A 45,824-nucleotide genomic window follows, 5' to 3' on the forward strand; every position below is an offset into this window, starting at 1 on the left:
GCCCTCCGGAGGGCCCGTCCGACGGCCCGAGATCACGGTCCTGGTGGTCGAGGACGACCCGGTGGCCGCCGCCGCCCACGCCCTGTACGTCGGACGCGAACCCGGGTTCCGGGCGGTCGGCACCGTCCACGGCTGCGCCGACGCGCTGCGCTTCCTGGAGCGCGCCCGCGCCGCGGGGAGGCCCGTGGACCTGACCCTGCTCGACCTCTACCTGCCGGACGGGCACGGGCTCCAGCTCTGCGGCACCCTGCGCGCGGCCGGGCACACCACCGACGTCATCGCCGTCACCTCGGCCCGCGACCTCGCGATGGTCCGCCAGGCGGTCTCCGCAGGGGTCGTCCAGTACCTGCTGAAGCCGTTCGGCGCCGCCGCGCTGCACGACCGCCTGGAACGCTACGCCCGCTACCGCGACACCCTCGCCCGGGCCGGCGAGGCCACCGGTCAGGACGAGGTCGACCAGGCCCTCGCGCTGCTCCGCACCCCCGAACGCACCGCGCTGCCCAAGGGGTTGAGCGCCCCGACGCTGGACACCGTCGCCGCCGTCCTGCGCGAGGCCCGCACCGGTCTGTCCGCCGCCGCCGCCGGTGTCGCGGCCGGGGTCTCCCGCATCACCGCCCGCCGTTACCTGGAGCACCTCGTCGACTCCGGGCTCGCCGCCCGCGAACCCCGGTACGGCACCGTCGGCCGCCCGGAGCTCTGCTACCGCTGGACCGGCGGGGGCGGGGGCGGGGAGGGGATCGGGCCGGGATCGGCATGACCCGCTCGTCGCGGGGCGGCCGGGACCGTGCCGTCGCGGTGGCGGCGACTGCCGCGTCGATCGCGCACTCGTGACCGTGCGGCCCGGGGCCGCCGGCGGGCCGGGGGGCCTCGCCCGTCGGGCCCGCACTTCGTCGGGGGGTCCCCGTAACCTCGTGGCGGCCTTGGTCGTTGAGGTCTCGGGCGGTCACCGGCCGAGGGGGATCCGTCACCGGTTCGGGTGGTTCTGACGGCCCCAGGGTGAGGTCGGATCGGCCTCCGTTCTAAAGTTAGGCTTACCTAACTTCCTGGGAGTTCGCCTTGACGCTCGCCGCCGAGCCCGCCACCGGTCCGACCGTCCCCACCGTCCCCGTCCCCACCGCTCCTGCCGCACCGTCCGCCGTCGCCGCGGCGGACGCCGCACCGGCCGCCGCGGCCGTCCTGCGCCGTCAGCGCGTCCGCGAGTCCGCCGCCCGCACCTACGCCCGGTCGTTCCCGATCGTCCCGGTGCGCGCCAACGGCATGACCGTCGAAGGTGCGGACGGCCGCCGCTACCTGGACTGCCTCTCCGGCGCCGGCACCCTCGCGCTCGGCCACAACCACCCCGTGGTGCTGGAGGCGATCCGCCGCACCCTGGACAGCGGCGCGCCCCTGCACCTGCTCGACCTCGCGACCGCGGAGAAGGACGACTTCACCACCGCCCTCTTCGACAGCCTCCCGCCCGGGTTCGCCGACGGCGCCCGGGTGCACTTCTGCGGGCCGGCCGGAACCGACGCCGTCGAGGCCGCGCTCAAACTGATGCAGACGGCCACCGGCCGCTCCGGCGCCCTCGCCTTCACCGGCGCCTACCACGGCATGACCGCCGGCGCGCTCGCGCTCACCGGCAACGTCGCCGTCAAGGAGCCGCTGCCCAGCGGTGGCGAGGTCGCGCGCCTGCCCTACCCGTACGGCTACCGCTGCCCGTTCGGGGTCGGCGGCGAGGCCGGCGCCGAGCTGTCGGCCACCTACGTCGAGCGACTGCTCGACGACCCCTCCGGCGGGGTCGTCCGGCCCGCCGCCATGGTCCTGGAGGCCGTGCAGGGCGAGGGCGGCGTCGTCCCCGCCCCCGACGGCTGGTTGCGGGCGATGCGCCGGATCACCGCCGAACGCGGCATCCCGCTGATCGTCGACGAGGTCCAGACCGGCGTCGGCCGCACCGGGGCGATGTGGGCGGTCGAGCACAGCGGGATCGTCCCCGACGCGATGGTGCTCTCCAAGGCGATCGGCGGCAGCCTGCCGCTGGCCGTCGTCGTCTACCGCGAGGAGTACGACGGCTGGCGCCCCGGTGCGCACACCGGGACCTTCCGCGGCAACACCCTGGCCATGGCCGCCGGCGCGGCCACCCTGCGGTTCGTCTCCGCCCACGGCCTGGCGGAGCGGGCCGCAGTGGTCGGCGCGCGGATGGTCGAACGGCTGCGCGCGCTCGCCGGGGAGCTGCCGGTGATCGGCGACGTCCGCGGACGCGGGCTGATGATCGGCGTCGAGCTGGTCGACCCCACCGCCGAACCGGACGCCTGCGGGGCCCGCCCGGCCGCGCCCGAGCTGGCGGTCCGGGTCCGCGAGGCGTGCCTGGCGCGCGGACTGATCGTCGAACTCGGCGGGCGGCACGACGCCGTGCTGCGCCTGTTGCCGCCGCTCACCATCACCGACGAGCAGGTGGCGGCCGTGCTGGACCGGCTCGCGGACGCCGTCGCGGCGGCTTCCGCCGCTTCGGCGGCAGGCACCGGTGCGGGACCGCGCGTGGCGGGGTCCGCGTGAACGCGGCCGGAGCGGAGGGCGGGCCCGGGGCCGGCGGCGGACCCGTCGCCCCGGGCCCGGCGGCCGACGCCCTGTCCGGCGGCGTCGGCGGCCCGGCCGCGCTCGGCCCGCTGCTGGCCGCCGTCCTGGACGCGCTGGAGACCGGAGCCACCCGGCGGGGCGGGCCGCTGCCCGCCGGCCGCCCCGCCGACACCACCGCCAGGGTCACCGCCGCGCTGGCCGCGGCGCCCGGCCCCGACGCGCTCGCCCGGCTCACCGACCTGCTCGCCCACGGCGCCGCCGACCCCGCGGACCCGTACTGCGCCGCGCACCTGCACTGCCCGCCGCTCGCCGTGGCCGTCGCCGCCGACCTCGCCGTCAGCGCGCTCAACCCCTCCCAGGACTCGTGGGACCAGGCCCCCGCCGCGACCGCGCTGGAGACCGCGCTGCTCGCCGAACTCGCCGCCCTCGTCGGCTACGACCCGGCGCACGCCTCCGGCGTCCTCACCTCCGGCGGCACCGAGTCCAACCTGATGGGCCTGATGCTCGCCCGCGACCAGGGACTCGACGGCATCGTCGAACTGGACGGCCTGCCGCCCGGCGCCACTCCCCGGATCTTCGCCTCCCGGGCCGCGCACTTCTCCGTCCAGCGTGCCGCCGCCCTGCTCGGGCTCGGCGAACGGGCCGTGGTCCCCGTCGCGGTCGACCGCGACCTGCGGATGGACCCGGCCGCGCTGGCGGACGCCCTGGCCGGGGCGAGCTGGGCCGGGCACACCCCGATCGCCGTCGTCGCCACCGCGGGCACCACCGACACCGGCGCCGTCGACCCGCTGCCCGCGCTCGCCGACCTGGCAACCCGCTACGGGGCCTGGCTGCACGTCGACGCCGCGTACGGCGGCGGCGCCCTGCTCTCCGACCGGCTCGCCCCGCTCCTCGACGGCATCGCCCGCGCGGACTCCGTCTCGCTGGACTGGCACAAGCTCGGCTGGCAGCCCGCCGCCGCCGGTGTCTTCCTGGTCCGCCGCGCCGAGTCGTACGTCTCGCTCGCCCGCCGGGCCGAGTACCTCAACCCGGCCGACGACGAACGGGCCGGCTACCCGAGCCTGCTGGGTCAGTCGCTGCGCACCACCCGGCGCGCCGACGCCTTCAAGATCGCCGTCACCCTGCACACCCTCGGCCGGGCCGGCCTCGGTCGCCTGGTCGACGCCTGTCACGACCTCGCGCGGGCCGCCGCGGACACCGTCCGGGCCGAACCCGAGCTGGAGCTGCACGCCGAACCGGTCCTCACGGCCCTGCTGTTCCGCTACCGCCCGCCGGGCGCCGACGGCGAGCCGGCGGCGGTCGACGAGGCCAACGCCGAGCTGCGCCGGGTGCTGCTGCGGGAGGGCCGGGCCGTCGTCGGGCGGACCGAGCTGCCCGGCGAGGGGCCCGGCCGGGTCCGGCTGAAGTTGACGCTGCTCAACCCGCACACCACCCCGGAGGAGGTGGCCGGTCTGCTGCGTGAGGTCGTCTCGGCCGGCCGGGAGGTGTGGCGCGGCTGACCGCGCAGGCCCGGCGCGGGCTCCGCGGTGCCCGCCCCCCGGTCCTACCGGGTGAGGAGGATGTCCCGGGTCCGCTCCCAGGTGGCGGGGTCGGCCGCGACGAGGAGGCCGTCCTCGCAGCCCGGGGCCTCGGGACGGTAGGGGGAGCCGTCGAGGCGGGCGGAGACCCCGCCGGCCTCGCTGACCAGCAGGGACCCGGGCGCGTGGTCCCAGGGCAGGGTCCGCCAGTAGAGGATGAAGTCCAGCGCGCCGTCGGCGATGTCGGGGTACTCGATGCCGGCGGCGTGGCGCCCGGCGGTGATCTCGCCGAAGGCGATGGTGTTGGCCTCGACCGTGCGGCGGCGGTCCGGGTCCAGGAAGCGGCTCTTCACCGAACCGCGCCACTTGACGGGGTCGGCGGCGGCCGGGGCGCGGGTGAGGCGGTGGCCGTCGCGCCAGGCGCCCGCGCCGAGTTCGGCGGTGTAGGAGGTGGCGGTGGCGGGCTGCCAGATCCAGGCGGCGACGGTCCGGCCGTCGCGGACCAGGGAGACCATCACGGCGTACTCGGGGCGGCCGGCGATGAAGTTCGAGGTGCCGTCGACCGGGTCGACGAGCCAGGCCGCGGGCTCGGAGTGCAGGGCGAGGGCGAGGGCGGGGTCGGCGGCGACGGCCTCCTCGCCGACCACGGGGAGGGGCAGCAGTTCGCGCAACCGCCTGGCGATGATCACCTCCGCCTCGCGGTCGGCGACGGTCACCACCTCGCCGGGGGCCTTCTCCATCACTTCTCCGGCGGCCAGCGCCCGGAACCGGGGCTCCACCACCTCGGCCGACGCCTCGACGAGGATCTTCGCCACCTTGTCCATCAGCACGTATCCGCTCCCTTCACCGGCTACCACTTTCGCACGTCAGTACGGTGACGGCCTGCGCCGTCCCCCCGTGGGAAGGCGCGGACGACTTTCGGGTGACGGATTCCGCAGTCTGTCACCTGGAAGTCGCCGGCCCGATCGGTCGCCCGTCACCCGGCGGCTGTCACCCGTCGCCCGGCTGCCGGTGCGCGTCACCCCAGATGGTGGAACCCGGGGCGCGGGTGCATCAGGAACTCGTGGTGGGAGATGTTCCAGGCGTACGCCCCGGCCATGTCGAACAGCACCCGGTCGCCCGTCCGGAGCCGGGCCGCGGCCGGGGCGGCGTGCGCGAGGACGTCCTTCGGGGTGCAGAGCTGACCGGCCAGCGTGGCGCGCCCGCCCGTGACGGCGGGGCGTGGCCAGGCGTGCGGCCAGACGTCGACCGGCAGGACGGTGAACGGCTGGTCGTGACCCCGGGTGGCGGGGGTGCGCAGGTGATGGGTGCCGCCCCGGACGAGTGCGAAGTCCTCGCCGTGGCTCCGCTTCACGTCCAGCACCTCGGTCGCGTACCAGCCGCAGTACGCGGTGAGCGCCCGGCCGGGCTCGATCCGCAGCGTCAACCCGGGGTGCCGGTCGAGCAGCTTGCCGAGGCCCTCGCCGAACGCCGTCCAGTCGAAGCGGGCGGCCGGGTCGGCGTAGTCGACGGTCATGCCGCCGCCCACGTTGACCTCGTCCAGGGGGAACGCGTGCCGCTCCGCGAGCCGTGCCGACCAGCCGACGATCCGCCCGGCCAGGGCCAGCTGTTCGGCGGCCGCGAGCCCGCTCGCCAGATGGGCGTGCACGCCGCGCAGCCGCAGGCGGCGGCGGACCGGACCGAGCGGGCCGAGCGGGTCGGTGAGGAGGCGGACACAGGCTTCGGCGCGGTCCGGGTCCAGCCCGAACGGTGTCGGGCGGCCACCCATCGCCAGCGCCGCCGAGCCCAGCGAGCCCGCGCCGACCGGCAGGTTCACCCGCAGCAGCACGTCCACCGAGGCGTCCGGCCGGTCGCCGAGCACGACGGCGAGCCGCCGCAGCTCCTGTTCGCTCTCGACGTGCCAGCGGTGCACGCCCGCGTCGACGGCGGCGGCGATCTCGTCGGGCGTCTTGCCAGGCCCGCCGAACGCCAGCGGGGCGTCCGGCACCGAGGCCCGGACATGCGCCAACTCGCCCGCGCTGGAGACCTCGTAGCCGTCCACCGTGGGCCGCAGCGCGGCCAGCACCGGAGCGTCCGGATTGGCCTTGGCCGCGTAGTACAGCTCGACCCGTTCGGGCAGTGCGGCCCGGACTCCGGCGGCGTGCGTCCGCAGCTCCGCGAGGTCGTAGACGTAGCAGGGAAGTCGGTCGGCGGCCAGGTCGGCGACGTGGCGGCGGACGCGCTCGGTGGCGGTCATCGGGTCCTTCCGGCGGTGACGGGCGAGGCCTGGGCGGGGTTCGGGACGCGGGCCGCCTCCGCGAGGACGGAGCGGGCCAGCGGCGAGGGCAGCCGGACGTACCCGGCCTCGCGGTCGCGCCTGCGTTCCCAGCGGGTCAGCAGGTTGGCCTTGGCGGGCAGCGGCACGCCGGCCAGCAGTGCGCGCAGCCGGGGCGGCCGCCCGTGGACGGCGGCGTACTCCTCCAGGACGCGGCGGACGGCGTCCCAGAGCGCTCCCTCCGCCTCCGGGTGCAGATCGGCGAGCGCGGCGAGCAGCTCGGCGACGTGGTTGACCAGCAGGCAGTAGACCACCCGGTCCCAGCCCCGCGAGGCGTCGTACGCCATCGGGCCGGCCACCTCGGGCGGCAGGGCGGCGAGCGGCGCCGCGTGGTGGTCGGGCACGAGCTTGGTGCCCTCCAGGTCGCGGAAGAGCACCTGGACGGGCCGCCCGGCCGGGTCCACGCCGATCAGGACGTTCTGCAGGTGGGGTTCCAGGACCACGCCGTGGTCGAAGTAGGCGGCGAGCACCGGGGGGACGAGCAGCCGCAGGTAGGCCGTCCACCAGTCCAGCGCCCGGCCGGCGTCCGCGGAGCCCCCGAGCAGCCGGGAGACGTGCGCCGAACTGGTCGGGTACTCGTCGGCCACGGCGGCGGCCAGCAGCGGGGTGACGCCGGGGCGCAGCAGTCCGCCGAACCCGTCGCGGACGATCAGGCCGAACCCCTCGTACAGCGACGGGTCGGGCCGGCCGTCGGCGCCGGGCAGGGCGAGCGTGCGGAACGCGGGTTCGCGGAGCATCACCGCGTCCGGGAAGCGGGCGGCGAGGTCGGCCAGGGCCGGGGCCAGCAGCCGGGTCAGGGCGACGGCTCCGGCCAGCTCGTAGGCGGCGTTCTTGCGCAGGCAGTTGGTGATCCGGACGTTGAGGCTGAACTTGAGGAACGCGTCCGCGCCGTAGAGGGTGCGGACCGAGGCGGTGGCGGCGAACGGCGCGCCGCCGGGGCCGAGGTCGAGGACGTCGCCGCGCCGCAGTGCGCCCGACAGCAGCGGGTGGTCGCCGACGAGTCGGTGCTGCCAGGGGTGGGCGGGGAGCAGCCGGTAGCCGTCCGGGGCGTCGCCGAGCCCGTCCAGCAGGGCGGTGGCGGCCGGGTCGGTGGACGACCCGGCGAGCAGTTCCTCCCGGACGGCGAGGTGGCGCAGCCGGAACACCGCCCGGGCCTCCGGCGCGTAGGCCCGCCAGTCACCGCTCTCCGCGGAGCGGGACTTGGGGGCCGGGTGGAAGCGGTGCCCGAAGAGCAGGGCCTGCTCGGACTCCAGGTAGCGGTCCGGTCCGGGGGCGGGTCGCTCGGACAGCCCGGCGGTGACCGCCCGGTGGCTGGAGGCCAGCTGGTCGAGGAACTCGTCGTTGACCGTGCCGGTCCGCAGCTCCAGCTCGCCCTGGACGCACCCGGCGAGGTCGAGCCAGTCCAACGCGCGCCAGCCGTCGGCGTGTTCCTCCTCGACCGGACCGGTGAACCGGTGTGCTCCGAGCAGGGAGGTGCGGCGCAGTGCCACGCGCAGTAACGTGCCGCGCCGGGGCAGGCGGACCAGCAGACGGCCGCCGGCGACGGCGGTCTGGTGTTCCGGCGCGGAGACCTCGCGCAGCAGGCAGTTGAGCAGGGTGTGGGCCACCGCGTGGTCGGCGGTGGGCATTTCGTCGGTCATGGGCGACTCCAACGCTGGCGGAAGGGGAGGGCTGGTGCGGCGGCGGCCACGGCGTCACCCCGGGCAGCGGGATCGAGGGCGCCGGCCGTCCGCCCGGGTGTCCGGCCCCTCCGACCGACCGGCCGGCGCCGCGGCCGGGGCGCCGGGGCGGCGGGCCGTCATCTGCCGCTGTCCCGTGGGGGCGGGAAGCTCTGCGGAAGAAGGTAGTTGGGGCCGGTGGTGTAGTGCTTGTTGATGTCGGCGGCGCCCGACCGCTGCTTGCTGAGCAGGGTGCCCGCGGTGACCATCGCCTTGACCGGAAGCCGCTCGGCGTCCAGCAGGGCGGCGCGCAGCGGTCGGCCCGCGGGGCCGATCCGGTCGATGGCGTCGGTCAGCCGTCGGCGCAGCAGGGCCAGCAGTGAGCCGAGTTCGGCGCGACCGTGGGCGGCGAGCCCGAAGGCGAGGGAGCCCGTGCAGAGGTGGGCGGTGATGGTGGTGAACAGGTCGGTGAGCGGCCCGTCGTCGGCGGCCCGGATCCTCGCGTCGTCGAACTCCGCGGCTGCGGATCCGGGTTCGCCGGCGGCGGCGAACCGGGCGGTGAGCCGGCCGGTGTGGACCCGCGGGCCGTCGTCGTCCTTGAAGAGCAGGCGCAGACCGCCGTCCTCGTCGAGGACGAGGGAGATGTTCTGCTGGTGGGATTCGAGGGCGATGCCGTACCCGAAGAGGGTGGTCTGCCAGTCGAGCAGCAGGTCCAGCAGCGCGTCGTAGAGGGCGACGGGGTCGCCGCCGAAGAAGCGGTCCGCGAGGTGGTCGACGACGAGGCGTCCGCCGCGCGGACCGGACGGGGCGCCGGAGGGGTTGCCGGACGGTCTGCCGGCCGGGGCGCCCGGAGCGGGCGCGAGCAGGGCGGCGAGCGGGACGGTCACCGACCGGTCCAGCCCGGCCGGGTAGCGGCGGAGCAGCACGGCGAGCAGTTCGTGGCCGGCGTGCGCCCAGGTCTGTTCGTCCGTGTGCAGGATCCGGTCGGCGAACCGGGGTTCGGCCGCCAGCACGGCCTCGAACAGCCGCTGGCCGGCGGCGCCGTCGAGCAGCGTGCCGGGCTTGATGGTGCGGCGGTTGAGCCGGCCGAGCGTGGCGGTGGCGAGCGGGAGCTTGAGGTGGTGGGCGGGGTCGTCGGCGACGGCGACGGTCCGCATCGAGAGCGTGGGCACGACGGTCAGGTACGGCCGGTCCGCGAGGACGGCACGGTCCGCCAGACCGGTGGCGCGCAGGGCCTCGTCCAGGGAGGCACCGACGGTGAGCGGGTGGACCGGGAGGGTCTCCCAGGCCCGGTCGCCGCCGGGCAGGACGAGCCCGAGCCAGCTCGGGGTGGGCCACCAGCTGGGCAGCGGTCGGTCGCCGTGCCGGACGAGCGTGCCGGCCGGCAGGGCGAGCCAGCGCAGCTCGAAGGCCGCGTGGAACTCCGGTGCGTGGGCGCGCAGCTGGGCGTCGCCGAGGCCGGCGCGACCGCGTGCGGTCGGGTAGACGGGGTGGTCGAGGTAGGCGGCGAGGGTGTCGTGGCCGAGCGCGGCGGCGGGCCCGGTCCAGTGGGCCGGGTCGGCGCCGTACAGGTCGGTGAGGGCGGTGTGGACGTCGTCCCGGACCCGTTCGTGCAGCTCCATCGTGGCGAGGGTCTGCCGGCACTCCTCGGCGAAGGCGGCCCAGCCGGGCCGGTCCTCGGCGCCGGCGAGGTCGGAGAGCGCGGCCAGGATGTCCGCCAGCCCGTCGATCGGGCGGCCGTCGAGGGAGAGCAGGGGCAGCCTGGCCGCGTACTCGCTCTGGAAGCCCTCGGCGGTGACCGGCACGGCCAGGACGGCCGGAGGCGCCTGTGGGGCTCGTGGGTCTTGTGGGGCCTGTTGGGCTTGAGGCTCGGCGGGCCGGGAGGCCACCAGCCACGGGCCGTCCGCGCGGTGCTCCACCGCGCCGTGGGTGCGGAGCCCGAGCACGTCCTCGCGCAGCAGCGCGGAGAGCACCCGGAGGGCGAGCCGGTCGGCGACCGGCAGGTCGGCGTCCGCGGGACGGGCAGGCCCGGGGCGGTCGGCCGCACGGTGCCCGGTGGAACGGTGCCCGGGCGCGCCGTGGGCGTGCGGGTGGCGTCCGGCTGCGGCGGCCTCGTGCGGGGGGAGCTCGCTCACGGGGTGATCTCCCAGCGGTTGGCGGCCACGAAGCGGGCCACGGCGGTGTCGACGGCGGCCCGGTCGGGGCCGATCGCCCAGATCACGCCCAGGTAGTCCCGGTTGGTGCGGTAGTGCTCGTGCCGCTCGCCGACCGCGCGCAGCGGTCGGTAGGCGAGCCGGACGCCGTCCCGCCGCTCGTCGGACGGCCCGGGCGCGGCGGTGAGGGTGCCGGCGCGGTCGGCGCAGACCGGTTCGTTGCGGCCGCGCAGGGCGGTGGCGGCGCACTGCTCACCGAGGTCGGCGGGGAGTTCACGGCCGAGGTGGACGGCGAGGATGTGTTCGAACAGGGGGATGCCGAGGAGCTCGGCCAGCATGAGATCGCAGTGGTCCCCGATGGCACGGTAGTTGACCTCGATGATACGGGCGCGGCCGTCCGGCTGGACGACGAACTCGGTGTGGCAGGCGCCGAGGCCGACACCGAGGGCGTCGAGCTGGGCGAGTACCTGGGCGACCACGGCCGGCGGGTGCGCGGGCACGAACTCCAGCATCTCCTCGACGAAGTGCGGGGGAGGGGAGATCCTCGTCCGGAACCCGCCGAGGACGTGCCGTCGCCGTCCGTCGCCGAGCGTCTCCAGCGTGCACAGCTGCCCGTCCAGGAACTCTTCGACGACCAGGGCCGCGTCCGTCCGGCGGCGCCGGACCTCCTCGCAGCGCCGCACCAGCTCGTCGCCGTCGGCGACCAGCGAGACGTCCTCGCTGGCGACCCCCTCGCGCGGCTTGACGACCAGGGGGAAGGGCAGATCCAACTCACCCAGGCCGGACGGGTCCTGGCCGGGGGCGAGTTCGACCGAACGAACGGTGTCCAGGCCGGCGGCGGCGAGGTGGCGCCGCAGCTCGCCCTTGTTCTTGGCCCGGAGCGTGGCCTTCCAGTCCTTGGCCGGCAGCCCGAAGTACTCGGCGACCAGGGCGGTCTGGGTCTGCAGGTGGTCGCTGTTGCTGAAGACCGCGAACGCCGCGTCCGGGCCGCCGGAGGCGTCGGCCGGGTCGGCCGGGTCGGCCGGGTCGGACGACCGGTGCCGGGAGATCAGCCCCACCACCTCGCGGAAGTCCCGGACCTCGCACTCCAGCACCTCGGTGGCGCACTCCAGGTCTTCGTAGGCGAGCCGGTGGGGTTCGGCCCGGTCCGTGAGCACGGTGACGGGGAGCCCGAGCCGGTCGGCGGCCGGGAGGAATCCCAGGGTCACCGAGTCGGTGGGGTTGAGGGCGAGCAGGTAGAGCCGCATGGCGACGCAGGGTCCTCTCCGGTTGGTGGGGAGCGGGCGGCGGGGTGGGCGCGATGTCGTCCGGCCCCGGCCGGAGGTGCGGTACTCGGTCGAGCCGATGCCGATGCCGATGCCGATGTCCGTGGCCTCGGGGAGGTCGCCGCGCACCGCCCCGGCGACCCGGACGCCGCCGCCGGACGTCCTGGCCTCGTCCCGGCATGGTGGACACTTCGCCGTCAGGAGTCCAGGTCCTCCGGAGCGGGGTGCCCCGGTTCGGCAGGATCCCGCCGGTCCCGGCCGGGCCGACGGTGACGAGGGCGGCTGCGGCGTCGGGCGGGTCCGCCCTGGCCTCCTGCCTCCTGCCGTATCGAGGTGTCGACGTCCGGGGTGGACCGGTCGGCCGGGTCGGCGTCGTTCAGCACGGCACTGCGGGGCGACACCCCCCGGCGCCGGCCGGCCGGGCCGGCCGCGAGGCGGGCCACCGACGCGGTCGGCATGCTGCCGCCGTTCTTCGCCCCGGTCGTGGAGCCGGGCTCGGCGGCGCGGGTCTCGGGCCCGGCCGGCGCCTTCGCCGCCCCGGGCTCCCCGCCGAGTGTGCGTGCGGCGGGGCGGGCGCGGTACCGGTCGCCGGGTCGAGGGGCGCCCGAGGAGCGCGAAGCACCGTCATGATGCGTGTCCGGCTGCCGTGCTGAGGTCTCGTCACGACGGCGAGCGCCGTGGGGGGAGGAGCGGTCCGTGAGCCGCGTGCGACGCCTGGTGTGACGCCCGGTGCGACGCCCGACAGGAGCGTGCCGAGCCCGGCGGCCGGCGGCAGCGGAAGCCGGGCCGGCAGGGGGCGCGGCGCCGCCGGAGCCTCGCGAGCGGGCGCCTGCGGATCGGTGGTGGGCACGGGGCGAGATATTAGGTTAGGTAAGCCTAATCGCGTCAAATCCTGACCAGGTCGGTCCATACCGCGCACCTCGGCCCGGGGTGGCGCGAATGTGCTGCTGAGTGCCTATAAGGTTAGCCTCACCTAAAGCGATCTCGGGAGTGCCGATGATCTTCTCGGGGACATCCGCGCCTGCCGCCATCGCCTGCGCCCGGAACCCGCTGGACGCCGACTACCAAAGGCTGTTGAACCTCTGCCCTGCGCTCCGGGTCCGGCTGCTCGCAGCCGGCGAACCCACCCCGGCCCGCGCCCAGGGCTGGTACTCGGCCGCCGAGCTGGCGACCGATCCGGCCGCCCTCGCCGACGCGCTCGACGGTGAGGCCGCCCGGATCGCCCCGCTCGCCGCCGAGCGCGGCGCCACGGTCCCGCGTCCGCACGTGGCCGCCTCCCGGCTGCTGCACCACTACCTCTGGTCGGTCTGCGTGCTGATCGCCGGGCCCTGGCAGCTGGCCCGCCGGGTGCCGTCGATCGGCGGCACGGACCTCTGGCTGCACGCTCCCACCGGAGACCTGGTCCTCCGGCCGCGCGCCCACGTGACCCTTGAGGGAGAGGACGAGCTCCGCGCGGAACTGCGGGCCGCCGTCGTCGGCCACGTCGAACCGCTGCTCGCCGCCTTCGCCGCTCCCACCCGGCGCGGCACCAGGGCCCTGTGGGGCATGGTCACCGACGACCTCGCCTCGGCGATCTGGTACCTCGGGCGCATGCTCGACGCGGAGCCCCCGACCGGGGTCGTGGCTGCGGATCCCGCCGCTTCCGGGCACTCGCTGTCCGGGCACCCCGCCTCCGAGGCGGGCCCTGCGGCCGCCCCCGCGGACGTCGCCCCTGCGGTCGTCGCCCCCGTGGGCATCGGCCCGGGCGAGGCCACCGCGGTGGCGGCGGCCGGGGCCGTCCTGCCCGGCCGGACCGAACCGCTCCCCGGCGCCGCCGACTTCCGTCTCCTGCGGGGCGCCGACGGTCGGGCCCATCACACCCGCACCCGTCTCGGCTGCTGCCTCTACTACGCGATCGAGCCCGGCAACGCCTGCCTCACCTGCCCCCGCACCTCCGACGAGGAACGGCTGCGCAGACTCTGACGAGCCCTGCCGTGCGGCGGGTACGCTCCCGCACATGATCGACTCCACCACCCACGTCCGCGTCGCCCGCCCGTCCGGGGACCTCGCCGCCGCCGAGCGCTTCTACGTCGAGGGCCTCGGCCTCGCCGTCCTGTGGCGCAGCACCGAGCGGGTTGCCGGTGAGCACGACCTCCTGATGGTCGGGCCGTCCGGTGGCGGCTGGCACTTCGAGCTCACCCGTGACCCCGACCACCCGGTGGAGCCGACCCCCACCGTCGACGACCTGTTCGTCGTCTACCTCGGTGCGCCGGTGGAGCCCGCCCTCCTCGACCGCCTCCGGTCCCACGGCGGCACCGTCGTCCCCGCCCACAACCCCTACTGGGACGAGTTCGGGGTCACCGTCACCGATCCCGACGGATACCGCCTCGTCCTCTGCACCCGCGGCTGGGCGTCCTGACCCGCCTGCTCGTGACCGCGGGGCGGGAGTCCCGCTGCGTGCGCGGGCGGGCACCTGCGGCCCGACGCCGGTGCCCGACGCCGGTGTCCGGTGACGGGTCGGCGACAGGTCGGCAATTGCGTGGACGAATCGTCCCGGGTCCCCGATACTCTGCGGGCCGGACCGCCGAGAGCCGAGGAGAACCGAACGTGACGACGATCGCCGTGCGCAGCAGCTCCGTTGACGTCCCGACCGCCGACGGCGTCGCCGACGCCTACCTCTCCCACCCCGACGACGGGCAGGCCCATCCGGGCGTCCTGCTGTACATGAACGCGTTCGGGCTGCGGCCCGTCCTGGAGGCGATGGCGGACCGGCTCGCCGCCGAGGGGTACACCGTGCTGGTGCCCAACGTGTTCTACCGGCTCGGGCGCGCGCCGCTCGTCCGACTGCCCGAGCCGCCCGAGCTGATCAGCACCCGGACCGACCCGACGCTCTTCGAGCGCCTCGGCCCGATGATGGACTCGCTGACCGCGGAACTATTCGCCCGAGACGCCGACGCCTACCTGCGGTGGCTCGCCGAATCGCCGGCGGCGACGGACGGGCCGGTCGGCATCACGGGCTACTGCCTGGGCGCGAAGCTCGCGCTGCAGACCGCCGCCGCCCGCCCCGAGCGGGTGGCGGCGGCGGCCGGCTTCCACGGGGGCCTGCTCGCCACGGCGGAGCCGGACAGCCCGCACCTGCTCGCCGGACTGGTCCGCGCCGAGCTGTACTTCGGCCACGCCGACCAGGACGAGTCACTGCCGGTGGAGCAGATCGACCTGCTGGCGAAGGCGCTCACCGAAGCCGGTGTCCGCCACACCTGCGAGGTCTACGAGGGCGCGCCGCACGGCTTCACCCAGTCCGACACCGCCTCCTACCGGCCCGAGGCCGACGCCCGGCACTGGGCGGCACTGCTCGCCCTGCTGAAGCGCTCGCTCTGACCGGTTCGCGGAACCTCAGGGAGCGAGCTGTTCGAGGCGCCTGAAGTCGTCGTCGAGCAACTCCTTCTCTTCGTCGGTGAGTTCGGCGGCAGCGGCCCGGGCCCGGGCGGTGAGGCCGGCGGCGGCCGCGGTGTCCGCCGTGCGGTGGGCCAGGTCGGTGCGCAGCACGAGGAGGCGGAACAGCGTGGCGGGCGGGGGCTGTTCGTCCTCCTTCTCCAGGGCCCGGTCCAGGATCCGTGCGGCCGCGGTCAGGTCCTCCTTGGAGTCGGCGAGCAGGGCCGCGTGGTACAGCGCCTTGGCGAACGGCTCTTCGGGGGAGGGGCGGTGGCTCTGGTCGTCATCGATCGGCTGCACGATCCGCAGGCAGTTGCCGCCCGGGTCGGTCATCAGGAACTGCCGGACCCCGTGCGACGTGTCGCCGACCGGGCCGATCCGCGGCAGGCCCCGGATCGGTACCCGGCCGTAGGCGGACTTGAGGCCCGCCCGGAAGGCGCCGTGCAGCTCGTCCACGTCGTCGGTGCAGACCAGGCAGGTGCTGTGGGAGGCGGCCGGGTCGTACCGCTTCATGCCGAAGAAGTGCAGCTGGACGCCGCCGCGTACGACGACGGCATAGGGGTTGGGGCTCTTCTGTTGGAAGGTCACCTCGAAGCCGAGGGCGGTGTAGAACTCCAGCACGGGCGGGAGGGTCTGGCAGGGCAGGATCGGAATTGTCGTCTCAGCCATGGTCGCGGACTCTACGCGGCTCCCGCCTCCGGCGCACATGGCGATCCGCAGGCGCGGCACGGGGGTTGTGCTACGCGGTCCGGAGCCGTTTGGCCATCACGAGCTCCCGGGTGACGCCGTCGGGGAGCAGCCCGCCGGGCGCGCCGGTGGGGGCGAACCCGTGGCGCCGGTACAGCGCGACGGCGGCGTCGTTGCCCGGAATCACGGCGAGGCGCAGGGACGTGGACCCCGCGCGCCGGGCCCACTCCTCGACCGCCGCGATCAGGCGGTCTCCGACCCCCTGTCCCCGCGCCGCGGGTCCGACCCAGACCGACCGCAGCTCGCCGACGCGCTCGTCCGCTCCGTCTCCGCCCGTGCCCGCTCCGTGGTCTCCGCCGTCCGGCCCGGGCAGTCCGCAGGCCAGCCCGACGGGCCGGCCGTCGTCCCGCACGGCCACGACGTGCACGGCGTCCGGCCGGTCGAACCGGGCGCGCCACCGTGCCTCTCCACCGTGGTGCCAGTCGGCGGACCGCACCCGGAAGGCGTGCGGGGCGTCGGCCAGCGCTGCGAGCCGGGCGTCCCGCCAGACCGGCCAGTCGGCAGGGTCGGCGGGGGTGAGGATGCGGAGATCGGCCATGGTGGCAGTCTGACCGCCGGAGGCCGGGCGGTCCACGGTGCGGGGGTGTGTCGAGGGCCGTGGTCGGAGCCGGTCGTGGGGCCCCCGCCGGAGCGCGACGGCCTCGGCCCCGACCGGCCGGTGGTGGGGTCGTGGACGCCGGCCCGACCCGTACGAGGCGGTGACCGAAGGAAGAACTCCTGGTGCGGTGACGGTGCGGGAGCCTCCGGCCGGTCCTGCGCGGAGCGGCCGGTCACTGCTGCTGAGGGCCCCCGATCCGCGGCGGTCGACGGCGAACCGGACCCGTCGTGCCGGGCGGCACCGGTCGGGGCCGTCGTTGTCGGCGCGCCGGTCGGCCGCCAGGCTCCCGGGGAAGCCGTCGGCCGCGTCGGCGCGGACGGGTGCGGAGGGGCGCGGAGGGCTGCCGGACGGGACCGTTCCCGGCGTCCAAGGGATCTGTCGGTGCTGCGTGCAAGGATCGCGGCCATGACCGAGCAGACCTTCGACTGGCGGCTCTTCCTCACCCGTTGGAGCGAGGAGTGGGCCGACGTGCACACCGACCCGACGGGCCGTCAGCCCGGCGGGGAGGACGCCGGGCGCCCGCACCGGCTGGGCTTCGACCCGGCGCCGGAGGAGCGCATCGCGGCGATGGAGGAGGAGCTGGGCTGCGCGCTGCCGCCGTCGTACCGGGAGTTCCTCGCCGTCAGCGACGGGTGGCGGCACGCGGGGGGCTTCGTCTACCGCCTCGCCGGCACCGACGAGGCGCGCTGGCACCTGGACGGCCACGCGATCAGCGAGTACTGGGGGGAGGACGGGCTGGCGGGGATGTGGGAGCGTGCCCTCCAACTGGACGTCGAGTCCGACCTGGTGCTCGTCCTGCTCGATCCGGAGGACCGGGACGCCGACGGGGAGTGGGCGGCGTACTCCTTCGCCTCGTGGCGGGCGGCCCCGCCGGAGCGGTTCGGCTCGTTCCGCGCGTTCATGGAGGCGATGTACCGGGAGTTCCACCGGTCCGCGACGAGTGACCACGGCGAGGCGTTCCGCAACGCCACCACCCGTGAGCAGGACGCCCGGGTCGAGGCGGCCCGGCTGGACGCGCTGGCCGGGGCGTCCGAACGGGCGGAGGCGGCGCTGGCCGAGGCCGCCGAGTTCGGTCGGCCGCGCGCCGTCGGGCTGTACGGCCAGCTGCGCCGGCTCCGGGGACCGTCGGGCCACGGGGCGTTCGGCGCGCTGCCGCACGATTCCCGGCTCCTCGGTGAGGTGGTGGCGGTCCTCGCGGCCGACCATGTGCGGTCGGGCCGCGACGAGGCGTCCTGGGGGCGCCTGACCGGGATCCTCGCCGAGGGCCTGCGGGGCGAAGCCGACGCGGTGCTCCGGCAGGTCCGGGAGCGCACCTTCCGCTACACCGCGCCCGGTCCGTTCGGCGAGGCCGTCGAGCGAGCGCGGGAACAGGCCCGCTGGGGCGGGACGGAGGCCGCCTGGCGGACGCTGCGCGCGGCACTGCCGCAGTGGACGCCGGTCGCGCCGGACCACCTCGCGCCCGTCGGGCTGCTCGCCGACCCGCTGCTCGGACCGCTGCTCACCCCGGAGCGCGGTCACGAGCTCCTGGGCGTACCGAGGGGCGGCGCAGCCGTACCCCGGCCGACGCCGGTCGCGGCAGCGGACGGGCCGGACGGGGCGGACCTGCCGGAGGAGGCCGACGGGCTCGCCTGGCTGGCGGCGGAGCCGACGTCGGGCGGGCGTCCCGAGCCCTACCGCTTCGTGCTGGTCGAGGGCGTCGCGCCGGACGCGCTGCCCGTCGTCGTCGCCGCGGACGAGGCCGCTCGGCTCGATCCGCCGACGAGCCGCCGGGAGCCCGCCGTCCGTCGACCGGCGGGCGGCGGGTTCGTGGCGTTGGACGGGTCGGAGCCCGCCGTGGTCGGCCGCGCGGGTGACGCCGCCACTCCCTGGAGCTTCGCCTTCGACCTGCGACCGTCCCGGTTCGACGTGGATCGCTTCACCTCCCCGGCCGCAGCCGTCTCGGGCCGGACCGGGGGGCGCGTGGTCGCGGTCTTCGTCGCGCCGCAGGAGCGGTTCTTCCACCTGTCGGTGGCCGGGGGCGGGGAGGAGCGTTACGCGTTCACCGCCCGGGGGACGGCCGTCGACCGCACCGGGCGGGAGGCGGTCCCGGCGGCGCTCGACCCGGACGGGCACTTCGGTCCGGACCGGCACGGGCGGCAGGGCGAGTGCGAGGTCCTCGCCGCCCTCGCCGTCGAGTTCGGTGTGAGCCTGCCCCGGTTCGCCCTCACCGAGGGGCGGCTGCACACCTTCGCCAACCCGTCCTGGGCGCCCCCGCCGCCGGGGCCGGGCGAGCCCTACCTCACGGTGGCGCTCCTCGAACCCCGGTCGTCGGAGGCGCCCTGACGGCGCCGTTCCTCCCACTCGGCCCGGAGCATGCCGAACAGCAGCCGGTCGTACCGCTCGCCGCCCAGCAGCACCGCACCGCGGCGGCGTCCCTCCTCGCGGAAGCCGAGGCGGGTGAACGACCGGGCGGCGCGCTCGTTGCCGCTCCAGGTGTCCAGCTCCATCCGGTGCAGCGGGTAGGCACCGAACAGGTGGTCCACCAGCAGCCCCAGCGCCTCCGAGCCGTACCCGCGTCCCCAGAACTCCTGTTCACCGATGGCGATCCCGACCTCGGCGACCCCCTCGTACGGGTCGAGGCCCCGGTAGTCGACCAGGCCGATGGCACGGCCACCGGCCGTCTCCTCGACGGTGAACATGGCGGCCTCGCGCGGGTTCAGCCGCAGGATCCGGCCGAAGCGGTCCGCCAGCGCCTCGGCGGTGGTCGGCCCGAACAGCGGGTCCCCGGCCGCCGCCCAGCGCACCACCTCCGGGTCGTTGCGCCACCGGAGCTGGTGCTCCGCGTCCTCCGCGCGCAGGGCGCGCAGCCTTACGGCCTTACCTTCGATCATGATCGGATGGTAGGCCCGTAAGGCTGCGCGGACACCCTGGTTTTCGCAGCCGTTCGTCGACCGTCGCAGCCCTGGTCCCACGCCCGGTGCGGGGCCCCGGGGCCGCAGCCGCACGGACCGCCTCGTCAGGCCGTCAGGCTCCGGCGGATCTGGTCGAGGACCAGGCCCGCGCCGGTGTAGCCGATGCCGAGCATCCACAGGTTGTCGTCGACCTGGTAGACCTTCCCGTTGCGCACCGCGGCGAGGCCGCTCCAGAGCGAACCCGAGACGATCTTCCCGTGGTCGGACTTGGCCTGGTCCCCGTAGACGGAGTAGAAGATGACGTCGGCCGCCGCCTTGTCGACCTGTTCGGGGCTGATCTCGATCGAGAAGCCGGGCTTGTCCTGGTCGGCGGGGCGGCCGACGCCGATGTCCTTGAACAGCGAGCCGACGAAGGTGTCGTTGAGGTAGAGCCGGGTGGGGGCGCCGGCCAGGAAGCGCGCCATCGCGACCTTGAGCGCGGCTGCCTTCGTCGGGCCGCCGAGCGCGGTGACCAGCTCGCGCACCTTCGTCCGGTAGCTCTCCTCCACGGCGGAGGCCTCCGCCTGCCGGCCGAGTGCTTCGGCGTGCAGCCGGGCGTTCTCCTTCCACGCGGGGCCGGTGGTCGCGCTCAGCACGGTCGGTGCGATCTTGGACAGCTCGTCGTAGCGCTTGTCGTCGCGGACCTGGTTGCTGAGGATGAGGTCGGGCCGCAGGGCGACGATCGCCTCCAGGTTGGGCGCGCCGATGGTGCCGACGGTCCTGACGCCGGTCAGCCGGTCGGCGGGCAGGTAGGCGGAGAGCGGCGCGCCGGCGGCCACGGTGGTGGCGCCGACCGGGGTGAGGCCGAGGGTGACGACCGAGTCGAGGGCGTCGGTGTCCAGCACGACAACGCGGGCGGCACGGGCCGGGACGGTGCTCTCGCCGCGCGCGTGCCGGACGACCCGGGGAGCGCCGCCCGACGGGCCGGAGGCGCTCGGCCCGGCCGGTCCGGGCGACGGGCCGGTTCCGCCCCCGCCGGATCCGCCGCCCCCGCCGGATCCACAGGCCGCGAGGGCGAGTCCGGAGGCGAGGGCGAACAGGGAGCGGCGGGGGAGGGAGCGAGCGGCGGCGGCATCGGGCATCGGGCGACTCCGTTCCGGCAGGCGGCGAGGCGCCCCATCCCTGCCCGGGGAAGCGGTTCGCTACGCCTCCGGAGGGTCACGTCCGGTGACGGAGGGCGCACGGCGGGCGCGCTGCGGGAGGATCGAGGGCGGACGGCGCTCGGACGGCGGTCGGACGCCGGCGCGCGGAACCCGCAGGCCGTCAGTCGTCCTCCTGCTTCTCCAGCCGCTGCCGCAGCAGCCCCTCGTACTCGGCGTGCACCCGCCGGTCCATCGCGAGCGCGAACTGGGCGTCGGTGACCGTCCGGGCCAGCGGGCGGATCCGGAGGATCTGTTCGGTCAGCCGGGCGGCCTCGCCCGGAGGCAGTGGCGCTTCGTCGGTGAGTGCGCCCAGGAAGTGCTCGCGGACCAGCGAGGTGAAGATCTCGGCTATCGCGGTCACGTGCTCCTGGGTCCGCCGGCTGGACTCCAGGACGACGGAGAGCGGTACGCCCTCCGCGACCAGGGCCGTCGTGGCGTCCATCAGCCGCCGGCTGACGTGGGTGATCCCGTCCTCCCGGACGGTGACGAATCCCTGGGCGACGGCCTCGGCGGTGTTCTCCTCGGTGAGCTGGTCACCGAAGGCCGCGCCCAGTTCGTCCCAGCCGAGGTGCACCGGCGCCTCGTCCGACCAGGGGGCGACGATGGCCGCCTCCAGGCCGATCAGCTCGGCCACGTCGCGGCCGCTCTCCCCGGCGCCGATCAGTTCGGCGATGCCACCCAGGGTGTGGCCGCGCTCCAGCAGCTCGGCGATCATGCGCAGGCGGGCCAGGTGGGTCTCCCCGTACCAGGCGATCCGGCCCTCCCGGCGCGGCGGCTGGAGGAGCTTGCGCTCCCGGTAGAAGCGCAGGGTGCGGGTGGTGATGCCGGCGGCCTTGGCGAGTTCCTCCACCCGGAACTCGCGTTGTCTGTCCTCGGCGGCTGCGCTGACCTTGTCCACGGCGATCAGCATAGGACGGGCGGTCGCCGAACCGGGACGGTCGCGCTTCTTCCATCAACTGTCAGCAAGGGCTACCCTGCCAATCGTGCCAGTGATTGCTGGCATGGTTGGCTCGATCGGCGCCCGAGGTCCGCGTGGAACGACCGACGCGACCCGGCGCCCCGCCGAGCAGTGGCAGCACGTACCCTCACGGCCCCACTCCCAGGAGGACGCCGCATGGCATCCAGCAGCAAGCGCCCCCGCCCCGGTGCGACCGGCGCGACCGGCGCGACCGACGAGGCAGGTGTGACCGCCGAGACCGGCGTGACCGACGGGGCCGGCCCGGTCGAGGAGTCCCCCGTCCCCCACGTCCGCGTCGCCGTCATCGGGTCGGGCTTCGGGGGCCTCGGCGCCGGCGTCCGGCTGCGCCGTGCCGGCATCACCGACTTCGTCATCCTGGAGCGCGCCGACTCGGTCGGCGGGACGTGGCGCGACAACAGCTACCCCGGCTGCGCCTGCGACGTCCCGTCCCACCTCTACTCCTTCTCCTTCGCCCCCAACGCCGAATGGCCGCGCAGCTTCTCCGGCCAGCCGGACATCCGCGCGTACCTGGAGAAGGTCACCGACGTCTTCGGTCTCCGCCCGCACCTGCGGTTCGGCACCGAGGTCACCGAAGCCCGCTGGGACGACGAGCGGGCCCACTGGCGGATCGTCACCACGGCCGGCCGGTGGACCGCCGACGCCGTCGTCGCCGCCGCCGGACCGCTCGCCGACCCGCAGATCCCGGACCTGCCCGGCCTGGACACCTTCCCCGGCAAGGTCTTCCACTCCTCCCGCTGGGACCACGACTACCGGCTCGCCGGGCAGCGCGTCGCGATGGTCGGCACCGGGGCCTCCGCCGCACAGATCATCCCCGCGATCCAGCCGCAGGTCGGCAGCCTGACGGTCTTCCAGCGCACCCCGGCCTGGGTCCTGCCGCGCCGCGACCGCGAGATCACCCGGCTGGAGAAGTGGCTGCACGGCCGGCTGCCGGCCACCGCGAAGCTCCGCCGCGGCGTCCTCTTCGCCCTCCGCGAGGTCCAGGTCGACGCCTTCGTCCGGCGGCCCGGCCTGCTCAAGGTGGTCCAGCGGCTCGCCGAGCGGCACCTCGCCGACGGCGTCGCCGACCCCGCCCTGCGCGCCAGGCTCACCCCCGACTACCGGATCGGCTGCAAGCGCATCCTGCTCAGCAACACCTACTACCCGGCGCTCGCCGCGGCCAACACCGAGGTGGTCTCCTCCGGACTCGGCGAGGTGCGCGGATCGACCCTGGTCGCGGCGGACGGCAGCGAGCACGAGGTGGACGCCATCGTCTTCGGCACCGGCTTCCACGTCACCGACATCCCCGTGGCGGCCCGGGTGTTCGGCGCCGCCGGCACCAGCCTGGCCGACGAGTGGAAGGACGGGGCGGAGGCGCTGCGCGGCTCCACCGTCCACGGCTTCCCGAACCTCTTCTTCGTCATCGGCCCCAACACCGGCCTCGGCAACAGCTCGATGATCCTGATGATCGAGTCCCAGCTCAACTACCTGATCGACGCGTTGACCACGCTCCACTCGACCGGTGCCGCCGCCATGCAGCCGACCGCCCGGGCCCAGCGCCGCTGGAACCTCGAACTGCAGCACCGGATGGACCGCACCGTGTGGACCACCGGCGGCTGCCGCAGCTGGTACCTGGACAAGAGCGGCAGGAACACGGTGCTCTGGCCCGCCTCCACCAGCTCCTTCCGCCGCGCGACCCGCCGGGTCGACCTCACCGAGTACGAGCTGATCCACCGCCGCGACGCCGCCGGTGGCACGACCACCACCGAGGCCGAGGAGGTCCTGGTATGAGCCGCCCGACGATTCCCGCCGACTGCGTGCCGCCCGCCCCGACGGAGGAGGTGGACGTCCGCTCGGCCGACGGCACCCGGCTGCACGTCGAGGTGTACGGACAGCCCGGTGCGCCCACCGTCGTGCTCGCCCACGGCTGGACCTGCTCGACCCGCTTCTGGGCCCCGGTGATCCACCGGCTCGCGGACCGGTACCGGGTCGTCGCCTACGACCAGCGCGGCCACGGCCGCAGCGAGGTCCCGCCCAGCAGGGCCCGCTACTCCACCCGCGCGCTCGCCGAGGACCTCTCCGCCGTGCTCGACCGGACCGTCCCGGCGGGGGAGCGTGCCGTCCTGGCCGGCCACAGCATGGGCGGCATGACCGTGATGGCCGCCGCCGGCCGGCCCGAGGTCGCCGAGCGGACGGCCGCCGCCGTACTGATCTCGACCGGCTCGTCCGACCTGGTCGCCGATCTGCGCGTCGTCCCGGACGCGGTGCGCTCCCCGGGGCTGCGGCGCTTCCTGCACCGCCGGATCCTGCGCTCCCGGCTGCCGCTCGGGCCGCTCGGTCCGGTCACCCGGGCCGGCCTCAAGTACGGCACCATGGGCGCCGGTTCGCCCGCCGACCGGGTCGAGGTGACGGCCCGGATCGTGCACGCCTGCCCGACCGCGGTCCGGGCCAACTGGGCCCTGGTGCTGGACCGGCTGGACGTCCGTGCCGGACTGGCCCGGCTCACCGTGCCGACGGCGGTCGTGGTCGGCACCGACGACCGCCTCACCCCGCCGGTGCACGCGCACCGGATCGTCGCCGCGCTCGCCGACCCGCAGGGGCTGCTCCTGCTGCCCGGCGTCGGTCACATGGCGCCGATCGAGCGGCCGGCCGAGGTGGCCGACGAGATCGACCGGCTCGCCGTCGCCCATCTGCCCGGCGCGGCCGCCGGGCGGGCAACCGGCCTGCCCGCCGGGGCCGCTGCGCCCTCCGGGCCCGCCGGCTCCCCGTCCGTCACCGGTACCGCCACCCCCGAGAGGACCGCCGCCGCATGACCGCCACCCCGCCGCTCTCCGCCCAGGTCGCCGTCGTCACCGGAGCCGCCCGGGGTGTGGGCGCCGCCCTCGCCCGCACGCTCGCCCGGCGCGGGGCGAGGGTCGCGCTGGTCGGCCTGGAGCCGGCCGAACTCAAGGCGGTCGCCGCGCAGTGCGGCCCGTCCGCCACCGCCTGGGAGGCCGACGTCACCGACGTTGACGCGCTCACCGAGGTCGCCGGCCGGATCAAGGAGCACTACGGCCGGATCGACACGGTCGTGGCCAACGCCGGCATCGCCATCGGGGGCCCGCTGCTGGACAGCGACCACCGGGCGTTCAGCCGGGTCATCGAGGTGAACCTGCTCGGCAGCGTGGCCACCGCCCGGGCCTTCCTCCCCGCCCTCACCGAGAGCCGCGGCTACCTGCTGCAGATCGCCTCGCTGGCCGCGCTCACTCCGGCGCCGCTGATGAGCGCGTACTGCGCCAGCAAGTCCGGGGTCGAGGCGTTCGCCCACGCGATCCGTGCCGAGGTCGCCCACCAGGGCGTCAAGGTCGGTGTCGGCTACCTGAGCTGGACCGACACGGACATGGTGCGCGGCGCCGACGAGGACGCCGTCCTGCGGCAGATGCGGGACCGCCTGCCGTGGCCGGCCAACAAGACCTACCCGCTCGACCCGGCCGTGGACCGCCTGGTCACCGGCATCGCCCGGCGTTCCGCGCACGTCTACGCCCAGGCGTGGCTCCGCGGCATGCAGCCGGTCCGCTGGATGCTGCCGGCCCTGATCGCCGCGGTCGGTTCCCGTGACGTCGCGCGCCTCGCCCCGCAGCTCGCGGCCACCGCCGCCTCCCGTCTGCGCCCCGTCGGGGCCGGTGGCGAGGCCGACACGGCGGCCCGGTCCGAGCAGCAGTGACCCCCGTGCCCGCCGTCCGGCCCGGACGGCGGGCGCGCAGCGTCCGCGGCCTCGGTCAACCCGTCGGCTCCGCGAGCTGCTTCAGGCTGTCGTAGGCCGCCTGCACGAAGCGCCCGTCGAGCGACGGACCGGTGTTGGTGAGGGCGGCGACGGCCGTCGCGGTCTGGGGGCAGAAGCCGACCAGTGCGGTGAACCCGCGGGTGGCGCCGGAGTGGAAGAGGAGGTCGCGCCCGTCCGCGGTCGTCCGGCAGTTCCAGACCAGCCCGAGCCGGTCGGCCGAGCGCGGCAGGCGCAGCCGCGGGCGCCGGACCTCGCGCAGGGCGCGCCCCAACGCGTCGGTGTCCGGGGCGAGGTGGGCGCGGAGGTAGTGCAGCATGTCGGTGCCGCTGGCGCGGACGGCTCCGGCGCCCGGCAGGCCGGGGATGCGCCAGGGCGGCAGCGGGTGGCCGCGCCGGTGGCCGGTGGCGCGGTGCGGGGCGTCGGGGGAGCAGGTGGTGGCGCGCAGGCCGAGGGGGAGGGAGACGCGGTCGGCGAGCAACTCGGCGTAGCCGGTGCGGCCGGTCTCGGCGAGCAGCCGGCCGAGCAGCCCGACGCCGAAGTTGGAGTAGCCGTACCGCTCACCGGGTCGGTGGCGCACGGTGGTTCGGGCCAGACCGGCGCGCAGCAGCCGTTCGTCGTAGCCGGCGTACGGGTTGGCGGTCCAGGCGGGGAGGGCGGTCGCGAGCAGTCCGGGCGGGAGCCTGGGCAGGCCGGAGGTGTGGGTGGCGAGGTGCAACAACCTGATCGGGCCGCCCCGACGGAGCTCGGGCGCCTGCCAGTTCGGCGGGAGGTGCCGCTCCATCGGGTCGTCCAGGGCGAGTTCACCGCGCTCGGCCATCACGGCGAGCAGCAGGGCGGTGAACGTCTTGGTGACGGAGCCGAGTTCGAAGACGGTGTCGGGTGTGCAGGGTTCCCCGTCGACGGCGGTCCGGCCGTGGCAGTGCACGGCGGTCCGGTCTCCGCGCGCCACGGCCAGGGTGACGGCGCTGGCGTGCGGCGCGGCGGCCCGGACGAGCGCGGCGGCCTGCGCGGCGCCCGGACCGTCGGAGCTGTCCTCGCCGTCCGCCGCCTCGCGGCCCCGGGCGTCCGTGACGCCACCGCGGCCGTCCACGGCGCCGGTGCCGGCGGACGGGCCCGGACGGCCTGCCGCCCGCCGGGAGGCCGGGTCCGGGCCTGCCGTCGCGTCCGGGCCTGCCACCGCGTCCGGGCCGGGCATCGCGTTCAGGCCGCGACCGCGGCGCCGCCGAGCGCGCGCGACAGCGTGACGGTACCGGCCACCACCGCGACGACGGCGGTGTGCTCGTGGTCGCGGAAGGCCTGTTCGGGGTCGTCCGAGACCGGTTCGGAGTTGTCGCGCGGGATCAGGCCGTCCTCGCGCTGGACGGCGGCGAGCGCCTCCCAGCCCTGTGCCCCGGTGACCGGTTCGCCGATGCAGGAGTCGACCACGAGCAGTTCCCCGACGAGGTCCCACTGGCCGACCTCCAGCCAGATGTCGACCCAGGCGGGCAGCCAGGCGCGGACGTAGTCGCGCATCGGTTCGGGCAGGTTCTCGGGCCGGGCGCCCCAGTCGGTGATGTGGAAGACGGTGTGGGTGATGTCGTACCCGGTCATCCAGTCGACGGCCCACGGTTCGGGGGTGGCGCCGAGCCAGGTCCCGGCGGCGAGCGCGGCCCAGTCGTCGGGCTGGTTGCGCAGGCCCACGACGCGGCGCGCGTTGGCGACCGCGAGCCGCCGGCTGGGCAGGATCTCGGCGACCTGGACGGCGCGGAGCTTGGCGAGCGACTCCAGCAGCTCGTCCATCGGGGGGTGCCGGTAGCCGGACCTGGCGAAGTGGACGTACGTCTCCAGCGGGTCGGTCATCACCAGGTGGCGCAACTGCCGTTCGTACAGCAGGTTGCCTTCCCGGAGCTGGGCCCAGCCGAAGTCGAGCAGCTCGCGCGCGATCCGTGCGTCGTGCGGGCCGGTGACGCCGTCGCGCAGGACGAGTGAGGCGGCCAGCGCACACTCACCGAGCGGCTTGTAGGCGTTGTTGGGGTCGGCGAGGTCGATGGTGATGTTGTCGGAGAGCTTGCCGAACCCGATCTCGTGGGAGGCGTGCAGCCAGGCCATCGCGCGCGAGCCGATCTGCTGCGCGGTGGAGAGGATCCGGTGGTCGGTCATGGGGTGGCTCCGCTCAGCAGGGCGTCCGCGATGGAGAGTTCGAGCGCGGTGCGGGCGCTGCCGTCGCCGACGACCTGGATCCGTTCCAGGACGGGGGCGATCTCCAGCGGCACCGGCCGGCCGTCGGCGGCGGCCCAGGCGAGCCAGCGGGCCAGCCGCGCGGCGACCCGGTGGTCGCGCCGGAGCATCGAGCGGACGGCCCCGCGGGCGAGGGCGAGGGTGTTCGCGCGGGCCGCGTCGTGGACGGGGCCGTCGAGGTCCGGGAGGGCCAGCGACGAGAGCTGGGCCATCCGGACCGACCAGGCCTGCCAGGCGTGGGGTTCCAGCCGCGGGACGCGGTCCGGCTGCGGCGCGGCCAGGTTCACGCCGGGGGCGGCGAGGCGGGCGAGGTCGGCGGTGGACGCCAGGGCCCGGGTGAGCAGGGCTCCGGCCGCCCAGTCCCGCCAGGCGGTGACGACCGCCGTGGCGTCGGGGCCGAGCCCGTCCGGTCCGCCGTCGGGACCGTGTCCGTCGGGATCGTGCCGGGGGGAGGCGGCGGTGCCGGACGGAAGGCCGGGGGAGAGGGGCGCCGACGCGGCGCCCGCGGGGAGTGCGGCGGGCGGGAAGGCGAGGAGGGCCTCGGCCAGGAGCAGGACGGCCTCGTCGTCGGGGCCGGCCGCACCGAGCAGTCGTGGGGCGAGCAGGTCCGGCCCGAGCACCCGGGCGGCGGCGAGGACCGGACGCGGCGCGGTGCCGGTACCGGGATCGGCGAGCGCGACCGCACCCTCGACGCCCCGGAGGGCGTCGAGGGTGCGGCCCGCCAGCCGCTCGACCGCTGCGGCGTACTCGTCGCGGAGCGAGAGATCGGCGGTTGGCATGGTGCGTGATTCTCCTTGAGGGGTGTCGCGGTGTCTCAGGGCTGCGGCGGGCCCGCGTGACGGCGGTGCGTCCCCGTGTCGGTGGCGCGTCCGCGTGTCGGAGGTTCCGCCGGGCCCGGGCTCATGGCCTGCGGCCCCTGCCCGTCGGTTCGCGGCTCCGGTCGGGCCGGTGAGCCGTAGGGTCGGGAGACTCCGCGGGTGGCCCGGGGGGCCGGGTGGTTCCGGCTACCGGGTCTTCTCCTTGGGCTGCTTCGGCGACAGCAGGAGTGCGAGTCCCACCAGCAGCAGCGCAGCGGCTTCGGGACGGTACGTGGGCGCGTCGCTCACGACGGCCTCGTCCTCCACCATCAGCGCACCGAGTGCGTCGAGTTCGGCCCGGGTCGCGAGCGGCGCCGGGGCCCTTCCGGTCAGGTGCTGAGCAAGCATCAGATGTGCCTCCTCATCGGATCTTCACCGCCTGGTCCGGCGGCGCCCCCCTCGAAAGACGATACGAGTGCGAACCATCGGCCGCCACCGCAGTACGCTCCGTGACCGTTTCCGGGAGGGGGGATGCCCGCGCGGCCTGCCGTGGTACCGCCGGGTACCCGTGAGTAGGTACGGTCGGGTGCATGACCACCACTGCCTTGATCACCGGCGCGACCGCCGGCATCGGAGCCGCGTTCGCCCGTCGGCTCGCCCGGAGCGGCTACCGACTCGTCCTGGTGGCCCGGGACACCGAGCGGCTGGAACGTTCCGCCGCGGACCTGAGGGGGAGGTTCGGCGTCGAGACGGAGGTGCTCACCGCCGACCTCGCCACCGACGACGGCATCGCGGCCGTCGAGGCCCGGCTCGCCGACCGGGTCCGGCCGGTGGACCTCCTGGTGAACAACGCCGGCTTCGGCAACCGCGGCGCGTTCTCGACCGTGCCGCTCCAGGACGAGCTGGACATGCTGAAGGTGCACGTCGAGGCGATCCTGCGGCTGACCACGGCCGCCCTGCCCGGGATGCGCGAGCGCGGTCGCGGCGCGGTCGTCAACGTCGCCTCGGTGGCGGCCTTCCTCCCGCGCGGCACCTACGGGGCGAGCAAGGCGTGGGTGGTGAGCTTCACCCAGGGGGTGATGCGCGACCTCGGGGGCACCGGCGTGCGGCTGATGGCGCTCTGCCCGGGCTTCACCCGCACCGAGTTCCACGAGCGGGCCGGCATGGGGACGGGGAACATCCCGGCCTGGGGCTGGCTCTCCGCCGAGCGGGTCGTCGACGAGGCCATGCGCGACCTGGCGCGGGGGCGGTCGCTCTCGGTGCCGAGCAAGCGGTACAAGCTGGCCGTCGCGATCGCCCGGGTGCTGCCGTCCGGCAGGCTCGGCGGGGTCTCCTCCAAGGCGGCGCGCACCTATCGCACCACCTGACCGGCGGCGGCGGGGGCGGAGCGGTCGGGCCGCACGTGCGCCGGGTGGAGCAGAGGCCGTCTCACTATTAGCTTTGCTAACTATGAGCCTCACTCGCTATGCTGGCGGGCGACCGACCGCCCACCCGCCGTCGGCGCGCGCCCCGTGCGCGGCGCCCGCGCGGCGGCCGACCCGGGGAGGAGCGCCCGTGCGCCCCGAACGCACCCAGTGGACCCCGCCCGCCCTCGCCGAGGGCGAACCCCGCCCGCCGACCCAGTGGCGGCGCATCCTCGGCCTGTTCCGCCCGTACTCCGGCCGCCTCACCACCGTCGGCCTGCTCGTGGCGGCCTCCGCCGTGGTCTCGGTGACCACGCCGTTCCTGCTCCGCGCCGTCCTGGACACCGCCATCCCGCAGGGCCGCACCGGACTGCTCACCCTGCTCGCGCTCGGCATGGTCGCCGCCGCGGTCGTCAACAGCATCTTCAACGTGCTGCAGACGCTGATCTCCACCACCGTCGGCCAGCGCGTCATGCACGACCTGCGCACCGACGTCTACAGCCACCTCCAGCGGATGTCGCTCGCCTTCTTCACCCGGACCCGGACCGGCGAGGTCCAGTCCAGGATCGCCAACGACATCGGCGGCATGCAGTCCACGGTGACCTCCACCGCCACCTCGCTGGTCTCCAACTTCACCGCCGTGATCGCCTCGGTGGTCGCCATGGCCGCGCTGGACTGGCGGCTCACCGTGGTCTCCCTGGTCCTGCTGCCCCTGTTCGTGTGGATCAGCCGCCGGGTCGGCCAGGAGCGCAAGAAGATCACCGGTGACCGGCAGAAGCAGCTGGCCGCGATGAGTTCGGCGGTGCAGGAGTCGCTCTCGGTCAGCGGGATCCTGCTCGGCCGCACCATGGGCCGCTCCGACTCGCTCTCCCGCGAGTTCACCGCCCAGTCCGACCGGCTGGCCGACCTCGAAGTGCGCGCCTCGATGGCGGGCCGCTGGCGGATGAACACCATCCAGATCGTGATGGCGGCCATGCCCGCACTGATCTACTGGGCGGCCGGACTGGCGGCGGCCGGCGGCGCGCCGATCGTCTCGGTCGGCACCCTGGTCGCCTTCGTCTCCCTCCAGCAGGGCCTGTTCCGCCCGACCGTCAGCCTGCTCTCCACCGGCGTCCAGGTGCAGACCTCGCTCGCGCTGTTCCAGCGCATCTTCGAGTACCTCGACCTGCCGGTGGAGATCGCCGAACCCGACCGCCCGGTCACCCTGGAGACCATCCACGGCGAGGTCCGCTTCGAGGGCGTCGACTTCCGCTACGACCCGGACCAGGAGCGGCCCACGCTGGCCGGCCTCGAACTGAAGGTCCCGGCCGGCAGCTCGCTCGCCGTGGTCGGCGAGACCGGCTCCGGCAAGACCACCCTCAGCTACCTGGTGCCCCGGCTCTACGACGTCACCGGAGGCCGGGTCACCATCGACGGCGTCGACGTCCGCGAGCTCTCCTTCGACACCCTGTCCCGGGCGGTCGGCGTGGTCTCCCAGGAGACCTACCTCTTCCACGCCTCGGTCGCCGACAACCTGCGCTTCGCCAAGCCGGACGCCACCGACGAGGAACTGGCCGCCGCCGCGCGGGCCGCACAGATCCACGACACCATCGCCGCCCTGCCCGACGGCTTCGACACCCTGGTCGGCGAACGCGGATACCGCTTCTCGGGCGGCGAGAAGCAGCGGCTCGCGCTGGCCCGCACCATCCTGCGCAACCCGCCCGTGCTGATCCTCGACGAGGCCACCAGCGCCCTCGACAACAGCACCGAGCGTGCCGTTCAGCAGGCCATCGACACCCTGGCGGCGGGCCGCACCACGATCACCATCGCGCACCGCCTCTCCACCGTCCGCGCCGCGGACCAGATCGCCGTCCTCGACCGCGGCGGGATCGCCGAACTGGGCACCCACGACGAGCTCCTGGAGGCGGACGGCCGCTACGCCGCGCTGCTCCGCCGCGAGGTCCCGGCCGCCGCGCCGCAGGCGTCCGGCCACGACCGGACCCCGGCCGCCGTCCCCGGCCGCGCCTGACGGCCCCGCCGACGCGTCCGCGGCGCCCGGCACGCCCGACCGACGCCACCGGGTGCCCGCAGCACGCCGCAGGGCGGCCACCCGGTGGGGTGGCCGCCCTGCGGTCGACACGGGCGCCGGCGGGCCCGGTTCAGGCCGCCTTGGGGATCTCGTTGTAGGTCTCCGCGCGCTCCTGGCCGGAGAGCTTCTGGATCGCCGCCATCACCTCGTCGGTGACCTGCCGGCGGGCCTTGAGCGAGCGGGCCTGGCCGTGCAGGTCGTCGAAGTGCAGCGGCTCCCCGAACCGCACCGTGACCTTCCGGACGCGCGGGACCCGCTTGCCGATCGGCAGGATCTGGTCCGGACCCTCCAGGGCCACCGGAACCACCGGGACACCGGCGGTGAGGGCCAGCCAGGCCACCCCCGTCTTGCCCCGGTAGAGGCGGCCGTCCAGCGAACGGGTGCCCTCCGGGTAGATGCCGAAGGCCTTGCCGTCCTCCAGGATCTCCAGCGCGGACTCCAGCGAGGCCTGCGCCGACCGGTAGGTGCCGCGCTCGACCGGCACCGCGCCGATCGCCTCGAAGAAGCCCTTGGACAGCGAGCCCTTGAGCCCGGTGCCCGTGAAGTACTCGGCCTTGGCCAGGAAGTGGACCCGGCGCGGCGCGGTCAGCGGGATCACCACGCTGTCGATGAAGGAGAGGTGATTGCTGGCCAGGATGACGCCGCCCTTGCGCGGTACGTTCTCCATGCCCTCGATGGTGGGCCGCCAGATCCCCCGGGCGAGCGGTTTCAGCACCAGCCTGGTGACGAGATCGAGCATGGTCCCTCCCTGGACGAGCACGCCCGAGAGGTGCCCGGGCCTGAGATACGACGAGCGGCGGTCGTTCCCCCGGCCGGGCCGGGATCAGACCCGCAGACTACGACACCCACCCCCGAGCCCGTCCACTCCCGCCGACCGTGGCGCTCACCACGGCCGGGTAGGGTACGGCCGTCGGAAACGCACATCAGCAGGTCTTCTGGATCAGCAGATCTGTAGATCAATGGATCAGCAGATCGCGGGCTCGGGGGATCGGCAGTTCATCAGTCCTCAGGAGGGGCCACCCATGGCAGACGTCGACACCATCCGCGCGGCGTTCGACAAGTTCGACGTGAACGGCAACGGCCGTATCACCGCCACCGAGTACGCCAAGGTCGCCCGCGAGCTCGGCGACCTGACCACCTCGATCGCCGTGGCCGAGGCCGTCATCAAGCAGATGGACACCAACCACGACGGCGAGCTGACGTTCGAGGAGTTCCTGGCCGCGCGCCAGGGCTGAGGCCGCTCGGGCGGGGCGCCGGATCCCTCCGGGCCCCGCCCGCCGCCTTCCGGCCCGCCCGCCGCCTTCCGGCCCGCCCGGGCCGGCGGCTCCGCGGGGTTCAGCCGGTCGTCGGGAACACCCGGCGGACCACCCGTTCCGCCGCCCCGCCGTCGTCCCAGGGGCAGAACCGCCGACGGAACGCCGCCCGCGCCTCCGGCTCCGGGTCCCCGGCCAGCAGGGCGCTCGCCAGACCGTCCGGGTCCGTGGTCAGCGCGCCCGGCGGCTGCTCGAACAGGTCGAAGTAGACGCCGCGGTCCCGCCGGTACTCCTCCCAGTCCGGCGCGAAGATCACGACCGGCCGGTCCAGCACGGCGTAGTCGAACATCATCGACGAGTAGTCCGTGACCAGGACGTCCGCCGCCAGGTACAGGTCCTCCACGGTCGGGTGCGCCGACACGTCCAGGATCTCGGCCGCGCCCTCGTCCGCCGCCAGGTCGCCCGGACCGCCGGTGTGGAAGTAGTGGGTGCGCACCAGCAGCGTGAACCCGGGACCGAGTCGACGCGCCAGGTCCCGCACGTCCAGCAGCGGCACGTACCCGCCGCGCGCCTCCCGGTGGGTCGGCGCGTACAGGACGGCGGTGCGCCCGGGCTCCAGCCCGAAGCGCTCGCGCATCGCGGCCACCTCGGCCGGCGCGGCGACGGCCAGCCGGTCGTTGCGCGGGTAGCCGGTGTCCAGCATCTCGTACCGGCCGGGGAAGGCCCGGGCGAAGTGCTCGCTGGTGTGCGGGTTCGAGGAGACCAGGAAGTCCCAGCGGTCGACGGCCTCCCGGAGCCGGTCGAAGTCCATGCCGTCGGCGGCCACCGGGTGGTCCCTGAGGTCCATGCCCATCGCCTTCAACGGCGTGCCGTGCTGGGTCTGGACGTGTACCGTCCCGGGGCGCTTCGCCATCGTCCGCGGGAAGTTGACGTTGTTCACGAAGTACTTGGCGGTGGCCATCGCCCTCAGGTACGCGGGCGTGTTGACGATCACGTACGGGACGCCGGCCGGCAGGGTCGCCGCCTGCTTGCGGTTCTCCACCACCCAGACCCCGCGGATCCCCGGCGCCAGCTCCTTCGCCTTCTCGTAGATCGCCGCCGGGCTGCACGCGTAACCGCGGTGCCAGTACGCCGCGTACACCGCCAGGTGCCGGTCCAGCGGCAGCCGGCGGAACGCGTTGTACGCGGTGAACCGGGCGCCGCTGCGCACGCCCTTCTTCAGGGCCGGCGCCACCGCGCGGGCCCCGCGTCCGAGTTCGCGCGGCAGCCGGCCGGTGCGGCGCAGCTCGGCGTACGCGCGCCGTGAGCCGCGCGCCGCGAGCCGGTACTGCACGCCGCGCACACCGCCGGGGAACCGGTAGCCCGCCGGGCGGTGGCGGGCGAAGTGCCCGGCGATCCGGCGGAAGAACTCGGGGCGCAGCCCGACCGGCACCAGCCCGGGGGTGTCGTACACGGTGAGCGCCTGCTGGACGGTCCGCTCGAAGACCAGGGTGCGCAGCGACTCGGGGACGGGCGGGCCGGGCCGGGCCTCCGGCTCCCGGTCCAGGAAGTCGAAGATCGCGTCGTACTGGGCGAAGGCGTCGGCGTGCCGGGGGGAGGCCGTGCTGGTGATCGCACCGGCGCGGCCCCGCCGGTAGAAGTAGCAGGGGCGGTCGAGGTAGCGCAGTCGTCCGGCGGCGAGCAGCGCCGGGTAGGTGACCGAGATGTCCTCGTAGTAGCCGCGGCCGAAGGAGACCCCGAGGGCGAGCAGGAACTCGCGCCGGAACACCTTGTTCCAGACCGACATCACGGTCCTGAACAGCGCCGGGTGCTCGGCCAGCGTGCATCCGGCCACCAGCGGCGAGCCGGTCAGCACGTGCCGCCAGGGGTTGGGCTCGGTCCCGCCGTCCGGGTACACGTGCGTGAAGTCGGTCAGCAGGACGTCGGTGGGGGTCTCGCCCCGCTCCTCCCGGGCCGCTTCGCCGGCGAGTTCGTCGAGGAGGGCTGCGACGGTGCCCTCGGGCACCCAGTCGTCGCTGTCGACGAACCAGACGTAGGTGCCGCGGACCTCGGGGAGGGCGGCGGTCCGGGCGCCGCCGAGGCCCTGGTTCTCGACGAGGTGGAGCACGCGCAGCCGGGGGTCGCGGGCCGCGTACGCGTCCAGGATCGCGCCGCAGCCGTCGGGCGAGCGGTCGTCGACCGCGATCACCTCGAAGCGGGACTCGGACGAGGGGGCGTCCGCCAGGAGGGAGTCGAGGCAGCGGGGCAGGAAGCGCTCCACCCCGTGGACCGGAAGCACGATGCTGAGGAGAACTGGCACGCTGGCCGAGTCTACCGAGCGGCGTGCGCGTACCCGCCGGACGGGGCGGTCCCGGCGGCACACTGCGGCCGGTCCGAGGGGCGGGGTGCGGGCGGGGACGGGGTGGACGCGGGGACTCCCGGGACCGCCGGTGCCGGACCCGTGCGGGGCGGCACCGGCAGCCTGGTGGCGGCCCGGCCGACCCTCTACGGCCGGCCGCCGGTCCGGGCACCGCCCGAGCCGGGTCGCCGCAGCGTCGAGGCGGCCCGGCAGTGGCTCGGGGGAGCCGGAATCTTCATCAGTCGAACGGGCCTGCGGAAGGGGATCACGCCTGCGCGGTCGTTAGAGATATTGCTTGGAGCCAAGGCTCGCGTCAATCCCTCGTCTGTGTTCACTTCCTAAACGGACAGTCGGACTCCGATTGTGGTCGGCCACCCTCGCTCGACCCTCGCTCCACCGCCCGCCCGGCGGCTACGGGAGGTGAGACGGCGGTGACTCCGTGCGCCCCGGCGCACACCTTCGGGGCGGGCGCCGGGCGCGTGCCCCGAAGGCCCCGCTGACGTGCGGCCGGTCGTGCACCATCATTGATGCCTAGTCGTGACCGGCCGAGCGGCCCCTGGTGCAGTGTCAGTTGACGCCGCACGATACGGTGGCAGCACACTAGGACGGTTGCGCGAAGGCCGTCTCTCACGGATAGTCTTCGCCTCACGGCCCTGGCGCCTCGTAGGGGTGGGAAACTGATGGAACAGATGCAAGTCCGGACTCGGCCCCGCGTGCCGGCGATCCAGTGCGGTGTCGGCGCGACCGGCCGCCGGATCGAGCGTCACCTGGCTGTGCTCGGCGCGCCCGCACTCCCGGCGGTGGACACCGCCGAGGCGCTCGGGTTGATAAGGGAGCTGACGCCGCGCGGCGCCAGTGCCCCGACCGCGCCGCCGCGCCGTCACGCACGGGTCAAGCTGCTGGCGCCGCTGCGCCGGCTGCGACGGGGTCTCTTCGGTGGGCGCGGCTGAGGGCCCCAGGCCCCGGGGTGCCCGTCATCCCTCGCACCCACCAGCACCGGCCCGGCGGATCCTCACAGAACCGTCGGGTCTTCGCCGCGCCCCGCACGCCTCCCGCAGGCGACCTGCGGGACCGGGTGCCCGGGCCTCCGAGAGGTCTGAACCTCTCACTCTACGGTGACTTGCCGCCCCGGCACGGGGAGTCGGCGAGGCTGGCAGCCGCACCCCCCGGCGTGAGCCAGGATGACGGCATGGCGGACCACACTTACACCACGTCCACGACCTTCCGGACCACGACCTTCGAGATCACCACCGGCAGCCGCGAGGTCGCGCTCGACATCACCGACCGCTGCACGCGGTTCCTCAACGACCACGCGGTCGGACGCGACGGCCTGCTCAACGTCTTCGTGCCGCACGCCACGGCGGGCATCGCGGTACTGGAGACCGGCTCGGGCAGTGACGACGACCTCCTGGCCACGCTGCGCGAGCTGATTCCGGCCGACGACCGCTGGCGTCACCGGCACGGGAGTCCCGGCCACGGCCGCGACCACGTCGTTCCCGGGCTGGTCGCCCCGCACGCCACCCTGCCGGTGATAGGCGGCCAACTGGCCCTGGGCATCTGGCAGTCCGTGGTCCTGATCGACACCAACGGCGACAACCCCCGGCGGTCCGTCCGGCTCTCGTTCCTGGGCTGATCCGGGCCGGCCCGGGCTCGGCCGGGGGTGCCCGGGCCCGGCGGGCCCGGCCGCACCGGGCCCGGGCGCCCGGGCCCCGGCGGCTGCCGGCTACGGAGCGGCGACCGTCGGTGGAGTACGCCGCGCGTCCGGCGCGGGCCGGGCGGCCACCTCGGCGGGGCCGGTGTCGTCGGGGCCGGTCCGGGGGCGGCCGACGGCGGCGGAGGCCACGGCGGCGAGGTACCGCTCGATCGCCAGGTACTGGCAGAGCAGCGCGACCGGTCGGCCGATCCGCGCGTACCGGGCGGCGAGCCGGGAGAACGCGGTCACCTCGAACCAGACCTCGCCCGCCGCGTCCATGGACACCAGGAACGCCTCCTCGCCGCACTCCGGGTGGCCGGGCAGCGTTCCGTAGGCGAAGCCGATCCGGTCCGGCTCGTCGACGGTCCACACCACCCGGCACGGGATCACTATCCGGGGGCGGCGCGTGCCGGGCAGGCTGAGGCGCAGCAGGACGGTCGCCCCCGGCTCGGCGGGCGTGTGCGGATACACGGCGAAGCCGGTGCCCAGCTGGCTGCCCCAGCCCAGTACGTACCGTCCGGCCCGCTCCAGCACCTCGGGCCCGCGTCCGAGATGGACGCGTCGTCGCAGGTGCGCGTACCCGTCCGGCAGCCTGGCGTCCCGCGTGGCGCCGACCTCCGGGTAGCTGGGCTCGGCGGCCCGGGCGGTCAGCAGCCGTCGGTGCAGGGCGGGGGGCGGCGCAGGGGCGTCGGGCATGCGGTTCACCGTACCCGCCGCCTCCCGGACGTCAGGACGTGCCCTTCGCCCCGGGGTCTCGCCGTCCGCGGTGGCCCGGTTCCTCGCGCCGCGCCCCCGGGGCGGTCTCCCCGGCGCCTTGCGGCAGGGCCGGGGTGCGGAGTAGGAAGGCGGCATGAGCGAAGCGGTCACGAACCACGAGGACGCCCGGAACGTCCCAGACGCGACGGACGCCACGGACAGCGGGGTCTGTGCCCTGGCGCCCGGTGGCGCAGAGGCGGCGCTGGTGCACGATCCGGAGCTGACCGGTCCGCGCGCCGACTGCGTCCTGTGCGGCGACCCGACCGAGCTGCCCGCCGACCACCCGGGCACCACGCTCTGCCCGGTGTGCGCCTGGCAGCAGGCGCAGCGGATCGCCTGCTCCGGCTGACCGCGCCGGGCCCTGCGCTCCCCGGCGCTCCCCGGCGTTCCGAACGCCCGCCGTCGGTCCCCCGGTCAGGCGTCCTCCCGCCCCGCCAGGGCCAGCGTGGAGCCGTGCCGGCCCTTGCGGACCAGCAGCTGGGTCGGGATGCGGCTCCGCAGGTCGGCGACGTGGCTGACGATGCCGACGGCGCGGTCCCGCTCGCGCAGACCGTCGAGGACGTCCATCACCTCCTCCAGGGTGTGTTCGTCGAGGCTGCCGAACCCCTCGTCGATGAACAGGGTGTCCAGCGGCATGCCGCCGGCCTCGTCGGTGACCACGTCGGCCAGGCCCAGGGCCAGCGCGAGCGAGGCGAAGAAGCTCTCGCCGCCGGAGAGGGTCGCGGTGTCGCGCTCCGTGCCGGTCCAGGCGTCCACCACCCGCAGGGCCAGCCCCGAACGCTTGGTGCCGGTGCCCCGGTCGTCACTGTGGACCAGGGTGTAGCGACCGCCGGACATCCGGACCAGGCGGTCGCTCGCCGCCGCGGCCACCTGCTCCAGCCGGGCCGCCAGGACGTACGACTCCATCCGCATCCGCAGCCGGTTCTCGGCGGACGTGCCGGCGGCGAGCGCGGCCAGCCGGTTGATCCGGCCGTACCGGGCCAGCGCCGGGGCGAGCGAGCCGGCCAGCTCGGCGAGCTGCCGCCCGATCCCGGCGAGCGCGTCGCAGCGGGCGCGCGCCGCGTCCCGGGCGGCGTGCGCCGCCCGCAGGCGGTCGGTGGCGGCGTGGAGCCGGGCCCGGGTGCCGGGCAGATCCGCCGGCGGGCAGGCCGCCGCGGAGGCGAGCTCCGGTTCGGCGAGCCGCCGCTCGGCCGCCGCCAGCTCGGCGCGGTGGCGTTCCAGCCGCAGCTCCAGCCGCTCGCGCTCCTCCCGGCGCAGCAGGACGGCGACGGCGTCCTCCGCGCTCGGGAACCCGGCCGCGACGGCGGCCCGCGCCAGCTCGCCCTCGGCCTCCTTCAGCCGGTACGCCGCCTCGGCAGCCGTCCGGGCCGCGCCCGCCAGGGCGGACACGGCCGACGCGAGGCGGGCCAGGCCGGCCGCGCGGGCGGCGACCGACGGCGCGCCGCCCCGGGCCGCCGCCACCCGGCCGCCCCGCTCCTCCCGCTCGGCGTGCAGGGTGCGGATCCGGGCGCCGAGCTCGGCACTCCGCTCACGCGCGTCGCCGAGGGCCGTGAGCCGGGCGGCCTGCTCCCGGGTGGTCTGCTCGATCCGTCGCCCGATCGCGCCGAGCCCCTCCGCGACCCGGACCCCCGTGCGGTGCTCCCGCTCCAGCCCACCGAGGGCCTCGGCCAGGGCGTCGGTGCTCTCCGCGCCGGCGGCCCCGGCGGCGGCGGCCTGGCGCACCTGGAGGTCGGCGAGCTCCCGTTCGGCGGTGTCGGCCGCCTGCTCGGCGGCCGTCTGGGCGGCCTGGGCGCGGTCCTCGTCGGCCGCGCGGACCTGCTCGCCGGACGGCCGGGCGGGCGCCGGGTGTTCGGGGGAGCCGCAGACCCGGCAGGGCGCCCCGGCCCGCAGCTGTGCCGCGAGTTCGGCGGCCATGCCGGCGAGCCGGAGCTCGCGCAGGTCCTGGCTGTGCCGGCGGGCGTCCAGCGCGTCGGCGCGCAGCGCGAGTGCCTGCGGCCGGGCCCGGTCGATCTCCCGCTGCAGCGCGTCCCGGCCGCGTGCGGCGGTCAGGCGGCCGGTCAGCTCGCTGCGCCGGACGTCCAGCCGGTCGACCTGCGCGGCCGCGTCCCGCGCGACGGACTGCTCCTCCTGGAGGGCGGCGAACCGCGCCTCGAAGCCGGACAGCCAGTCGGCCGCCTCCTCGGCGAGGTCGTCGGCGCGCTGCCGGTCGGCGGCCAGCGACGCCTGTGCGCCGTCCAGCTCGGCGCAGCGCCGCTCGTCCGCCGCCGCCGCCTCCAGCCGGACCAGCTCGGCGCGCAGCCCGCGTTCGGCCTCGGCCAGCTCCTCGGCCTCGGCGTGCGCCAGGGCGCGGCCCTCGCCGTCCGGGCCGCCGGCGGCTGCCAGGGCCGCGCGGTGCCGTCGTTCCTCCTCGCGGGCCGTCCGGTGGGCGACCGCGGCGGAGTCGCGCAGGTGCAGCACCGACTCGACCCCGACCGCCGCCAGGGCTGCGGCCAGTCGGCGGCGGTCGGCCGTCCGGGCCGGCTCGTCCCCGGCCAGGCGGGCGGCCTCGGCCACCGCCTGCCGGTGCCGCTGCTGCCGGTCGGCGAGCTGTTCGGCGGCGGCCCCCGCCCGCTGGGCCTCCAGATGGGCCTCCTCCGCGCCGGCCAGCGCGGCCTCGGTCACGGCGAGCTGTTCGGCCGCGCCGCCGCGCAGCACGGCGGCCCAGCCGAGCACCCCGGTTGTGAGCTCGGTGCCGGCCTGCACGCCGGTCGCCGGGACCGGCTCGTCCTCGGCCGGCACCCAGCCCTCGACGGGTTCGGCGTCCGGGCCGGCCGCCTGTTCGGCCTTGCTGGCCAAGTCCCGCAGCCGGCGGCGGCCGGTCTGGACGGCCGCCTCCTGGGCCCGGCGCTGCTCGGCCAGCCAGGACTCGACGGACTGGAAGCGCTCGGTGTCGAACAGCCGCCGCAGCAGCTTGCCGCGCTCCTCCGAGTCGGCCCTCAGGAACCGCGCGAAGTCACCCTGCGGCAGCAGCACCACCTGGCAGAACTGGTCCCTGCTCATCCCGATCAGCCGGTGGATCTCCTCGCCGGCCTCCTGGTGCGACTTGCTGACCGCCCGCCAGCCCGGCCCGCCGCTCCCGTCGCCGTCTCCGTTCCCCCCGGATCCGGCCCCGGTAGCGTCGCCGCCGTCCGTCGACCACTCGCGGAGCAGGGTCTGGGCACGCTCGACCGTCGTGCCCTTGCCGACCTTCTTCGGCCGCGGCTGCTCGGGCAGCCGGGTGATCTCCAGCCGCCGCCCGCCGAGCGTCAGCTCCAGCCGGACCGAGGTCAGCCGCTTCGGATCGGCGTGGTCGCTGCGCAGCCGGTTGGCCCGCCGGGTGCCGGGGACCTCGCCGTACAGGGCGTAGCAGACGGCGTCGAGCACGCTGCTCTTGCCCGCGCCGGTGGCTCCCCGCAGCAGGAAGAGCCCGCCGGCGGCCAGCGCGTCGAAGTCGACCGTCTCGCTGCCCGCGAACGGGCCGAAGGCGGTGACGGTCAGCCGGTGCAGTCTCATCGGGGCAGCTCGGCCTTCCGGTCGGTGGTCTGCCGGACGCGTTCGAAGCCCTCGCGCAGCCAGCCCAGCTCGTCGGCGTCCGGATCGGCACCGGGGCGGACGTGCCGCAGGAAGCCCTCGGCGATCTCCAGGTCGGTCCGTCCGCTGACCCTGGCCGCATAGGACGGGGAGGCGTCCGCCGTCGTCGCCTCGGGCTCGAAGAGCAGCTGGAGGGTGTGCGGGAAGCGGCGTCGCAGCCGTTCCATCGGTTCGGTCGGACGGCTCGGGTCGGTGAGCGTCGCCTGCACCCACGCCTGCTCGGCGGCGGCGTGCCCCTCGTCGGTCAGCAGCTCGTCGAGCCGGCCGCGCAGCCGCGCCAGCGGCCGGGGCTGCGGGCAGTCGACCCGCTCGGCGGCGACCGAGCCGTCCGCCACGAGGTCGACCAGCCACATCGTCTTGCGGTGGTCGGTCTCGGAGAAGGAGTAGGCGAGCGGGGAACCGCTGTAGCGCAGGTGCGGGGCGAGGGTCTGGCAGCCGTGCAGATGACCGAGGGCCGCGTAGTGCACGCCGTCGAAGACGGACGCGGGCACCGCCGCGACGCCGCCGACCGCGATGTCCCGCTCGCTGTCGCTGGGCTCGCCCCCGGTGACGAAGGCATGCGCCAGGACGACCGCCCGGGTGCCCGCCGGGCGGCCCGCCAGGTCGGCCCTGACCTGGTCCATCGCGGCGCCGAGCACCGCGGCGTGACCGCCGCGGGCCAGCCCGAACCGCTCCCGCACCAGCGTCGGTTCCAGGTACGGAAGCCCGTAGACGGCGACCGGTCCGTCCGCGTCCGCGAGCACGACGGGCGCGGCGCACTCGCCCGGGTCGGTCCGCAGGTGGACGCCGGCCCGGCCGATGAGGCCCGCGCCGACGCCCAGCCGGCGGGCCGAGTCGTGGTTGCCGCTGATGAACACCGTCGGCACGCCCAGGTCGGCGAGCCGGTGCAGGACGTCGTCGAAGAGGGCGACCGCCTCCAGGCCGGGCAGCGCCCGGTCGTACACGTCGCCGGCGACCAGCACGGCGTCCACGCGTTCGGACCGGACCACCGCCACCAGGTGGTCCAGGAACGCGCGCTGGGCGTCGTGCAGGCTCTCCCGGTGGAACGAGCGTCCGAGATGCCAGTCGGAGGTATGCAGCAGTCGCATGGTCCCCGACCATAACGGGCGTCACCGACAACGCGGTCCGGAACGGGGACGGCGGCCCGTCCGCCGTGACCTGCCCCGGTCCGGCGGAGGTCGCTCTCGGTCGATTGTCAGTGACGGTGTGTATGTTCGCGGTCGCCGGGAGCCCGCAGGTGCGGGGCGGTCCGGCGGCGACCGCGAGAACGACCGAACGGAAGGACACGGCCATGACCGGGCAGTTCCGCTTCCCCTTCCCCGACGACCTCCTCGATCTCCTCGATCTCCTCGACCACCTCGATCCCCCGGGCCTGCGGGACCGCCCCGGCCCCGGTCGGCGGGCCCGGGCCGGTGCTGCCGCGCGGCGGGCGGTGCGGCTTCGGGCGGCCGGTCCGGCCCGGCGCCGCCCCGGACCGGGGGGACCGGCCGCCGGTGGCGTGCCGGCCGGTCCCCCCGGTGGGCGTCCCCCGGGCGGGGGAGCGAGCGGCCCCGGGTCGGCCGGTCCGGCCGGGCCCGGTACCGGGGACCGGCGCCGGTGGCGACCGCGCGGTGCGCCGCCGCCGCAGCCGGTGGCGCTCGCGCTGGTCGTCCGCGCCGCCGACTTCGCCGACCTGTCCCGGCACGGCCTCTTCGGCGACCTGCCCTTCCGGGCCTACCTGAGGCGTGCGGCGGTCCAGCTCCGGGCGCTGTACGGCCAGGGTCTGGAGGTGCACCTGAGGGTCTTCGACCCGGCCGACTTCGAGGACTACTGCGAAGCACTCGGCTTCGACCCGGCGGACGCGGCGGCCCGGGTCGCGTACGCGGCCGATCCCGAGCTGGCGGGGGAGCCGTTCGTCTACGCGGGCCAGCGGCTGGTGGCGCTCCTCCCCGAACTGGCCGACGACCACCGGGCCAGGGTGCGGATCTCGGTCGCCATGGCCGCGCTGCTGTCGGCGGTCGGCGAGGGGCCGCCGGCGGAGCGGCGGTCGGCGGCGGTGACGAGGTACGCCGTCGGCGTCCTCCTCGCGCTGGCCGGGGGTGCGGGCGAGGGCGTCCACCTCGTGACGATCCGCTGCCACGGCCCCGAGGACGGCGAGGAGCTGTCCTCGGCGGCGGACGTCCGGGTGGAGCGCGGACGCCTCCGCGCGGGCGGGCGGGACACCGAGGCGTTCTGCGTGACGCTGGCGGCGGGTGTGGCCGGCGGCGGCGCGGGCGCGATGGTGCTGCACGGCGACCCGGCGGCGCCCGGAGGTCAGACGGTGCGCGGCTGGGCGCTCGACGGGGGCCGGCTGCGGCCGATGACCGTCCGGGAGGTGCTCGACTCGCTCGCGGACGACGTCGGCCGGGGCATGCCCTTCCCGCCGGCGGCGGTCCCGCTGCCGGGGTTCCCGCTCCCGCAGGCGCCGCCGGAGGGCCCGGATTCCTCCGCCGACCCGCCGCCGGGCGGTCCGGGCGCGCCCGGCGGACGGCCTACCGGCGCGCGGCCCGGGGAGGACGGTGGGCCCTCGGGCTGACCTGCCCTTTCGGTCCGGCGCGTCCACCGAGCGGCGCTGGGGACTGTTCATCGACCGCCTGTTCGGGGAAGATTTCGGGGAAGATCAACAGTGGGAACGGCCGGTGCCCCACGCCGCCGACCCCGCCGCTCAGCCCCGAACCGCGCGCACTGCGGGTCCACCCCGCGCCCCGTCGGTCCGGCGAGCCCGAGACCGAAAGGGGGGGCGCATGGGCCGGATCGAGTTCAGCGCGGAGGTCGCCGAACTGCTCGGGAAGGTGCGTCGTCGCCCCACCGCGGGGTGGCCGTGGCGGCCGGGCGAGCGGGTGCCCGCCGGGCTCCCGGTCAAGCAGTCCTGGGGGTGGCTGTTCGCCCCCGACGGCCGGGTACTGACCCTGGTCAACCCCAAGGACGGCATCGTCTCGCTCCCCGGCGGGTCGCTGGAACCGGAGGACGCCGGCGACCCGGGCTCCGCGCTGGCCCGGGAGGCGGCCGAGGAGGCCCAGGCGCTGATCGGCACGCCGTACTACCTCGGCTACCTCTACGACCGGGTCGGTTCGGCCAACGGCGGGCACGAGTGCGCCCGCGTCCGGATGGCCGCCGCGCTGCGGGCGGTCGGCCCCAGCGCCCCGGACCCGGCCTCGGGGCGGCACTACCGGCGGCTGCTGGTCGCGCCCGGTCTCGCGGTCGAACTCCTCGGTTGGGGTGCGCCCGGGCTGCGCCAGGCCCGGGCGGCCGTGGCGACCGCCGTCCGGAGGCTGGGGGTGCCGGCCGCTGCCAACGAGGCCATCGAGGAGCTCCCGGTGGAGGGCTGCGAGGTGTTCCCCGGGGTGAATCCGGGGGCGTGAATCCGGGGGGGCTCGGGCCTGGGGGCTCGGGGCCGGGGCGCGGGACCGCTCCGCGCCACCGAGCCCGGGTCGGACCGAAGGATCGCTGACCGACCGTACGGGCACTGGTGGCCGCCGCGCCTGATCGTCCGTCGGCCGGTCGAACGGAGACCGCCCACAGGGGTGCGGTGACCTGACGTCGGGTCGCCACACCGCCGTCGTCCCCCCGTCGTCCCCGGCACCGCGCGTCGACGACCCGGGGCGCCGTGCCCCGGAGCTGCCCTTGTGTCCCCCGAACGGGTTGTCCGTCGCACCGGCGTGCACGTCGCACTTTCCGTCGCCGGCACGGCAGTTCACTCCATCGTTGTCAGACCGACTGTCAATTGCCTTGGCATGACCGCTTCCCGCGATACCTACCGCCTGGTATCAAATGATGTGACGCACGTCACTCCCAGGAGGTGTCATGCTACGTCCTGCCCGTGCCATGTCCGTCGCCACCCTCGCGGCGTTCCTCTCCCTGACCACCCTCTTCACGGCTTCCTCGGCCCAGGCCGCCGGCGTCAACTACGTCGCGCTCGGCGACTCGTACGCGTCCGGCCTCGGGGCCGGCAGCTACACCGGCGAGAGCGGCAACTGCAAGCGGAGCACCAACGCCTACCCGTACCTCTGGAAGAACGCGCACGCGCCGTCCTCCTTCGCCTTCGTCGCCTGCTCGGGCGCCAAGACCGGTGACGTGCTCAACAGCCAGCTCTCGGCGCTGAACTCGGGCACCACGCTGGTCAGCATCAGCGTCGGCGGCAACGACGCGGGCTTCGCCGGCACCATGCAGACCTGCGTGCTGGACTCCGAGAGCGCGTGCCTCAACGCCGTCGCCACCGCGAAGAACTACGCCACCACCACGCTTCCCGGCAAGCTCGACCAGGTCTACGCGGCCATCCACGCCAAGGCGCCCAACGCCAGGGTGGTCGTCCTGGGCTACCCGCACCTCTACAAGGTCGGCGGCAACTGCATCTTCGGCATCGGCGACACCAAGCGGGCCGCCATCAACAGCGCCGCCGACGTCCTCGCCGACGTGCTCGCCAAGCGCGCCGCCAACGCGGGCTTCGCCTTCGGTGACGTCCGCTCGGCCTTCCGGGAGCACGAGATCTGCGGCTCCTCCACCACCTGGCTGAACAGCACCACCCTGCCGGTGGAGGAGAGCTACCACCCGAAGGCCTCCGGCCACTCGGGCGGCTACCTGCCGGTCTTCTCCGCCCAGGCCTGACCGCCCGTCCGGCCGACCGCCCTCCGCGCGGCGCTCACCCGCCCACCGCGCGGCGCCCGCC

General features: G+C 75.6%; 38 protein-coding genes. 19 read left to right on the forward strand and 19 right to left on the reverse strand.

The window, feature by feature from the left end:
• Positions 1-31 precede the first annotated feature (31 nt).
• The 3 genes from ACFWOG_RS11115 to ACFWOG_RS11125 all read left to right on the forward strand — a co-directional run bounded on the left by ACFWOG_RS11115 (position 32) and on the right by ACFWOG_RS11125 (position 4,052).
• Complete coding sequence (locus ACFWOG_RS11115; RefSeq protein WP_380357000.1) at positions 32-757, forward strand: response regulator; 726 nt, start codon at positions 32-34, stop codon at positions 755-757.
• A 299-nt stretch (positions 758-1,056) separates the two neighbouring features.
• Positions 1,057-2,532 carry a diaminobutyrate--2-oxoglutarate transaminase gene (locus tag ACFWOG_RS11120; RefSeq protein WP_380356933.1) on the forward strand — a complete coding sequence of 492 codons (1,476 nt, stop codon included), beginning with the start codon at positions 1,057-1,059 and terminating at the stop codon, positions 2,530-2,532.
• Positions 2,533-2,603: 71 nt separating this feature from the next.
• Entirely contained in the window at positions 2,604-4,052 is a 1,449-nt protein-coding gene (locus ACFWOG_RS11125; protein WP_380357003.1) for a pyridoxal phosphate-dependent decarboxylase family protein, read from the forward strand.
• Positions 4,053-4,096: 44 nt separating this feature from the next.
• Here ACFWOG_RS11125 and ACFWOG_RS11130 read toward each other — a convergent pair whose 3' ends face one another.
• From ACFWOG_RS11130 to ACFWOG_RS11150, 5 genes are all read right to left on the reverse strand, one after another.
• Complete coding sequence (locus ACFWOG_RS11130; RefSeq protein WP_380357006.1) at positions 4,097-4,894, reverse strand: inositol monophosphatase family protein; 798 nt, start codon at positions 4,892-4,894, stop codon at positions 4,097-4,099.
• A gap of 194 nt (positions 4,895-5,088) precedes the next feature.
• Positions 5,089-6,306 (reverse strand): type III PLP-dependent enzyme, encoded by a 1,218-nt coding sequence (locus ACFWOG_RS11135; RefSeq protein WP_380356936.1) that lies wholly within the window; start codon positions 6,304-6,306, stop codon positions 5,089-5,091.
• Complete coding sequence (locus ACFWOG_RS11140) at positions 6,303-8,024, reverse strand: IucA/IucC family protein (protein ID WP_380356939.1); 1,722 nt, start codon at positions 8,022-8,024, stop codon at positions 6,303-6,305. Before ACFWOG_RS11140 ends, ACFWOG_RS11135 begins: the two co-directional genes overlap by 4 nt.
• 158 nt (positions 8,025-8,182) lie before the next feature.
• A complete protein-coding gene (locus ACFWOG_RS11145) occupies positions 8,183-10,177 on the reverse strand; it encodes an IucA/IucC family protein (RefSeq protein ID WP_380356942.1) in 1,995 nt (664 codons plus the stop codon).
• A complete protein-coding gene (locus ACFWOG_RS11150; RefSeq protein ID WP_380357008.1) occupies positions 10,174-11,442 on the reverse strand; it encodes an ATP-grasp domain-containing protein in 1,269 nt (422 codons plus the stop codon). Before ACFWOG_RS11150 ends, ACFWOG_RS11145 begins: the two co-directional genes overlap by 4 nt.
• Before the next feature lie 1,014 nt (positions 11,443-12,456).
• Between ACFWOG_RS11150 and ACFWOG_RS11155 the strand changes: the two genes are divergently transcribed.
• The 3 genes from ACFWOG_RS11155 (at position 12,457) to ACFWOG_RS11165 (ending at position 14,817) form a co-directional block, all read left to right on the forward strand.
• Positions 12,457-13,422, forward strand: coding sequence for a (2Fe-2S)-binding protein (locus ACFWOG_RS11155; protein WP_380356945.1), 966 nt, complete (start codon positions 12,457-12,459; stop codon positions 13,420-13,422).
• A gap of 34 nt (positions 13,423-13,456) precedes the next feature.
• Positions 13,457-13,858: a VOC family protein gene (locus ACFWOG_RS11160; RefSeq protein ID WP_329880582.1), complete on the forward strand. Its 402-nt coding sequence runs from the start codon at positions 13,457-13,459 to the stop codon at positions 13,856-13,858.
• Between the two features lie 188 nt (positions 13,859-14,046).
• Positions 14,047-14,817 (forward strand): dienelactone hydrolase family protein, encoded by a 771-nt coding sequence (locus ACFWOG_RS11165; protein ID WP_329950481.1) that lies wholly within the window; start codon positions 14,047-14,049, stop codon positions 14,815-14,817.
• A 15-nt stretch (positions 14,818-14,832) separates the two neighbouring features.
• Here the strand turns inward: ACFWOG_RS11165 and ACFWOG_RS11170 are convergent, their stop codons facing one another.
• Together ACFWOG_RS11170 and ACFWOG_RS11175 are read right to left on the reverse strand one after the other, a co-directional pair.
• Complete coding sequence (locus ACFWOG_RS11170; protein WP_329950482.1) at positions 14,833-15,540, reverse strand: VOC family protein; 708 nt, start codon at positions 15,538-15,540, stop codon at positions 14,833-14,835.
• Positions 15,541-15,610: 70 nt separating this feature from the next.
• Complete coding sequence (locus tag ACFWOG_RS11175; protein ID WP_380356948.1) at positions 15,611-16,156, reverse strand: GNAT family N-acetyltransferase; 546 nt, start codon at positions 16,154-16,156, stop codon at positions 15,611-15,613.
• A gap of 465 nt (positions 16,157-16,621) precedes the next feature.
• Between ACFWOG_RS11175 and ACFWOG_RS11180 the strand changes: the two genes are divergently transcribed.
• A complete protein-coding gene (locus ACFWOG_RS11180) occupies positions 16,622-18,538 on the forward strand; it encodes an SMI1/KNR4 family protein (RefSeq protein WP_380356951.1) in 1,917 nt (638 codons plus the stop codon).
• Here the strand turns inward: ACFWOG_RS11180 and ACFWOG_RS11185 are convergent.
• The 3 genes from ACFWOG_RS11185 to ACFWOG_RS11195 all read right to left on the reverse strand — a co-directional run bounded on the left by ACFWOG_RS11185 (position 18,490) and on the right by ACFWOG_RS11195 (position 21,186).
• A complete protein-coding gene (locus tag ACFWOG_RS11185; RefSeq protein WP_329950484.1) occupies positions 18,490-19,086 on the reverse strand; it encodes a GNAT family protein in 597 nt (198 codons plus the stop codon). The genes ACFWOG_RS11180 and ACFWOG_RS11185 overlap by 49 nt on opposite strands.
• 125 nt (positions 19,087-19,211) lie before the next feature.
• On the reverse strand, positions 19,212-20,228 hold the full coding sequence (locus tag ACFWOG_RS11190; protein ID WP_380356955.1) for an ABC transporter substrate-binding protein: 1,017 nt from the start codon (positions 20,226-20,228) through the stop codon (positions 19,212-19,214).
• Between the two features lie 181 nt (positions 20,229-20,409).
• The gene (locus ACFWOG_RS11195; RefSeq protein ID WP_329880567.1) at positions 20,410-21,186 is read right to left on the reverse strand and encodes a MerR family transcriptional regulator; all 777 of its coding nucleotides are present in this window, start codon (positions 21,184-21,186) and stop codon (positions 20,410-20,412) included.
• Positions 21,187-21,402: 216 nt separating this feature from the next.
• On the opposite strand from ACFWOG_RS11195, the gene ACFWOG_RS11200 reads away from it, so the two are divergent.
• Genes ACFWOG_RS11200 through ACFWOG_RS11210 form a run of 3 tightly spaced genes read left to right on the forward strand, consistent with a single transcriptional unit; the run spans position 21,403 to position 24,946 of the window.
• Entirely contained in the window at positions 21,403-23,034 is a 1,632-nt protein-coding gene (locus ACFWOG_RS11200; protein ID WP_380356960.1) for a flavin-containing monooxygenase, read from the forward strand.
• On the forward strand, positions 23,031-24,056 hold the full coding sequence (locus tag ACFWOG_RS11205) for an alpha/beta fold hydrolase (RefSeq protein WP_380356963.1): 1,026 nt from the start codon (positions 23,031-23,033) through the stop codon (positions 24,054-24,056). Before ACFWOG_RS11200 ends, ACFWOG_RS11205 begins: the two co-directional genes overlap by 4 nt.
• Positions 24,053-24,946, forward strand: a complete 894-nt coding sequence (locus ACFWOG_RS11210) for an SDR family oxidoreductase (protein WP_380356966.1) — start codon at positions 24,053-24,055, stop codon at positions 24,944-24,946. Before ACFWOG_RS11205 ends, ACFWOG_RS11210 begins: the two co-directional genes overlap by 4 nt.
• A 55-nt stretch (positions 24,947-25,001) precedes the next feature.
• On the opposite strand, the gene ACFWOG_RS11215 is transcribed toward ACFWOG_RS11210, so the two are convergent.
• The 4 genes from ACFWOG_RS11215 to ACFWOG_RS11230 form a co-directional block, all read right to left on the reverse strand.
• Positions 25,002-26,201: a serine hydrolase domain-containing protein gene (locus ACFWOG_RS11215; RefSeq protein ID WP_380356969.1), complete on the reverse strand. Its 1,200-nt coding sequence runs from the start codon at positions 26,199-26,201 to the stop codon at positions 25,002-25,004.
• 5 nt (positions 26,202-26,206) lie between these two features.
• Positions 26,207-27,145, reverse strand: coding sequence for a DUF6895 family protein (locus ACFWOG_RS11220; protein WP_329880562.1), 939 nt, complete (start codon positions 27,143-27,145; stop codon positions 26,207-26,209).
• Complete coding sequence (locus ACFWOG_RS11225; protein WP_380356972.1) at positions 27,142-28,002, reverse strand: hypothetical protein; 861 nt, start codon at positions 28,000-28,002, stop codon at positions 27,142-27,144. The genes ACFWOG_RS11220 and ACFWOG_RS11225 overlap by 4 nt, the downstream gene beginning before the upstream one ends.
• A 225-nt stretch (positions 28,003-28,227) precedes the next feature.
• On the reverse strand, positions 28,228-28,428 hold the full coding sequence (locus tag ACFWOG_RS11230; RefSeq protein WP_329880560.1) for a hypothetical protein: 201 nt from the start codon (positions 28,426-28,428) through the stop codon (positions 28,228-28,230).
• A 182-nt stretch (positions 28,429-28,610) separates the two neighbouring features.
• Between ACFWOG_RS11230 and ACFWOG_RS11235 the strand changes: the two genes are divergently transcribed.
• Entirely contained in the window at positions 28,611-29,387 is a 777-nt protein-coding gene (locus ACFWOG_RS11235) for an SDR family oxidoreductase (RefSeq protein ID WP_329950490.1), read from the forward strand.
• Between the two features lie 187 nt (positions 29,388-29,574).
• Positions 29,575-31,431, forward strand: coding sequence for an ABC transporter ATP-binding protein (locus tag ACFWOG_RS11240; protein WP_329880558.1), 1,857 nt, complete (start codon positions 29,575-29,577; stop codon positions 31,429-31,431).
• Between the two features lie 130 nt (positions 31,432-31,561).
• Here ACFWOG_RS11240 and ACFWOG_RS11245 read toward each other — a convergent pair whose 3' ends face one another.
• Positions 31,562-32,230: a lysophospholipid acyltransferase family protein gene (locus tag ACFWOG_RS11245; protein WP_329880557.1), complete on the reverse strand. Its 669-nt coding sequence runs from the start codon at positions 32,228-32,230 to the stop codon at positions 31,562-31,564.
• Positions 32,231-32,513: 283 nt separating this feature from the next.
• On the opposite strand from ACFWOG_RS11245, the gene ACFWOG_RS11250 reads away from it, so the two are divergent.
• Complete coding sequence (locus tag ACFWOG_RS11250; protein WP_329880556.1) at positions 32,514-32,726, forward strand: EF-hand domain-containing protein; 213 nt, start codon at positions 32,514-32,516, stop codon at positions 32,724-32,726.
• A 100-nt stretch (positions 32,727-32,826) separates the two neighbouring features.
• Here ACFWOG_RS11250 and ACFWOG_RS11255 read toward each other — a convergent pair whose 3' ends face one another.
• On the reverse strand, positions 32,827-35,043 hold the full coding sequence (locus ACFWOG_RS11255; RefSeq protein ID WP_380356978.1) for a CDP-glycerol glycerophosphotransferase family protein: 2,217 nt from the start codon (positions 35,041-35,043) through the stop codon (positions 32,827-32,829).
• Positions 35,044-35,762: 719 nt separating this feature from the next.
• On the opposite strand from ACFWOG_RS11255, the gene ACFWOG_RS11260 reads away from it, so the two are divergent.
• Positions 35,763-36,032, forward strand: coding sequence for a hypothetical protein (locus tag ACFWOG_RS11260; RefSeq protein ID WP_329880554.1), 270 nt, complete (start codon positions 35,763-35,765; stop codon positions 36,030-36,032).
• A 239-nt stretch (positions 36,033-36,271) separates the two neighbouring features.
• Entirely contained in the window at positions 36,272-36,715 is a 444-nt protein-coding gene (locus tag ACFWOG_RS11265) for a secondary thiamine-phosphate synthase enzyme YjbQ (RefSeq protein WP_329950492.1), read from the forward strand.
• A gap of 90 nt (positions 36,716-36,805) precedes the next feature.
• On the opposite strand, the gene ACFWOG_RS11270 is transcribed toward ACFWOG_RS11265, so the two are convergent.
• The gene (locus tag ACFWOG_RS11270) at positions 36,806-37,471 is read right to left on the reverse strand and encodes a DUF1990 family protein (RefSeq protein ID WP_380356981.1); all 666 of its coding nucleotides are present in this window, start codon (positions 37,469-37,471) and stop codon (positions 36,806-36,808) included.
• A 154-nt stretch (positions 37,472-37,625) separates the two neighbouring features.
• Between ACFWOG_RS11270 and ACFWOG_RS11275 the strand changes: the two genes are divergently transcribed.
• A complete protein-coding gene (locus ACFWOG_RS11275; RefSeq protein WP_380356984.1) occupies positions 37,626-37,880 on the forward strand; it encodes a hypothetical protein in 255 nt (84 codons plus the stop codon).
• Positions 37,881-37,945: 65 nt separating this feature from the next.
• Here the strand turns inward: ACFWOG_RS11275 and ACFWOG_RS11280 are convergent, their stop codons facing one another.
• On the reverse strand, positions 37,946-41,062 hold the full coding sequence (locus ACFWOG_RS11280; RefSeq protein ID WP_380356987.1) for an AAA family ATPase: 3,117 nt from the start codon (positions 41,060-41,062) through the stop codon (positions 37,946-37,948).
• On the reverse strand, positions 41,059-42,228 hold the full coding sequence (locus ACFWOG_RS11285; RefSeq protein ID WP_380356990.1) for an exonuclease SbcCD subunit D: 1,170 nt from the start codon (positions 42,226-42,228) through the stop codon (positions 41,059-41,061). The genes ACFWOG_RS11280 and ACFWOG_RS11285 overlap by 4 nt, the downstream gene beginning before the upstream one ends.
• Before the next feature lie 203 nt (positions 42,229-42,431).
• On the opposite strand from ACFWOG_RS11285, the gene ACFWOG_RS11290 reads away from it, so the two are divergent.
• From ACFWOG_RS11290 to ACFWOG_RS11300, 3 genes are all read left to right on the forward strand, one after another.
• On the forward strand, positions 42,432-43,694 hold the full coding sequence (locus tag ACFWOG_RS11290) for a hypothetical protein (protein WP_380356993.1): 1,263 nt from the start codon (positions 42,432-42,434) through the stop codon (positions 43,692-43,694).
• Between the two features lie 208 nt (positions 43,695-43,902).
• A complete protein-coding gene (locus ACFWOG_RS11295; RefSeq protein WP_329880544.1) occupies positions 43,903-44,520 on the forward strand; it encodes a hypothetical protein in 618 nt (205 codons plus the stop codon).
• Positions 44,521-44,962: 442 nt separating this feature from the next.
• Positions 44,963-45,763 (forward strand): SGNH/GDSL hydrolase family protein, encoded by an 801-nt coding sequence (locus tag ACFWOG_RS11300; protein WP_380356997.1) that lies wholly within the window; start codon positions 44,963-44,965, stop codon positions 45,761-45,763.
• Positions 45,764-45,824 lie beyond the last annotated feature (61 nt).

Origin of the sequence: Kitasatospora sp. NPDC058406 (assembly GCF_042722765.1) — a bacterium.
Lineage (GTDB): Bacteria > Actinomycetota > Actinomycetes > Streptomycetales > Streptomycetaceae > Kitasatospora.

What these genes read in the sequence shown, in the direction of transcription:
- ACFWOG_RS11130 (WP_380357006.1), bottom strand. Translation starts at nt 4,894, where the DNA reads ATGGACAAGGTGGCGAAGATCCTCGTCGAGGCGTCGGCCGAGGTGGTG.
- ACFWOG_RS11135 (WP_380356936.1), bottom strand. Translation starts at nt 6,306, where the DNA reads ATGACCGCCACCGAGCGCGTCCGCCGCCACGTCGCCGACCTGGCCGCC.
- ACFWOG_RS11140 (WP_380356939.1), bottom strand. Translation starts at nt 8,024, where the DNA reads ATGACCGACGAAATGCCCACCGCCGACCACGCGGTGGCCCACACCCTG.
- ACFWOG_RS11150 (WP_380357008.1), bottom strand. Translation starts at nt 11,442, where the DNA reads ATGCGGCTCTACCTGCTCGCCCTCAACCCCACCGACTCGGTGACCCTG.
- ACFWOG_RS11155 (WP_380356945.1), top strand. Translation starts at nt 12,457, where the DNA reads ATGATCTTCTCGGGGACATCCGCGCCTGCCGCCATCGCCTGCGCCCGG.
- ACFWOG_RS11160 (WP_329880582.1), top strand. Translation starts at nt 13,457, where the DNA reads ATGATCGACTCCACCACCCACGTCCGCGTCGCCCGCCCGTCCGGGGAC.
- ACFWOG_RS11170 (WP_329950482.1), bottom strand. Translation starts at nt 15,540, where the DNA reads ATGGCTGAGACGACAATTCCGATCCTGCCCTGCCAGACCCTCCCGCCC.
- ACFWOG_RS11175 (WP_380356948.1), bottom strand. Translation starts at nt 16,156, where the DNA reads ATGGCCGATCTCCGCATCCTCACCCCCGCCGACCCTGCCGACTGGCCG.
- ACFWOG_RS11180 (WP_380356951.1), top strand. Translation starts at nt 16,622, where the DNA reads ATGACCGAGCAGACCTTCGACTGGCGGCTCTTCCTCACCCGTTGGAGC.
- ACFWOG_RS11185 (WP_329950484.1), bottom strand. Translation starts at nt 19,086, where the DNA reads ATGATCGAAGGTAAGGCCGTAAGGCTGCGCGCCCTGCGCGCGGAGGAC.
- ACFWOG_RS11190 (WP_380356955.1), bottom strand. Translation starts at nt 20,228, where the DNA reads ATGCCCGATGCCGCCGCCGCTCGCTCCCTCCCCCGCCGCTCCCTGTTC.
- ACFWOG_RS11200 (WP_380356960.1), top strand. Translation starts at nt 21,403, where the DNA reads ATGGCATCCAGCAGCAAGCGCCCCCGCCCCGGTGCGACCGGCGCGACC.
- ACFWOG_RS11205 (WP_380356963.1), top strand. Translation starts at nt 23,031, where the DNA reads ATGAGCCGCCCGACGATTCCCGCCGACTGCGTGCCGCCCGCCCCGACG.
- ACFWOG_RS11210 (WP_380356966.1), top strand. Translation starts at nt 24,053, where the DNA reads ATGACCGCCACCCCGCCGCTCTCCGCCCAGGTCGCCGTCGTCACCGGA.
- ACFWOG_RS11215 (WP_380356969.1), bottom strand. Translation starts at nt 26,201, where the DNA reads ATGCCCGGCCCGGACGCGGTGGCAGGCCCGGACGCGACGGCAGGCCCG.
- ACFWOG_RS11220 (WP_329880562.1), bottom strand. Translation starts at nt 27,145, where the DNA reads ATGACCGACCACCGGATCCTCTCCACCGCGCAGCAGATCGGCTCGCGC.
- ACFWOG_RS11225 (WP_380356972.1), bottom strand. Translation starts at nt 28,002, where the DNA reads ATGCCAACCGCCGATCTCTCGCTCCGCGACGAGTACGCCGCAGCGGTC.
- ACFWOG_RS11230 (WP_329880560.1), bottom strand. Translation starts at nt 28,428, where the DNA reads ATGCTTGCTCAGCACCTGACCGGAAGGGCCCCGGCGCCGCTCGCGACC.
- ACFWOG_RS11235 (WP_329950490.1), top strand. Translation starts at nt 28,611, where the DNA reads ATGACCACCACTGCCTTGATCACCGGCGCGACCGCCGGCATCGGAGCC.
- ACFWOG_RS11245 (WP_329880557.1), bottom strand. Translation starts at nt 32,230, where the DNA reads ATGCTCGATCTCGTCACCAGGCTGGTGCTGAAACCGCTCGCCCGGGGG.
- ACFWOG_RS11250 (WP_329880556.1), top strand. Translation starts at nt 32,514, where the DNA reads ATGGCAGACGTCGACACCATCCGCGCGGCGTTCGACAAGTTCGACGTG.
- ACFWOG_RS11260 (WP_329880554.1), top strand. Translation starts at nt 35,763, where the DNA reads ATGGAACAGATGCAAGTCCGGACTCGGCCCCGCGTGCCGGCGATCCAG.
- ACFWOG_RS11265 (WP_329950492.1), top strand. Translation starts at nt 36,272, where the DNA reads ATGGCGGACCACACTTACACCACGTCCACGACCTTCCGGACCACGACC.
- ACFWOG_RS11270 (WP_380356981.1), bottom strand. Translation starts at nt 37,471, where the DNA reads ATGCCCGACGCCCCTGCGCCGCCCCCCGCCCTGCACCGACGGCTGCTG.
- ACFWOG_RS11275 (WP_380356984.1), top strand. Translation starts at nt 37,626, where the DNA reads ATGAGCGAAGCGGTCACGAACCACGAGGACGCCCGGAACGTCCCAGAC.
- ACFWOG_RS11280 (WP_380356987.1), bottom strand. Translation starts at nt 41,062, where the DNA reads ATGAGACTGCACCGGCTGACCGTCACCGCCTTCGGCCCGTTCGCGGGC.
- ACFWOG_RS11285 (WP_380356990.1), bottom strand. Translation starts at nt 42,228, where the DNA reads ATGCGACTGCTGCATACCTCCGACTGGCATCTCGGACGCTCGTTCCAC.
- ACFWOG_RS11290 (WP_380356993.1), top strand. Translation starts at nt 42,432, where the DNA reads ATGACCGGGCAGTTCCGCTTCCCCTTCCCCGACGACCTCCTCGATCTC.
- ACFWOG_RS11295 (WP_329880544.1), top strand. Translation starts at nt 43,903, where the DNA reads ATGGGCCGGATCGAGTTCAGCGCGGAGGTCGCCGAACTGCTCGGGAAG.
- ACFWOG_RS11300 (WP_380356997.1), top strand. Translation starts at nt 44,963, where the DNA reads ATGCTACGTCCTGCCCGTGCCATGTCCGTCGCCACCCTCGCGGCGTTC.